We start from the raw sequence: 57,671 nt of genomic DNA, 5'->3' as shown, positions 1-57,671 counted from the left end.
TGGCCGTCCACAGCACGGCCTGCGATGTGGGGCTTCCCGGGTCGCCCGCTTCGTCCAGGACGTATACCTTGTCTTTGGGGAGATAGTAAGTGACCTTTCTCCAGGAGGGTTCTCCATCGCGGGACCAGATGAAAACCAGGGGGCGCGAGCTGGCGGCGCGGATCCGTGGGACATCTCTGGCGGTATCCGCCATTCTCTCGGAAGCCCATCGAATGCGGGCGTAGGAACTTTCGTAGCGTCCGCCCAGGAACGCATCCCGCAGCGAAGCTAGTCCGCGGAAACCGCCGGCGGCCGGTCCCGTGGGAAACGGAAATTCTCCAAAGAAGAGCAGCATGTTGCCGATCAGTGCGATGGTTAGCAGTGGCCACGCGCGGCCGAATGGCTTCAGTGGCGAGCAAACCAAAATGGCCAGGGCAACGGAAAACCAAATGGCCAATCCTGTCCTTGCATAAGTATCATCCGGGAAAGCAAAATACAGCCCGGCCAGAGAACCTGCGATGGCCACTGCTCCAACGGCTCGGGCGCGCGCCGTGCCCGTCCACCCCGTCGTCCACCAAGTACAATTCAGGCGACTCTCCGCGGCATCCAGGCAAAGGCCTCCGATGATGCAGATGACCGGAATCGAGGCCAGCAGATGGTCCGGATCGGCGCTATGCAGCACCATATTGAAGATGGCAGCGGGAACGAGCCATAGCCCGATGAGAACAAAACGGTCCACGCGATCCAGCAGTTGCGCGCGATCCTTCCAGCCATAGGGAATGGCCCAGAGCCAAGGCAGCGCTCCCAGGCTCAGCCAAATCACCACGCGTCCAACCATGCGTCGCCAGCCGGGCAACGGCGCGGCCTGGAGCACAGAGGTTTGGAAGGTCTGTGTGCTCAGATATTCCTGGAAGTAGGCCATCATATTGGCGAACCCGCCGGAGGCAGCCGCCAAGTTCGCCAGCCACAGCCAGGTGGTGATGCCGATAACGGCGAATCCGCGCAAGAGCAGCCGCAGATCAGCGCACCGCCATCCAGTCCAGAGCCAAAGCGGGAAAAGCACGAAAGAGAGTTCGGGACGAAATCCGCCCGCCAGCCCCAGTGTGAACGACGCCATCAGAAAATTCCAGCGCCGGTTCTCGATGGCTTGGAAACAGAAATAGGCAAACAAGATTGACAAGAACGCCAGATGGGGCCGTAGCGGGGATGTCAGGCCGGAGTACCAGAAAACCGGATTGAATAAAAACAACGCGCACGCAATGAAGGCGACGCGGGCGGAAAATAAAAGCGCCGTGAGTTTGTAAAGAAATCCCAGCGCCAATACGCTGATCAGTATCTGTATGGCAGCGAAAGTATTCTCCGGGGATCCCAATAATGGGTAGAGGGATCTGGCAACTAAAACGAAGACCGGATACCCCGGAGGCTGCGGTTGATTCAGTGTGGGATTAAATTCATTCAATGCCAATGCTAGATTGACCGAGTCAAAGGAGTATAATTGTGGACTGATTGCTGGCCAGCGAGTAAGCGCGACGACGAGAATGACAACGATCCAGAGATATGGGGAGCCCGCAGCATTCCAGCGCCCGGCAGCAAGGGGAACCGATTCCCAAGCAGCCTTGAGTTCCGCAGACCAAACCGGGTTGGTGATCGCACGATTTCGATCCATCATGGTTTTGCGCTCGACGTTGGTGTACGATGGGAAGCTGCAAAAGCAGCATTGTATGTCATCCGTCGGGAATGGGCTACTGCGCTCGCGAAATATGGGTCGGTAATAACGTATCCAACCAGGAACATCGCGTGCTACAAACAATGGTTCTCGCGGGTCAGAAAATTTGTTTTTTAAATATAGTTTTCATGAAAATTAAAAAACTCGCTTAAAACACAGCGATTGCGTTGTATACTGAACCGGATTTTTTATTCTTACAAGGAGGCCTATGGCAGCAGCAAGAATGACTCAAGCTCAATTGGTTCGGCACCTCGCCGAGCAGTGTGAAACCAATAACAAGGTGGCGCGCACATTCCTCGACGAGATTGCCAAGACGGCAATCGCCGAGACTAAGAAGAACGGTGTTTTTGTTCTTCCTGGCATCGGACGTTTGGTGAAGGCCGCCCGCAAGGCTCGCATGGGACGCAACCCGGCGACTGGCGAAGCAATTAAGATTGCCGCCAAGACCGTGGTCAAGTTCCGCGTGGCCAAAGCCGCAAAGGACGCGATTGCCCCCGTCGGCAAGAAGAAATAAACTTTCCGCCCGCCGGAAATTGAAGGCATCCTCCGAAGCAGTACAGCGCGCCGCGCTGCGCCTACGGCACATATAGTGCCTGTAGGCGCATTGGGAGGTGCGCTGTTCCTGCCGCAGCGAGCCATCTTAAGTCATGGGTTTTGGCCGTGGCCATAGGTGCTTGACAGTCTGCGTCGCAATGTGTAATTATTCACATGATTGTATAATTATACATTTGCTCCGTGGAGGTTGGGATGTCTTTAACGGGGATTCACAACCAGCAATCTGTGCCAATTTCTGCTTCCGATCTGGTCTTTGACGGCGATCTGACCATTGAGGACACTAAAACTGTCCTCGATTGCGCAGCTCGGATACGGAACAGCCCAGACGGCTACCGGCAGTCTCTCTCCGGCAGGGTTTTGATCCTGCTGTTTGAGAAGCCGAGCCTGCGTACTCGTGTGACCTTCGAGGTGGCTATGCAAAGCCTCGGAGGAACCTCGTTGTTCATGGACCTGCGCGGCGAACAGATCGGCCAGCGCGAGCCGATTGCCGATGTTGCGCGTAATCTTGATCGTTGGGTGCATGCTATCGCGGCGCGTGTGTTTCGGCACACGACCGTCGAACAGTTGGCTACCTGGGCACGGATTCCAGTCATCAATGCGTTATCGGATCGTGTGCATCCTTGCCAGGCTCTGGCGGATATGCTCACTGTCCAAGGTGTGTTTGGAAAGCTGGACCAGGTGCGCCTCGCCTACATTGGAGACGGGAACAATGTGGCTCATTCGCTCCTGATTACTGGGGCGAAGCTGGGCATGCACATCTCCGTGGCCACACCCGAAGGATATGAGCCGGATGCCGAAATCGTGCGCGTGGCTGCGTCGTTTGCTGCCCAGACCGGCGGCAGTGTAACCGTGTCTAACGATCCACGCGCGGCGGCCCAGGGCGCGCATGTCCTCTACACGGACGTGTGGACCAGCATGGGCGCCGAGCACGAAGCCGAGCAGCGCCGTCAGCTCTTTGCCCCCTATCAAGTTAACGAGGAGTTATTCTCGCTGGCTCGGCCCGACGCGGTTTTCCTGCACTGCCTCCCCGCGCATCGTGGTGAGGAAGTAACCGAAGCGGTGATCGAGTCGCCGCGCTCCGTCGTGTTTGATCAAGCAGAAAACCGGCTGCACGCACAGAAAGCCCTGCTGTGGCTGCTCCTAGCTCGCGAAGGCGGATCGGTCAAAAGCGAATGAAGAAATCACAGCCAACATCCGCCACTCAACCCTATCAGCTTTGGGGTGGCCGATTTGAGAAGGCCGCTAGTAAAGCGCTGGAGGCCTTTTCATTCTCCCTGCGCTTCGATTACCGGCTGGCCCACGCGGACGTGGTGGGCACGCTGGCGTATGCGCGTGCGCTGGAGCGTGCCGGCATTCTCTCGCGCACCGAGGCGCGCCGCGCGGCGAAAGCGCTCCAATCGCTGGCTACGGAATTGGCCACGGAAATGGGAAGCCAGGGCGCGGACTACTTCGCCGGGGCCGGCGAAGAAGATGTACACACGTTTATACTCGCGAAGCTGCGCGCGCAGATCGGCCCGCTGGCCGATAAGCTTCACACCGGACGCAGCCGCAATGAGCAAGTTGCGTTGGACTTCCGCATCTGGATCAAGCAAGCCATTCGCACCCAGCAGGCCGCTTTGCGCAGTATGCTCGACGCGCTGGCGGGCGCCGCGGCCGCGCACATCTCTGTAATTCTTCCTGGCTATACGCACCTGCGTCGGGCGCAGCCCGTACTGTTCTCGCACACTCTGCTGGCCTACTTTGAGATGTTCCGGCGCGACTATGAGCGGCTGGAAAACTGTTACGATGCAGCCGACGTGCTGCCGCTCGGCAGCGGCGCGCTGGCGGGCAGCGGCTTCGCCGTCAATCGTAAACAGCTCGCGCGTGAGTTGGGTTTCTCGCGCATTTCGCGCAACAGCATGGACGCCGTGTCGGACCGCGACTTCGCGCTCGAATTTCTTTTTACGGCGACTACTTGCTTCCTCCACCTGAGCCGTCTTTCGGAAGACTGGATTCTCTACTCCTCGGAGGAGTTCGGTTTTCTCGAAATGGCCGACGAGGTTTCCACCGGCAGCAGTCTGATGCCGCAGAAGAAGAACCCCGACTCGCTCGAGCTGATTCGCGGCAAGACGGGCCGCGTGCTGGGCAGCCTGGTCTCGCTGGCCACCACGGTGAAGGGTCTGCCGCTCACCTACAATCGAGATTTGCAGGAAGACAAAGAGCCGGTCTTCGACGCCGCCGAGCAACTGGAGATGGCCCTGGTGCTGGCCGCGCAAGTTGTCTCGCTGGTGAAGGTGAATCCCAAGCCCATGAAGCGCGCGGCGTCGGACGGCTGGCTGTGCGCCACCGACCTGGCCGAGTATCTGGCGCACAAGGGCGTCCCCTTCCATCAAGCGCATCAGATCATCGGCAAGCTGGTTCTCGAGAACACCAACAGCGGCACCCAGCCGAGCGAGTGCTCGCTCTCCGACTTGCAGCGCCACTCCGACCAGTTCGCCGAAGACGCGCTCGACCTGCTCACGCCGGAAGCGGGCGTCGCCCGCCGCGCCGTCGCCGGTGCCACCGCCCCCGCGCGTGTTGCGGAGGCGCTCAAGGAAGCCCGCCGCTGGCTGCGCGGAGTTGGGCGAGATTAGACCATGCATTTTTAGCGATGCCATGCCGTGACAGAGCCGCGACCGGAAGGGAGCGGTCCCAGGAAGTTCGCTATGGAATTTGACCACCGCTCCCTTCCGGTCGCGGCTCTGTCACGGCATCAATCAGTTCACGATGAGAGCCGGCAAGAATTGCCGCTGATTAGGTCACAGCCCATGAATCTCGCTGTCCTGATTCCCTGTTACAACGAAGAAGCCGCCATCGGCGCCGTGGTGCGTGATTTCCGCGCGGCGCTGCCCGAGGCGCGCATCTATGTCTACGACAATAACTCCACTGACCGCACCCGCGAGCGGGCCGCCCAGGCCGGAGCCACGGTGCGCGTCGAGGCGCGGCAGGGCAAGGGCCACGTGGTCTGTCGCATGTTCGCCGACGTGGACGCGGACGCGTATGTGCTGGTGGACGGAGACGATACGTATGATGCGGCCAGCGCGCCGGGCATGGTTGAAATGCTGCGCAGCCAGCAACTCGACTTGGTAACGGGCGTGCGCGTAACAGGGAGCCAGGGAGCCTATCGCCCTGGTCACGTGCTCGGCAACCGCTTGCTCACCGGGCTGGTGGGGAGCCTGTTCGAGAACCGCTTCTCCGATATGCTCTCCGGCTACCGCGTTTTCTCGCGGCGCTTCGTGAAGTCGTTCCCGGCGCTGGTCGCCGGCTTTGAGATCGAGACGGCCTTTACCATTCACGCGCTCGAGCTGCGCATGCCCTGCGCCGAGCTCGCCACGCCGTATAAGGACCGCCCTGCCGGCTCGGCCAGCAAGCTGCGCACTTATCACGACGGGTTCCGCATTCTGCTGACGATTCTGCGCCTGCTGCTGGAGGTCCGCCCGCTGGCGCTGCTCGGCAGTTGCGCGATATTTTCCGCCGCGACTTCGCTTGCGCTGGCCATCCCGTTGTTCATCACTTACGCGCAGACAGGTTTGGTCCCGCGCCAGCCCACGGCGGTACTGTCGGCCAGCCTGATGCTCCTCGCGTTCCTTTCGCTCGCCACCGGATTGATTCTGGATTCAGTAACGCTAGGCCGCCGCGAAGCCAAACGCTTGGCGTATCTGGACATCCCCGCTCCATAGGTGTGACAGAGCCGCGATGGAACATCGCGGCTCTGTTTTGATTGTGCGAGTGCCCTCAACCGTATCTATAAAAATGGGCTTAGATAACGCCAAGACCGATCCGTATGCCGGGAGGATGTGTTCCACCGGCCCGCTTGCTGACGCGCGCGGCACTGTTAGCTCAGCGGCACTCTCAACGCTTCTAACACAGCTTGCGCTAACTGCTTTCTAGCCTCCGCGGAATTCATGATCGTGTTTATCGCATAAGCATCGATCGAGGCCTGTGCAACCTCTTCTACTAGTGACTCATCCTGCTGGTCCAAAATGAAAATGTCGAGGAAGTCTGCGTAGAGTTTTGCGACTGAGGACGCAGAAGACCCATAGCCGAGCGAAGTGAGCATCTTGTCGGCGGGGCCTTTCAGCGCCTTGCCGCCGATGATGGGGCTGATGGCCGCGACCTTTGCCCGCGTGTTCACCAGCGCCTCGCGCACCTCCCGCACGGCGAGGATCGGGCCGATGCTGATCAGCGGATTGCTCGGCGCGATGATCACCGCGTCGGCGCGCGTGATGGCGGGAATCACACCTTTCGCGGGGCTGGCCTGCTGCGCGGCGGAGAGGTCCAGCGCATCAACTACGGGCCGCTGCCCCATTCCCACAAAATATTGCTGAAAGCCGAGCCGTCCTTCCGAGGTGTCGAGCACGGTGGGCGCGGGGTCGTCGGTCATGGGAAGAATCTTCAGCTTCAGGTTGCGCAGTTGCGTGAGCTCGCTGGTTACTTCGCTGAGCAGCGCGCCCTCGCGCAGCCGCCGCGCGCGATAGAGGTGCGTGGCGAAGTCGCGGTCGCCTAGGGTGAACCAGGTTTCTTCGCCCAGCGCGGTCAGCTCTTGCAGGCAACTGTATGTCTCGTCGAGCAGCCCCCAGCCGCGCTCGCGGTCGTTCAGTCCGGCCAGCGTGTAGATGATGGTGTCGATGTCGGGACTGACGTGGAGGCCGTGGAAAATCGCGTCGTCACCGGTATTAACGATGACGGTGATCTCCTCCTGCGGAACAATTGCCGCCAGACCTTCGAGAAACTTCGCGGCACCCACGCCGCCAGCAAGAACTGTGATCATATTGGTTTAGTTGTTCCACAGTGCCGCGCGCGTCACAGTGAATTCGTTAACGAAACAAATCTTTTTCGCGCGGGCGAACTATATCCGACCCTTTTCCTGCAGCGCCGCCCGGCGCTGCCTGCGTGGGGAAATTACGGATGACCACGGCGGGGCGGCGAGCCGTCTTGCCCATCAGCAACTCAGCGGCGGCGGCCAGTTCGTCCGCGGTGGCGATGACCGTCGCGGAAAGCGTGTGGCCCTGCTCGTCCTTCTGCCCTCGATAATCCTGTAGCGGCGCGAGCCCCGCGACGCCCAGCGCAACATTCGTCAGACCCTCACGCCACGGGCGCCCAAATGTATCCGAGATAATAACGGCCACGTCGCGTCCCGAATGCATGCGAATCTCTTCGCGCAGCCGCTTGGCCGAAGCGTCCGGATCAACAGGCAACAGCGAGAGAAATCCGGCGGGTACGTTTGAACTGTCCACGCCCGCGTTCGCGCAGACATAGCCTTGATGCGTTTCGGAGATGATCAGTCCGGCATCCATGCGCACGATGCGCCGGCTTTCGCGCAGCACCACTTCAATGGCGCGCGGGTCTTTCGCAGGAGTTGCGTCCAGCGATTCGCTCAGCGATACGGCGAACGGCGACGGGATAACCGACGCCAACTCCACCAACCGGCCTTCCGCTTTGGAGACGATCTTCTGCGCCACCACCAGCACGTCGCTGTTGCTGAAGCTGAGTCCCGCCTGCGCCATCGCCGCGCACACCATCGCGCCAAGCGCGTCGCCCGGCGCGATCTCGCCGAGTCCGGGCACGGCGAACAATTCGATCCTCTCGGGGATGGAGAAGCCTGAATTCATTTGATGTTGACGTTCCTCCAGAACCGGCTCGACAGAGTAGAATGGAAACTTCGCACGATTCGCGCCGCACTGTCAACGAGCAACCCGACGCGGGCAGTGTCCTATGTCTTTGTTGCCGTATACTCTGCGGACCTCTGTGTCCTCTGTGGTGAAGACTGTACTGCACCACCGAGGACACAAAGGTACGCAGATAGGTTTGCGGCCTGGCATTCTGTTCCCCGGAGATTCTCTGCTGTGATCGCGGTTCTTTTGCCCGTCAAACGATTTGCGGATTCCAAGCACCGCTTGGCCTCCTGGCTCACGCCCGAGGAGCGTGAGCTGCTGGCGCGCACCATGTTTGAAGATGTCTGGGATACGTTGCTGAGTTGGCAGGGCCGCGAGAAACTCATCGGCAAGCTGATCGTCATCACCGCCGAGCCTGTGGTGATCGCGCGCTGTCGTGAGGCGTCCGTAACGTGTCTGGAAGAAGCGGAGCAAGTCAGTCACACCGAGTCCACGCGCCAGGCCACGCGCTGGGCCGTGGAGCAGGGAGTGCAGACTCTTATCTCCGTGCCCATTGACACGCCCGCCGTATCGCCGGACGAGTTGACGCAACTCGTGGAGCTCTCGCGCCAATATGAAGTGATTGTTGTGCCCAGCGGTGATGGAACTGGAACGAATGCTCTGGTGCGCACGCCGCCCGACGCCATCACCGCGCACTTTGGGCCAGACAGTTGCCGCCGCCACCTGGAAGACACGCAGACGAATCACCAGAAGCTACGCCTCTACGCGCCGCCCGGCCTTACGGCGGACATCGACACGCGGGAAGATGCCATGCAGTTTCTAGATATCGCAAATAAATTGGAGCGCGAGGGCCGCACATCGAAATTGTTGCGCCGGTTGATCGAGACACGTTCCAGGGTGACGGCATGACGCTTGCCCCCGCCTCCACCGCCCTCTCCGCCAGTGAGTGGCGAACCCTCGCTTCGCGCATCCTCTCAGGCGATGCTCTCCATGCTTCCGAATATTTATTCCTGCTCACTTCCATCTCCGTCGGCTGGGAGAACCTTGCCAAGATCGCTCGTGAACTGCGGCAGCGCAGCACGGACAACGTAATCACCTACTCGCCGAAGGTGTTCCTGCCTCTGACCAATCTGTGCCGCGACCGCTGCGGCTATTGCACGTTTCGCCGTGATCCAGGCCAGCCGGGCGCGCATTGGATGGCGCCGGAAGAGGTTCTCGATGTCGCTCGCAAGGGAGAGAGGCTCGGTTGTCGCGAGGCGCTGCTCAGTCTGGGCGACCGCCCCGAGGCGGAGTTTCCCGAGGCGCGCGAGTGGCTTGCGGCACACGGCCACGCGCGCACGCTGGACTACGTCGCCGAGATCAGCGAGTTGCTGCTCGCCGAGACCACATTGCTGCCGCACTCGAATCCCGGATTGATGTCGCGGTCTGATCTGGAGCGTCTGCGCGAGTCCAACGCCAGCCTGGGCTTGATGCTGGAATCCACTTCACCCGCGCTATTTGCGCCCGGCGGCGCGCATGATGATGCCATCGACAAACGCCCCGAGCGACGTTTGCAAACCATCCGCCAGGCCGGCGAGTTAAAAATTCCGTTTACCACCGGGATACTCGTGGGCATCGGCGAGTCACCGGCGGACATCGTCGATTCACTCCTCACCCTCCGCGATATTCACGCGCAGTACGGGCACATTCAGGAAGTCATCATCCAGAATTTTGTGCCGAAGCGGGAGGTCCCCATGCGCGATGTTCCAACGCCCGCGCCGGAATATTTCGCGCGCATCGTGGCGCTGGCGCGCATCATCTTCAGCTCCGGGTTCGGCTCTGGGCTCAGCTCCGGGTTCGGCCCGAGGATGAACATCCAAGCGCCGCCGAACCTGAGTCCCGCGCATCTCGAAATGCTGCTCGACTCCGGCCTGAACGATTGGGGCGGCATCTCGCCGCTAACGGTGGACTTCATCAATCCCGAGAAACCCTGGCCGCAGGTGGAGAGCCTGCGCGCGTTGGCCGCCAGCAAGGGACTGGAGCTGCGCGAGCGGCTGCCGGTGTATCCTGAGTACGCAACGCGGCCTGAGTTTTTTTCGCCACGCGTGTGGCAGGCAATGCAGTCGCGGTAAGCGTAAGATCATGGGAATCGTTCGCCAGGAGGACTATATGTCACGCATCGCATTCTTCGCAGGCTTGTCAGCTATGGCGTTGGTAATCGTCATGCTGCAACCGCGCGGGCTGTCGCAAGCGCCGCCGTCCTCGCCGCCAACATCTCCAGCAGCGCGTCCGCCCGCCGAGCTGTTACGCTTATCGATCGCCGCCGAGGTGCCTGGTCTCGCCGATCCTTTCCTGGGCATCACCACCAATGGGAAGGTCGAGCAGGGCCTGTTCGCCATTCGTTCGACGGGCGTCTCCACCGGGCCGGTGCGCCTCGCCGCCGTGGCCTTCCTCGCCAGCCTCAGTGCTCAACAGCGCGACAAATCGAAGTTCGCCGTGGACGACGACGAGTGGCGCAAGTGGATGAATCAAAGTTTCTACGTTCGTCAGGGCGTAAATTTTATCGAGATGAATGAGCCGCAGCGCGCCGCGGCGTTCAATCTGCTGCGCGCCGGACTGAGCGCCAAGGGACTGAAGCAGACGCGCGACATCATGCGCCTCAATGAGACGCTGGCCGAAATGAACAACAACAACCACGCCGAGTTCGGCGAGTGGCAGTACCACATCACGGTGATGGGCGAGCCTTCAGCGAATGAACCCTGGGGCTGGCAGTTCGACGGCCACCACGCCGTCATCAACTATTTTGTGCTCGGCGATCAAGTGGTGATGACGCCGACGTTCGCCGGCTCCGAGCCGGTCATCGCTAAATCAGGCAAATACAAAGGCACGGCCGTCCTGCAGGAGGAGCAGCGCGCGGGCCTGGCCATGATTAACGGGTTGACCGCGGATCAGCGCAAGAAGGCGATCCTGAAAGTCTCGAAGACAGGAAATGAACTGCTCACCGAAGCGTGGAAAGACAACGTGGTCCTCGACTACGCCGGAGTCAGCGCCAAGGAGTTGTCCTCCGCGCAACGCCGGCAACTGCTCGATCTGGCGGCGCTCTACATCAACAACATGGACGACGGCCACGCTCGCGCGAAGATGGCCGAAGTGCGCGCGCAGCTTGACCGCACATGGTTCGCCTGGATCGGCGGCAGCGACGCGGGCAGCGTGTTTTACTATCGCATCCACAGCCCCGTGGTGCTGATCGAGTTCGACCATCAGCGCCCCGCCAGCCTGCGCTTCCTGGTCGCCGACCCCAACCAGCCGGGCACGGAGCACATCCACACCATGGTGCGCACGCCCAACGGCAACGACTACGGCAAGGACCTGCTACGCCAGCATTACCACGATCACCCGCACGCTCCCGCGCGGCAATAAATCTCCGTTTCGTCGTCATCCCGAGCGCAGCGAGGGACCTGCTTTTGATTTCTTTTGAGAGAGCAACAGCAGATACTTTGCTGCGCTCAGGATGACAGCGTTTGCAGTGTGTTAGTAAGCGCCGCCGGGAGTATCATAGTCAGTTCAACTTGATTCGAGTTTGCTTATGGCCATCAAGAGAAATGTCGCGCTGGCGTTGCGGCCGGGCGCGTACGGTGAGTTGGCGACAACATTGCCCGCGCCGTTGCGCGGTGCTCTCGAAGCCGCGCTGGAGGGCCGCGATCTGAACGAGACCGAGGGTCTGGCCGTCGCCGAGGCGCGCGGCGATGCGCTGTTGGCCGTGGCCGACGTGGCCGACCGCCTGCGCCGCCGCACGGTGGGCGACGAGGTCAGCTACGTCGTCAATCGCAATATCAACTTCACCAACATCTGTTTCGTGGGCTGCACGTTCTGCTGCTTTGGAAAAAGCCAGCGCGCGCCCGATGCCTATTGGCATTCGCTCGACACGGTGGCCGACCGCGCCGAGCAGGCTTGGAATCTCGGCGCGACGGAAGTGTGCGTGCAGGGCGGCCTGCCGCCGGAGATGGACGGAACTTATTACGCGCAGATTCTGCGCGCCATCAAAGCGCGTGTGCCGAAAATTCACATTCACGCCTTCTCGCCGATGGAAGTAGTTTACGGCGTCGAGCGCACCGGGATGCCGCTCCGCGATTATCTAATGATGCTGCGCGACGCGGGCCTGGGCAGCCTGCCGGGCACGGCGGCGGAAATTTTGGATGACCGCGTGCGCGGCGTCATCTCTCGCGCCAAGCTCACGCGCGCGCAGTGGATCGAAGTCATCTCGACGGCGCACGAACTGGGCATCCCTACCACTTCTACCATGATGTACGGCCACGTCGAGCAGCCTATCGACTGGGTGCGCCACCTGCTGCTGCTGCGCTCGATGCAGAAACAGAATGGCGGATTCACAGAGTTCGTCCCGCTCGGCTTCATCCATGAGAAGACCGCGCTTTACCGCACCGGCCTGGCCCGTCCCGGCGCCACGGTGGAAGAAGACATCGCGGTCCACGCACTGTCGCGCATCCTGCTGAATAACGCGATCCCCAATCTGCAAATCTCCTGGCCCAAGCTCGGCTGGCGGATTTCGCAGATGTGCCTCGACGCTGGCGCCAACGACTGCGGCGGGACGCTGATGGAAGAAAATATTTCCAGCGCGTCTGGTGAGATCGAGGCCAGCGCGGCCACTCCCGAGCAGTTGCAAAATTTCATTAGAGGCTGTGGGCAGTCATCGGGCCGCATTCCGGTGGAGCGCTCCACATCGTATCGCGTGTTGCGGCGCTTCGCCGCCGCTGCAATTCCACAACAAGCTGTAACCACACATCAGGCTGTATCTACACAACAGGCTTTAACCACACAACAAGAGGCACACGTATGAGCGCAGAGCGAGTAGCTATTATTGGCGGAACCGGTGATTTGGGATTGGGTCTGGCGATCCGCTGGGCTGTGGCGGGAGTGGAAACCGTCATCGGGTCGCGCGACTCCGCGCGCGCCCTGCAAGCCGCTGACGATGTCCGCCTCAAGGTGCGGGGGGCGGCGAAAGGCGTGGTAACCGTGAACGGAATGGCCAACCCGGAGGCCGCTGCGGGCGCGACGGTTGTGGTGATCGCCGTACCGTTTCCCGCGCAGGCTGCGACGCTGCGTGAAATCAAAGGATCTCTCAGCGCTGGAGCGTTCGTGGTGGACGCCACCGTGCCGCTCGCCGCCACCATCGGCGGCAAGCCCACACGTATGTTGGGAGTCTGGCAAGGTTCCGCCGCGGAGCAGGCCCGCGAAGTTATCCCAGCGACAACTCCCGTGCTGGCCGCATTCCACAACGTCTCGGCGGTAGCCCTGGCGGACCTGGCGCATCCGCTCGACTGCGACGTGCTGGTCTGCGGCGATGACGCGGCGGCGAAAGACCGCCTGTTCCCGCTCATCCGCCTGATCGCCGGCCTGCGCCCCATTGACGCCGGCGCGCTCGAGTCGGCTCGCATCGTCGAGAGCCTCACCGCGCTGCTCATCAGCATCAACCGCAGCTACAAAGTCCCCCACGCCGGCCTGCGCCTCACCGGCCTGCCGCCTGGTTAGCAATTTGGCTTAACATTTTTCAGGGCTGTCATCCTGGGCGTAGCGAAGGATATGCTTTCCGAGATGGTATAGAAAAACCAAAAGCAGGTTCTTCGCTGCGCTCAGAATGACAGCCCTGAGGAGTGTGAGCCTGAGGCGGGTGAGTAAGAGTAGGAGGAAATAGGATATGCAGGCCATTGTCGATCTGCGCAGTGACACGGTTACCAAGCCCACGCCGGAGATGCGCCGCGCCATGGCCGAGGCCGAGGTGGGCGACGATGTCTATAGCGAAGACCCCACGCTGAACCGGCTGGAGGCGCGCGCGGCGGAGATGTTCGGGCGCGAGGCGGGGATGTTCGTGCCCTCCGGGTCAATGGCCAATACGATTGCCGTGATGACGCTGGCGCGGCGCGGCAGCGAGGTGATCTGCGAGGAGCGCGCGCATATCTTCAGCTTTGAGATGGCCTCGATCTCGGCGGTGGCCGGATGCGCAGCGCGCGGCGTGAAGACCGACGACGGCCTCTTGAATTGGAAGCTGGTGAAGGAAGCGATTCGTCCCAAGGGACGCTACATGGCGCAGACCGGCATGGTGTCGATCGAGAATACTCACAACGTGGCTGGCGGCGTGGTCACGCCGACGAAGGATGTCGAGGAGATTTGCGACGGCGCGCACGAGGCTGGGTTAACCGTGCATCTGGACGGCGCGCGCATCTTCAACGCGGCGGTGGCGCTGGGCCGGCCGGTGGCGGAGATCACGCGCAAGTTTGACTCCGTAACGTTCTGCGTGTCGAAGGGACTGGGCGCGCCGGTGGGTTCGCTGCTGATGGGCACGGCGGAATACATCGCGCAGGCGCGCATCAACCGCAAGATTCTCGGCGGCGGGATGCGCCAGGCGGGCGTGCTGGCGGCGGCGGGGCTGATCGCGCTCGAGCAGTCGCCCAAGCGCCTGCAGGAAGATCACGAGAACGCCCGCGTGCTCGCCGAGGGGCTGGCCGCGATTCCCGGCATCGCGCTCGACCCGAAGAAAGTGCAGACCAACATTGTGGTGTTCGACGTCCGCGGCACCGGCCAGACCTCACAGCAGATTGCCGACCAACTCGCCGCGCACAACGTGAAGGTTCACGCCATGACGCCCACCACCATCCGCGCCGTAACCCACTGCGACGTAGACCGCGCCGGTTGCCTGCGCGCCGTCGCCGCCATGGAGCAGGTGTGCGCGAGCGTGCCGGTCGCGCGGTGAGTAGTGAGTGGTGAAGTGCCCAATCCGTAAGGGTATAACAGTTCCGCTCGCCGTTGTCGGAGCCCCGTAAGGGGCGAGGAGAACGTAGCCCGGGGCGTGAGCCCCGGGTAATGAATCACCACGTCAACCGAGCCCCGTTAGGGGCGATAGAAAACGATGCCGCACACGTACACGAGTCTGCTCACGCATATCATATTCAGCACGCGCGAACGCCTTCCGCTCATCCATCCCAACTGGCGCGGCGATCTGCACGCCTACCTTGGCGGAATTTGCCGTGAATTGGAATGCAAGGCGCGGGCGGTGAACGGCGCGGCGGACCATGTTCATCTGCTGGTTTCCCTGCATCCATCAAGATCAGTGGCGGAGTTGGTGCGCACTCTGAAGGCCAACTCCACGCGCTGGGTCGCCCGGCATCACGCACCGAGTAAATCATTCGCGTGGCAGACGGCCTATTCCGCATTCAGCGTGAGCCAATCGAATGCAACAGCGGTGATGAAGTACATCGCCGGGCAAGAAGAGCATCATCGCCGCATGACCTTTCAGGAGGAATATCTGCAATTCCTGAAGAAGCATCGCATCGATTACGACGAGCGATATATTTGGGGATAGATGGAGTTCTTTCGCCCCTTACGGGGCTCACGTGCTTATAGGGAACAGGAGACCCGGGGCTTACGCCCCGGGCTACGTTCTGGCCGCCCCTTGCGGGGCTCACCACGGATCTCGTGGCAGCTGGGCCGGGTTGAGCGGCGGCCCGGTGGTCAAGGAACTGGTTTGGGCCGGGATTAAGAGAAGTCCTAGTTGTGAGACCGTGGAAATTGCCTAAGACCCACACTCGCCTTCCACGTCCAGGACAGTTTTGGAAGAATCGCGCGCACGATAGACCGTAATTGTGCCCCTCATTAGCTGCCAAGTACATTCAGGGCAAGCCAATTTACCTTCCACCTCTACAGTTGCAGAATAACCGTCCCCCTCATACCGCATAACAGTTCGATGGTCGCGAACCTCATTGCCTTGATTCGGCAGCGACATATCAGCGTGGGCTAAGTTCATCCATGCCGGACCGCCATCAGATTGAAATATATGTTGGCGCACAGAATCGTCGGCCTTGTAAAAGAAGCAGCCGGCAGTCGAACCATCTAAGACGATCTTTTGATTTGCAAGGGGTGCTATAACTAGCGCTGGAGCAGCACATCCCAATAGCAGTAGAGGGATACTCAGAATTGAGCGCGAGCAGTTCAATGCCAGCCCCTCTGCTGATGCCCCAACGCTGGTCCATTAGTATCGCATTAGCAGCACAAACTACAACCCCTTGCTGTGTTAACCATTTCCTGACTCAATAGAGGAAGCATTTCTGCCAGTCGCACTGAAGCGATAAATCCTCAGAAAATCTCCGGGAAGGAGAAGGTCAGCACGGCGTTCAGGCGCATGTCGGCGATGATCATCTCTTTGTTCCTGGGATTGAGAACCACGCCGCGCGGTTTCTTCATGGTGGTCTTTGGGCCCACGCCGATGCGGTAGAGCGGCGGGACGTTGCCGTTGTCGTCGAGGCTCCACACGCCGACGAACGCCTCTTCCGGCTCCATCACGGTGATCTCGCCGGGCTGCGTGGCAATCATGAATTTGCGCGGCGAATAAACAGCCATCTGGGTGATGCGCACGATGCCGGACTTCGGCCCGCGCACCAGCGTACGCGGCGCCACGTTTCCTTTATCCAGGCGATTGAACACCATCAGCGCGCCGTCGGCGTCGGCGGATTGCGCGCTCATCGTGCCGTCGGCGTTCATGGTGATGGCTCGGCCGGCCTTGTTCAAGCCCACCGCGAGCAGGTTGTGGACGGGGTCCACGGAGAGCGTGGTCGCGCTGCGCAGCTGCGTGTTCGCGCCTTCGATGATGCGCAGCGGCGCAACGTCGCCGTTGGCCGCGCGCGGATAGACCAGGATGCGGTCGCCGTCGGGCACCAGAATTTCGTTGTTGACCACGTCCACGTCGAGCCGGTCCACGCCGCCAAGCTGAGTTTTCGGACCTTGAATGATGCGCAGGGGCGTAGCGTTGCCGTCGGCGTCGCCGCGGAAAGTGATGATGGCTTGCGCGAACGGATTGGTCACCAGAATTTCATCGTTTACCGAGTCGTAGCGGATGTCATGCATGGTGCGGCTGAGTTTGGTGGCCTGGCCGGCAAGGTTTCGCACTGGCTGGTCTCCACCCTTCGCCATCCTGGCGAAGATCGCAATCTGCGGATGCGCCACTCAGTTGGGCACCAGTATCTGCTGGCGTTTGGTGTCATAGCCGACGCCGCCGGGATTGCCGATCATGAGCCCTTTCTCATCGGCCGGCCCGCCGCGGATCATGCGCTTGGGCGCCACATCGCCGGTGGCGTTCAGCGGGAACACCAGCGCGCGATGGTTGCCCATGCTGGCCACCAGCAGCTCCTGATTCTTGGGGTCCAGCGTGATGCCCACCGGATTGCGCAGCCCGGTACGCGGCCCGCGAATGATGCGCCGCGGCGCGACGTCGCCCGTGTCATCCACGCCGAAGACCAGCACCGAGTGATCCATGTCATTGGCCACGAACAGTTCGCCGCGCTCCACATCGACGACGATCTGCATCGGCCAGTTCAGTTGCGTTTTCGCTCCTTCGATGATGCGCAGCGGCTTTACGTTGCCATCGCCGTCCAGATTGAAAATGGTGATCGACGGCTGCTCGAAGCGGCCTGATCCGACAATCTCGCGCGGCCGGCCGCCCATGCGCGCGGGCGGCTCGGTGGCGATGACGCTGCCGTGATTGCTCACGAACAGCAGGTTGCGCCTGGTGTCCGCCGCCACGCCGTGCGGATCCTCGAGACCCGTGTTGTTGCCGATGATCTCGCGCAGCGGCTTGTCCTCGCCCTTGGCGTACTTCGGGTAGACGATCACCGAGTTCGAGTGCTGCACGGTAAGGTACATCTCCTCGCGGCTCTCGTCGACGGAAATTCCAAATGTCCCGTGCGGCACGGCCAGCTCGCGGTCGGGCTTCACGTTGCCGCGCGCGTTCTTCGAGAACACCACCAGCCAGTCCTGCGTGTCGTTATTGATGATGTAGGTGTCGAGCGTCTTGGGGTCAATATAGACGCCGCACATCATCTCGGCCTTGGTGAGGTTGCCGCCGATGACGCGCTTGGGCTCGCTCAGCCGCGCCGTCGGCGGCGTGTTTTCGGTGCGGTTGTATTCCAGCACACGGAATAGGTTCTCGTCGGTAACCACCAGCATTCCGCTCTCCGGCTCGACGGCGATGGCGCTGAAGGCCGGGTTGGGATCCTTGATGGTGCGCGCCGGAGCGCGGTCAATGTCCTTGCTGACGCGGGCTGCGTCGGCTGTTGGTGCGCCCGCCTGCAGGGCCATCGCGGCAGCGAACGTACTCCTGGCGCTCACCGGCTCGAACTGGCACATCGCGCCATCTCCGGCGGCGGCCATCTCCGGCAGCGGCTCGATGGAAATGAGCCGTGGCTGGGCGCTGTTGCGCGCCTTTGCCGAAGCGGGCGAGGGCACGCGGGCGCTGGTGATGATGATTGCCGCCGCGATAGCCAGCGAGATCGCGACTGCGATCCACGACTGGTGGTGGGCGGGGGTGTGCTTGCCTGAAGTTTGCTGCATGGAACCTCCTATTAAGGGCGCGCAATGGATGCGAGTCTAGCACGAATTCCCGGCGGGCGTGAGGGTGCCGCGCGCATGAGCAATCGGGCCCCGCTCGAGGACGTCAATGCCAAGTTGATCCAGCGTGGCTGCTCCGTCGGCCCGCTTCCTGATGGCCGCGGCACTGGCACGCGTGCAATGTCGCTTGACTCAACGCCAATGGGTGTCTATACTCCGCCCATCCGATAATTCAGGAGATTTCTCCATGTCCACAGCCATCACCACCATCAGCGGTTCCATGATGATCTTATTTTTCGCGGGCGCGTTGTTCGCGCCGCCCGGGCAGGCCCAGGGATTTCCTGACGGCCCCGGCAAGCAGATTGTTCAGGAAGCCTGCTCGGTCTGCCATGACACAGAAGTGATCGCCACTATGCGGCGGACGAAGGCCGAGTGGACCGAGACGGTGCAGGATATGGTGAGCCGCGGCGCGCCGCTGTTGGAGGGCGAACGCGAGATGGTCATAGAGTATCTGTCGAAGTACTTTGGACCAGACAAGCCGCTGGACAAGGGCGCGCAAAATGAGGAGAAGGCGCCGAAATTGAACGCGGCAAACGTTTCAGCAACAATGCGCCGAAGTGCGGCGAAGTGAGAACAGTGATTTTTCACAGAACCCTATGGAACTGTCATTCTGAGCGGAGCGAAGAACCTGTTGTTCGGGATGGTCAGGAAAAGCGAAAAGCAGATCCTTCGCTGCGCTTAGGATGACAACATTTGGAATTGGTAGAAATGTAGGGAGGGGTAATCATGCGGGAACTCGTGCGTGACTTGATGAATGCGCAACTGACGCGGCGCGGCTTTGTTGGCGCGATGGTGTCGGCGGGATACACGGCGGCGGCGGCGCGCGCGGCGTTACAGTCCGTGGCACCGTTTACCCAGGGTGCGGCGGCAACCGCGGCATCGGCGTCGATGTCCCGCGTGATGGAAGGGACCTGCGGTGAAATTCTCACCGAGCAACTCATCGAGACCGGCACAAAATATTTCTTCGTCTCGAACGGTTCGGGGATCGGCCCGGTGTGCGATGCGCTGGTAACGCGTCCGCAGATTCAGCTCATACAGGCCACGCATGAAGGGCAGGTTGTCGCCATCGCCGACGGCTACGCCAAGGCCACGCGCAAGCCCGCCTTCGGCATGTTCAGCCGTGTGGGCATGATGAATGCGTCGTCGAACATGTACAACGCCATGAAGGACCGCACGCCCGTGGTCTTGTTCAGCGATCACGCCGATACGGGCAGCGAAGGCCGCGACGGCGGCGAGGACCTTGACGAGTGGATCGAGTCGGTGCGCCCCTATACCAAATGGCGCTGGGTGCTTCATGAAGCCGCGCGCATCGCCGAGATCGCGCGCAACGCCACCAAGATCGCCAGCGTGATGCCCTATGGCCCCGCCTATGTGCGCATCCCGCGCAATCTGTTTTATCGCGAGAAGCTGCGCGCCACCATTTTTACCGGCAAGGCCTTTGACATTCCCATGCAGCTTGCGGCGGGCGAGAAGGATGTCGAGGCGGCGGCCAAGCTGCTGCTCGATTCCACTTCGCCGCTGCTGGTAACCGGATTTGAAGTAACGCAGTGCGGTGCGCAAGGGTCGCTGGTAAAGCTCGCCGAAATGCTCGGCATGCCCGTGCTGCTGGGTCGCGGCTACGGCATGGATTTCCCCAGCGCGCATCCGCTGTGCATCGGTGAGCCGGACCGCCTGCGCTTCCCGAAGAAGGTGGATTGCGTCCTGAACATCGGCCTGCCGGCGTTTCCCGGTGGACTAGGCGGCGCGCGTGGAACCACCATGATCCATGCGACGACGGATCCGGAAGCGATCGGCCGCAACACGCCGCTCGATGCCGCGCTGCTCGGCAATCTCGACGTGATCGCCAAGCAGTTGATCGAAGCGGTGAAGAGTCTGGCCACGCCCGCGCAGATCGAAGCCAAGGCTGCGACGCGGCGCGCAGAGATCAGCAAGTTCACGGCGAGCACGCGCAAGGCGCGTCTGGACATGGCGCGCAAGGCGGAAGGCTCGCCGATACCGTGGTACCGGCTGATGGCTGAACTCGAACAGCTCGCCGAGCCGGACGCGGTGATCGTCCCCGAGCTGGGCGACGACGGGCGCTTCTCGAGCTTCTTCAACTTCGCTCCCGACGCGCGCTGGAAGATTGGCCGCACGCGTGGACAGGCTCTCGGCTGGGGCGTGGGCGCGGCGGCGGGCGTGAAGCTCGCGCTGCCGGATCGTCAGGTGATCTCCATCCAGGGCGACGGCGGGTTCCTCTTTGGCCAGACCGACGTGCTGTGGACGCTCTCGCGCTACTCGATTCCCCTGCTCGTGGTAATCCTCAACAACGGCAGCTACGAGGCCACGCGCTGGCGTATCATGGCGCGCGACACCGCGGCGGGCAAGGCCGGACGCGATTACATCTCCCACCTCGGCAACCCCGACGTGGACTTCAAGGGCCTCGCCGCCAGCTACAACGTCCCCAGCGAGACGGTGCGCAACACCACCGACCTGCGCCCCGCCATCCTGAAAGCCTTCAAGACCATGAAGGACGGCCGTCCCTATCTGCTCGATGTCCGCGTGAAGACCACCGGCACCGGCGCCGGCGCAAGCTGGTATCCGCAATATTCGCTAGCCGCACAGCGCACCAAGAACGTGTAGGTGAGGCTGTTGGGTTCAGCACGATAATGCTAGACCATTAAATAATATCAGTATATACTGAATATGAAATTCGATTGAGATTTGGAGAAGGCCGATAGTAGCGCCAAGAAGCACCGCATCACCTTCCTGGCGGCGATTTCGGTTTTCGACGACCCGTATGCGCTGATCGCGCCTGACTCGAAACATTCCGCGGAAGAGGAGCGCGAATGGATCATCGGTGAATCCGATGATGGTGTGCTAGTGGTTGTTTTTGTCCGCCGATTTGAGCGCCAAGTATATCGGATCATTAGTGCGCGGCGAGCCAACCGGCGCGAGAGGAAACTGTATGAAGAGTTCAAGAGATTTCCCATTTGAAAGGGCGCGCAGAATTTCCGCAGGAGAGGTCCGCGCGGCTCGCCGGGCCATCGAGAAGGAGACTGGCAAGAAGCGGGTTGTGCGAGGGCGTCCGGCGAAGCCAGATGAAGAGAAGTTCATTCCCACGTCCATCCGGCTGCACCCGGAAGTCCTGCAGTGGGCGAAACGCGAAGCGAAGAAGCAGGGCTGCGGGTATCAAACCTTGATTAACGAAGTCCTGCTGACGAAGGCGATATAAGGGATATTCCGCGGGCTGGAATATTTCTGTCTGAGGCTGCCAGCATGGTCGAGGAACAAGAAAAGAAACCAGAATTTGTCCGCAACGCCGAGGCGCGCCAGCACAACATTCTGTTTTCTGACATCTTGCGCAATGGACTTTCATTCAATTACTTTCTCTGGAAGGGTTCTCCAGACGTATCGCTCGCGCACAGGCTGGGCTTGATTTTCGTTAGCGGTATCCCGCTAACCTACGCCGCGGCCATTTACGACGCAGTTGGATGGGGCACAGAAGATCGTGGTGGGCCAGTGGGCCTGCTCGTCGCAACCTTCATTGCTTCGCCATTCTTCTACGTTACTGGCAAACTGCTGCGCAACGCCTTCCGCAGAAAGTGAACGCTTCCCGTGACGATGACCATCCTGCGAATGCTCGTCTGTATCTTGTTGTTTGGCGGCGCGGCGCCGTTGCTGGCGCAGAGCGTCCAGTATTCCGTCGTAGCGCGCGATCTGATTGAGACGCGGCTGAAGTTGCTCCCCCAGAAAAATGAAGACCGCGCTGCGACGATCCAGACGCTCTTCGAGCAGGAGCAGTGCGCTGGTCCGAGTCTCACGCTGCAGAAAATCAAGCGGTCGAAGATACCGAATGTTATCTGCGAGCTGCCCGGCGAAGACGGCAAGGTGATTGTCGTTGGAGCGCACTTTGACAAGGCCAAGGCGGGCGACGGGGCGGCGGACAACTGGAGCGGCGCTGCGCTACTCTCCAGCTTCTACAAGTCGTTGGCCGGGCAGAAACGCAGGCACACCTTCCGCTTCATTGGATTTTCCGAGGAAGAGGCCGGGCTGTACGGTTCCAAGGATTACGTGCGGCAGTTGAGTAAGCAGCAGCGGGCCGAGATTGTGGCCATGATCAACGTGGACTCCGTGGGACTGACGCCCAGCAAGGTGTGGGCCAGCCGCGCCGACAAGAATTTTCTGAACAGCCTGATCAGCATCGCGGAGTATCTGCAACTGCCGCTGCGAAGGATGGACGTCGAGGAGATCGGCGACTCGGACAGCCGCCCCTTCCTCGAGGCCAAAATCCCCGTGATCGACATTCATTCCATCACTTCCGAGACCTTGCCCATTCTGCACACCTCGAAAGACACGCTGGACAAGATAGAGATGGACAGCTACTACGACACCTACAAGTTGATTGCCGCCTATCTCGCGTATCTGGACGCCACCTGGCCTCCGACGGCTGACGCCGCCAAGTAAGCTGCCGGAGATTCTTTCGCCCCGAACGGGGCTCGCGTATTGTTGGTGTGACGAAAACTCCGGGGCTTGCGCCCGAGGCTACTTTCTCACCACCCCTTGCGGGGCTAATATTTCCGCCGCAGAATAACACGAACTGGTTGTCATTTTGCTCCGCAATTGCGGCGCGCGGCATTGAGCTGCTGCGCACCCGGTGATGCCGTCGGACTTCCTGCGCAACCAACTGGACGCACGCCTTCAACCTGCTGAAGAAGTAATTTCCAATCGAGTCCACGGGCGTATAATGGTCCGGCTGGACCTGCGGGATCGATTCCCATCCGGCCCGAACAGGAAAATTTAGATCGAGCGCGCGGCATCCGTAGATTTGGAGCGAATGCGGCGCGAAGCCATGAAGGAGAAATGATGAAACGATTTGGTTTGTTGAGCGTGGCGTTAAGCGTGACGGGGAGAGTGACGCAGAGCGCGGCGCTGGTGATGGTGATGAGCGCGGGATGGCTGACGATTAGGCTATCGGCGCAGACGCTGCCGACAGAAGTGTCCAAGCAGGGCTACGCGGATTCGATCTACGTGAACGGCAAGGTCATCAGCGTGGACGACGCCGGGTACAACCAGAACCCCGGCAGGATTTACGAAGCCATCGCGGTGAAGAACAACCGCCTGCAGGCGCTAGGCACCAGTGAGCGCATCCGCACCATGGCCAATGCCGAGACCAAGGTATTTGACCTGAAGGGTCAGACGGTGATTCCCGGCATCGTCGAGAGCCATGTACACATCTTCGGCGACGCGCGCATCGCGGCCGAGATGGGCATTCAGTCGCCGGGAATTTCCATCGGCGTCGAGGCGGGCAAGGACATGGAGTCCACGAGGCTGAAAGTCGAGAACGCCATCAAGGACGGCATCTCGAAATCCAAGCCCGGCGAGTGGGTGCGCGTCGGCATCCGCCCCAGCGAAGAGAACGGCATCGATGCCTCGCGGGTGTTCAGTTGGGTTACGCTCGGCGACTTCGAGCCGCGCGAGCGCCTGGACCGCATCGCGCCCAGCAATCCCGTGATCGTGCAGGTGGCCAGCCGCGCTACCATCAATTCGACGGCGTGGAAGCTGATGGAGACTTACTTCCCCGATCTGAACGACTACTACGAATCGACGCTGCCCGATGTGCCCAACGCCGGAACCAAGGGCGTGATTGGCGTCGAGGGGCAGGTCGCACTGCAATGGGAAATCTTCTGGGAGAAGACGCCCACCACGCTGATCGCCGACATGATGCGGCGCACGCTTGAGAAGGCCGCCGCGCATGGCCTGACCACGTTCAGCTCACGGCTCACGCATCCGCGACTGATGGACACTTACGCCATGCTCAATCGCGAGAACCGCATGCCTATTCGCTTCGCGCTGCTGATGGAAGGCCATCGCCGCCCGCGCGATCAGAAGACGGTGCGCCAGGCGTATCAGATGACCGGTAACCTGACCAACCTCGGCAATGATTATCTGTGGATCAACGGCGTGGCCAGCGAGCTGTGGGATTCGAGTTTCCCGCAAGGCTGCCTCGGTCCGGATATGCCCGCGCCCGCGGTGATCAAGCGGCGCGAGATGTGCCCCGCGCCGGGGATGCTCTACTACGACACGCTGAAGAACGCGCTCGACGCCGGATGGCGGCTCGCTGGAATTCACGGCGTGGCCAGCCACGGCGCGCGCATTTTCATCAACATGGTCGAGCAGTCCATGAAGGACACGGGCACGACAGTCGAAGAGATGCGCGCGCGACGGCTGACCATCGAGCACGCCGAGGCGCTGGGCAACAAGCCCGACGTCATCGCCGGATTGAAGCGGCTGGGCATCACCGTCAGCGTGCATCCGCCGCGCATGTGGCGCCGCGATGATTATGTTGCCGACTACGGCCCGGAGGTCGAGGCGTTCATCGAGCCAGTGAAGTCGTGGCTGGATCAAGGCGTGAAGGTTGTCGGACAGATGGAGCGCTACACCAACGTCGGCTACGTCTGGCAACTGCTGATGACGCGCGAAGTCAACGACGGCAAGAAAGTCCTGCCGAAGGAAGCGCTCGACCGCGTTGTGGTGCTGAAGATGTGGACCAACTGGGCCAGCGAGTACGTGATGAAGGAGAAAGACCTCGGCACGCTCGAAGTGGGCAAGCTCGCCGACTTCGTGGTGCTAGACAAGGACTATCTGACGATTCCCATCGCCGATATCCCGAAGATCAAACCGCAGATGACCGTGGTGGGCGGCAACATCGTGTTCCTCGACGCGCCCTACGCCAAGGCATTAAACATGGAGCCCGCCGGGTTCCGCTACGAGCCAGGCTACGAGCCCTGGGGCCCCTACAAACCCGAATGGTCCGGTGGCGGCGGCGACTAGGGCGCGCGTCGTGACAGAGCCGCGCGCGTGAGTGAGCGGACACGGTCGGCTGGGCAAGATGCCCGATTTGAAAAACCAGCGCCTGAATTCATGTCGTGTTGTGACGTTAAGCATGGTGCCCGCGCGGGCGTGTCCGCTTGCTGACGCGCGCGGCACTGTCACGCAACACCGTTTCGCGACGACCGGCAAAACCGGAAATTCCGCAATGTTGGTGAATTTGGCAAGGCGGCAGAACTGCGGGTTTGGGCGATCTGGATAGTTTGGAATAATTGGCGGCAGATTGGGGCCGAATTGGAATTAGGCAAGGGGTAAACAAGGGGCAGAAGTGTGATTTTTGGATTTGGTTTTCCCGAACCTCCAACCCCAATTCCCCAACCCCGGAATCTGGGCAGTGCGGCAATAACTGTGAAAGTGGATACTTTAGGCTGGCTGGAATGTTCCGATGATTTAGTGGGTGAAGAAAAAGCAGGAAACGAAAGGGACATTCTCGGGCGAAAGGACTTCAATCATGCCCGCGGTTACGGCGAGCGGCTGGACGGGTTTGGGCTCTGGATCGAGCGTGAGTGCCTGGACGTTTGAAAGAGTTAGCGGCATCTTGGTGTTCAGCGTGGCGGAGTCGTTGATCTTGAAGATGAGTGAGAGAGTGAGTCCCTTGCGTAATGGTTTGCGCGGCTCGCCCTCGGTGAATATCTCAACTTGTATCTCGGATTTCTCGCCACTCACTTTCGCGGTCGCCTTGAATTTACCACTTACTCCATCCAGTAAGAAGCCCTTCTCGGCGCGATCGAATGTAACTATAGTTGGGCTATAACCGACGGTGGCGGTGATACTACCGACGCGCACGTCTTCAGACTCCAGATCGAGCATCAGCGGGACAATGACATTGGACTTCACTCCGGCGGAAACGTTGCCGAGCGATACGCCGTTGCTCTGCGCCCGCGCCACGGGCGCTGCCAGCGCGAGCAGGAGCGCCATCGCGTAAAGTACTTTATCATTCACCCGCATCTCACATCCTCAATTCCGCCAAAGCAATTCTGCCGAGGCCTGGCACGAGGTACGGTTTTAGTTTACTACGAAGCGGTAGGCATCGGCGGGTATTCCGATGACTTACGGGAGCGCAAAGACGTAGATGGCGTTGTGGCCGCGCGGCGGCTTGATGTCAGGCGTCATGCCCAGCGGGCCGGAGGTGTGCGAGACGCCGTCGCCGGTAAGGATGGCCACGTATTGCTTGCCGTTCACAGCATAGGTGATGGTGCTGTTCTGCACGATGCCGCCGACGATGGACTCCCACAACACTTTGCCCGAGTCGGCGTCGAAGGCGCGCAGGCGGCGGTTGAGGTCGCCCGAGAACAGCAGGTTGCCCGCGGTGGCAAGCAGCGCGCCGTTGCTGCCGATGCGCGACTCATAGAAGCGCGTGATCTTCCCCGTCGACACATTCACTTTGGCGATGCCGAAAAACTTGTTGGGGTCCGCGCCGGGCCGGTGGCCGAGTTTCGAGAGCGCGCCGTTGAGGCTGCCCATGTTGCCGGTCTTCTCGGCGCAGTCATCGTGATAGGGAATGTAGAGTGACTGGTTGCCGGGATGGTATGACATAGGCCAGTAACCGCGCGTGTTGCTGTAACAAATGAGATGGACATCACCCTCGGCCTTAGTAACCTGATCCCAATTGATGTGAGTCTTTCCGGTCTCGACGTCAATGCGTGAGAGGATGAAGTTGGGCGTATCATAGGGGAAGGGCGTGGCCCACAGGAACTCACCGGTCGCGCGATCCAGCGCCCATAGCCCACCGGGTTCGCCGACCATCAGCGCGATGTCGCGTGTGGCGTCGCCCTGTGCCACTTGAGCCAAGTCGCGCCGCGCGCGTGGATTGATCCACTTGACCTCGGCCGGGCTGGGCGCGACGACAGTGCGCAGCAGCACGCGATCATGCGCGAAGTCCGAATCCCAGTCATCGCCGGGCAGATGCTGGTAATACCAAGTGAGTTTGCCCGTATCTACATCGAGCGCGATGGTTGAGTTACTGTATAACTCCGACGGTGACTCACGCGGGATAGCGTCCACGTTACCGTTGTGTCTCTTCATGCGTGTGTGTGGTCGCGGATTGGCGACGCCCCAGTAAGTCAAGTTACGAGTCACATCAAACGAACCGGGCAGGCCCCAGGGCGAGGCCATGCGCTGCTCGACGACGAGTCCGCCCCAGGTGTCGCCGCCGGGTTCGCCGGGCGCGGCTGTGGTGTAGAAGCGCCAGACTTCCTTCCCCGTGCGCGCATCATGCGCGACGATGAAGCAGCTGGAGCGCGTAGTGCGCGCGTCCGGACATGACCGGCCCGAGATGACTTTCGCGTTGCCTGACTTGCCTTGCGCGACCATCGGCCCGGTGGTGTGCTGCGCGCCGGTCTTGTAGTCGTGCGCGACAGTCTCCCAGCGCAGCGCCCCGCTACGCGCGTCGAGCGCGACTACGAATCCATCCGCAGCTGTCAGATAGATCATGTCTTCGTAGATGGCCAGAGTACGGGCGCGGCCCGCGTTGTTGACTGACTTACTCAAGTCATCGGGCAGCTTGCGGCGGTACTCCCAGAGTAAGTCGCCATTAGTGGCATCGAGCGCTTGAATCACATTCATGGGATTGGCCACGTACATCACGCCGCCATGGACGAGCGGAATATTCTCGTGAACCCCCGCGCCCATGCCGCGCGACCAGGCCATGCGCAGTGTTGCCACGTTCTGCCGGTTGATCTGGTCCAGCGGGCTGAAGCGCTGGCTGTCATAGGTGCGGCTGTACATCAGCCAGTCGGCCGGGTCTGGATTTAGCAGCATCTCGCCGCTGACGGGGACGAAGGTTCCGGGAGCTGCGGCGCGTTGCGCGACAGCTTGCCGGAGCGCCAGATGGGGAGGCAGTCCCGCGATAGCGCAACAAACTACAGCGGCAAGCAAGTGCTTTCTTAGCATGATGGCCCTCCACGTTGAATTCACGTTGGGAAATGCACGTCGGGGGTATTGTACACCAGCGCCTCTGTTTTTTTTCAGCGCGCCCACCGAGAAAAGCATCGCTGCCGCGTCCTGCTCGGCTGCCATGCTAATAGAGCATCCCGTACTTCGACTACTGCGCCGGTCAACAAGTCGAGTATCTGGCTGACCACCAGAGTTACCATGGAGATCGCGCTGTTGCTGGGCGCGATTCCAGGAGGTGAGAAGCATCCCCTCTGGTTCCCAGTTCCATGACGAAACTCTGACGAAACTCTAAGGATACCGTTGCTATTCCAGCGAGACTTTGTTGCAGGATGAGGGTTAGATGAAAGTATGACTCACTTGATGAACGTTCATGCCGTAACACGTCGAGGCTTTCTCGCCGCATCCCTGGGAGCCATGATCTCCGCCCGGCTGGCCCGCGCAGTTCAGGCCGCGCCGCCCCCCAACGTGCTCTTGATTCTTTCCGACGACCTCGGATGGAACGACATCGGCTATCGCAATGCGGAGGTGAAGACGCCTAATCTCGATGCCCTCGCCGCCAGCGGAGTGCGGCTGGAGCAATACCGCTCGATGTCGACGCGCAGTCCGACGCGTGCGGCGCTGCTGACGGGCCGCTCGGCGTTCCGTATCGGCGTGCCCGCGCCGATACCGATGAGCGAAGCGTTGCCGATCAAGGAACGGTTGCTACCGCAGATGTTGAGCGCAGCGGGCTATCAGACGGCTCTGATCGGCAAGTGGCATCTTGGTGCCATCGCGCCGGAGTACTTCCCGCACAAGCGCGGATTCGACACCCACTACGGCTACATGGGCGGAGAGACAGGCTACTTCACGCATCGCATCGGCAACCGGCTGGACTGGTATCTCAACGGGCAGTTGCTGGAGGAAGATGGTTACACCACCGACCTGCTGGCTGCGGCGGCGATTCGCTACATCCGCGGGCGCGATAGGGAGCGGCCTTTCTTTCTCGATCTCTCCGTCAACGCGCCGCACATTCCGCTGGAGGCGCAGGAAGAGTATCTGGCCCGCTACGCGCATATTGAGGATCCCGAACGGCGGACCATTCTGGCCATGATCGAGAGCATGGACGCCGGCATCGGGCGCGTCCTGGCCGCGCTCAAGGAAGAGGGCATCGCGGAAAACACGCTGATCATCTGGGCCAGCGACAATGGCGGGCAGCAGAGCGGCGGCGGCAGCAACACGCCGTTGCGCGGCCAGAAAGGCAGCGCGTTTGAAGGCGGCGTTCGCGTGCCCGCGATCGTCTCCTGGCCGGGCATTCTTCTCGCCGGCGCAGTGCATCAGGAATTCATCTCGCTGCTTGATTGGCTGCCGACGCTGGCCGAGGTGATCGGTTTCGATACCGGCGGAGTGGAGCTGGACGGCGTGAGCATGTGGCGCAATCTGCGCGAGGGTGCAACCGTCGAGCGCGGCCCGGTCATACTGGGCAGCGGAACCAACACGTGTGTATTTCGCGGGGACTTCAAGTTTGTGGAGCAAGTCATGGGCCGGAACACCAATCGCTTACTCTTCCGAATCATTGACGACCCCACGGAGCAGCGCGACCGCATCACCGAATATCCCAACGAGGCTGACGAATTGTTGCAGATTCTGCGCGCCCATCCCAGAGGCCAAGCCGACCGCATATGAAGAGACTACTGAGTTTCATCCTGATCACTGCCCATGCACTCGCACAGCTACCGCCACCTCCCGGCGCATCGGGCGATGGCATCTGGCAGCGCGAGGCCGTGTTCGGCGAAGCGCAGACGACCGACACCTGCAATGCGCACCAACCCGGCACTGGCATGTATCACAATCACGCCAGCCCGCAATGCCTGCGCCTACAGTTGAATGACAATATCGAGGCCGCGTACACCGCGCGTACCGGCACTATCTTTCGTGAAAAGTCCGCGCCATGGGTGCACTCGCCGATCCTCGGCTGGTCATTCGATGGCTATCCAATCTACGGACCGTACGGCTACTCCAACCCGCTGAATCCGGCAAGCGCTGTGCGCCGCATCCGCTCGGGTTTTCGTCTGCGCCAGATGACCGAGCGCACATTGCTTCCCACGTGGGCGCTGACGTTTCATCCCGGCGTACCGCAAAACCTCGCGCCGAATCAGTACGGCCCGCCGGTGAACGCGCAGTTTCCTTTGGGCCGTTACATTGAGGACTATGAACATGTTGAGGGCCAAGTTGACGGGCAGGGCGACCTGGATGTTTACAATGGGCGCTTCACCATCACGCCGGAATATCCCAACGGAACCTACGCCTATTTCGTAACCATCTCGGATACCGGCGGTCCCGCCTTCCCGAATATTTTGAACATGCAGTATTTCGGCGCGCTAACCGGCGGACAAGCGCGCACTCTGCCCGGCGGCCTGAGTGAGTTCCTCAACACCGAGCCGTCAACGATCCCGCAGTTGCGCTCCTGGGAGACGCAAAACGCAGGCCAGGACGCGCGCGTAATCAGCGGATTCAATCCCGCCGCGGGCCCGCAAAACACATGGCCGTTCGCGCCGGTGCCCGGCGCGCGCACCAGCGGCGGCGCCAGTTCGCCGGTAAAGGCCGACGTGCAGCGTATTCGCTACTCGGACTCCATGGTGTATATCAACGCGGAGGGGCTGGCGAGTCACCCGATGGGACCGTGGTTTGACGCCCTGCAGGGCGGCGGAAATTTCAGCAACTATCCCAGCGCGCAGGCCTATCAGTTTGCCATCCCACGCACTCCCGCCGAGGCGAGCGTGAAGTCCAGTAGTGGATTGGGCGCGCGCGGCGTATGGGTGAACGGCGTGGCCATCTTTAATCCCGCCGACGGTTCCAGCTACAGCAACGCGCGCGGAACAGACGTGGGCGGGGGATTGGTGAGCCCTACGTCGGTGCATGTCTCATCGGCCTCACAGGAGCGCGGACCGGTTGCGCCGGGGGCGCTCCTTACGGCCTACGCACTATTTGGCTCAACGCTGGCGACATCGACCGCGATCGCCCCCGCGGCGAACTGGCCCACCACTCTCGGCGGCACAACCCTCTCCATCACCGACGCTGCGGGGATCACGCTGCCCGCCGTGATCTCCTACGTCTCGCCCAGCCAGATCAACTACCGCCTGCCGCTTGGATTTTCGAGCGGTTACGCGACAGTCCGCCTCGTATCCGACGCCGGAGCGGTGAGCGGAAATCTGAATATCACCAGCGTCTATCCGAACCTGTTTCAAGTCGGGAGCGGCCTGGCGGCCGGCTACGTAAATCGCCTCAGCAATGGCCAGTCCAATGGCCAATCCAGCACCGAGCCAATCGTGCGCGCGGCGGGCGGTGAATACGAGTCCGTGGCAGTCAACCTGGGGCCACCCAGCGATGAAGTCTACCTAACGATCTTTGGCAGCGGCAGAGGGAATGGCAACAACGTGACTGCGACAATCGGAGGTGTGTCTGCCACCGTAGCCTTTGCGGGCGACCAAGGAACCTACTCCGGATTGGACCAGTTCAACCTGATCGTTCCGCGCTCGCTTGCTGGTCGGGGCAAAGTCAACCTGGTGGTGACCGTAGACGACCGTGCATCCAACCCCGTTACAATATCAATTCAGTGATCCGCTGGGGGTTGCCGGGTGATTCCAGGGAGCGATCCCACTCCGCGGTGCCTGGCGTGCTGGGCTGGCTCGGATCAAACCAGCCGGCAGAGCGTCTCCGTGGGATACGGCCCAAAATCCATTTTAGTTGACAGATTTTACGTTGACAGGTTGATTCGTGGTATAGTGATCGTGCGTTTGTTGCTCTTGCAGTACCGGGTTTTCCGGAGTCTGTTGGAAGCAAATGCTTTCGAAGGCTTCTGTAGTAGGACGTCAAGTTCGATGCAGTTGAAAGGCAATAAATAGCTTTAAGAGAAAGTATTGAGGAACATCTGTGAAAGAACAAGGCACCGTGAAGTGGTTTAACGCAAGCAAAGGTTATGGTTTCATCCAGCGCCAGTCCGGCGAAGACATCTTCGTGCATTTTTCGGCGATTCAGTCGGAAGGGTACAAGACGTTGAACGAAGGACAGGCCGTTGAATTTGAAGTAACCACCGGACCTAAGGGCCTCCAGGCCGCCAACGTTATCAGCCTCTAATTGATTTCGGGCGCGGGCCTCACGAATACTAGTCAGACCCGCGCCGAATCCCAACTCAATCTGCAATTTTTCAATCGATTCCTCATTTTGGAGTCCCCATGAACAAGTCTGCCGTCCAGGAGTTAAAACCCTGGGAACAGCCTATCTGGAAACCTGCCCGCGGGCAGGCGGGAGCGTTTTCGTTCCTGGTCATCATTCACTTGCTTGCGGTAGTGGGACTCATTTTGTTTCCGCTGCCCGGTTGGCACGTGGTGGCCGGAGCGGCCATGTTCGTGGCCCTCGGAGCGCTGGGCACCACCGTGTGTTACCACCGTTCGCTCTCGCACAAGACCGTCACACTGAACAAGTGGGTTGAGCAGATTCTAATTTTTCTGGCCATGTTCAATGGCTCCGGCGCGCCCGGAAGTTGGGTTGCCTATCATCGCCTGCATCACGCCAAGTCCGATACGGCGGAGGACATCTCCAGCCCCGAGCACGGCGGATTCTGGTGGGCGCACCTGCGCTGGCTCTACCAGCTTGAGCCGATGGATACGAAGAACTGGTGCGCGGAACTGGACCAGAAGAACCTCAACTTCTGGGCGCGCGTGCAGACGCCCATCGTCCTCATCTCCATTGTCTTCGGACTGGCCTTCGGCTGGGTCTGGTTCTTCTGGCTGGGCGCGATCCGGCTGACCTACTCGCTGCACATGCAGTGCTTCGTCAACAGCGTCATGCACCTCGGCGACTACGACTCCGGCGACAGCAGCAAGAACGTCTGGTGGCTCGGACCTCCCATGCTGGGCGGATGGGGCGAGAACTGGCATCGCAATCACCACTCCGCCGCCGGCTCGGCGCGCTTCGGCCAGCGCTGGTGGCAGGTGGACATGGGCTGGTACCTCATCCGCACACTGGAAACTTTGGGCCTGGCCAGCGGCGTAAAACGCCCCCGCGATATCTCATAGACCCCTTCCTGGAATTATATTTACTTCCCTGTAAAGTTTAGCGCCCAGCCTCCGATATGAGGATTATGGGGGTGTGTCCGGAATCTTGTTTCCCTCTCCACGAAAACCGCCTGACCGAATGCTGAGCCACGATGGTTTTGTGGGGGCGGTATTCAAATTGGCAACAGGGCCGATCAAATTATTGGCTCGGATGTCTTGCGGGAATACGATTTGAATTGCACAATCAGGGGCAGGGGTGCATGCGATGCGGCATTTGGCTGGCGAGTTGAGCGAGCTCAGAAGACGTCTGTTGGAGATGAGCGGGCTGGTGGAGTCCAGCGTGTATCACAGCGTTCAGGCGCTTGTGGCGCAGGATGCCGAGCAGGCCGCGCAGGTGCATAGCAATGAAATCCGCATCAATCGCATGGAGCTGGAGATCGACGAGATGGCCACGCGGCTGCTGGCGCTGGAAGCCCCCGTGGCGGCCGACCTGCGGCTGATCACGGCGGCGATGAAGATCAATACCGACCTCGAGCGCATGGGCGATCTGGCGGAGAATATTGCCAAGCGCGCACAGTCGCTGATGAAACAGAAGCTGGTGAAACCCGCCATCGACATCCCGCACATGGCCAGCCTCACCGAGAACATGGTGCGCACGGCGCTCGACGCGTTTGTGCGCGCCGACGTGGAGATGGCGCGCACCGTGCTCGCCTCCGACGATGCCGTGGACAAGGTCCGCAACGTGATCTACGACGAACTGATCGATTACATGCAGAGTGATCCGTCTGCGGTGCGCCAGTGCGTGGACATGATGTTCGTGGCGCGCGATCTGGAGCGCATCGCCGACCACGCCACCAACATCGCCGAAGATGTGGTGTTTGTGATTGAAGGCGTGGATGTTCGCCATCCCGCTGCCCGCGCCGCCAATTTTTAGCTCCGCTCGTCCCACCGTTGTGATGCAAGGCGCCGCAGTAGGCAATTCAGGGCCGGCCCAATCGTCTCGACCACGCTCCTTTTGAATATCTCCAGCCCCATCCAGTGCTCACCATTTTCACGGTTCGCCATCACCCGAACGCGATAGTGGTATCATTCGTTTCGGGAGAGGCCATGGGAAGACATTGATGCGACCGCTCATTTAGCAACATCGAATTCAGACTACTGTGCAAAGGCTCGCGCGGCAGATCGACCGTGCGTGCCGGAAGAATTCGGTGACCGAATTGATGGTTGTGTGCGTGATGGACGGAGCATTCATTTTTTCCGCCGATCTGGTGCGAGCCATGCGCACGCCCACGCGAATTGTCTTCCTGCAGGCGCGCTCCTACGTTGGCACCAAGAAAGGCGCGACGGCCACGGCGGCACTGCCCTCTTCGTTGCGCGGGTCTTTGGGAGGGTCTTTTGGAGGAAGTCCCGTGTTGGTGGCGGACACTATTTACGATACGGGGCGGACCATTGCGAAGATCGTCCGCGAAGTTCGTGGCCATGTCCGGGGCCACGTCCGGGAGAAGACGAACCAGGTGTGGCTGGCGGTGCTGATCGAGAAGAGTGGCAAAGCCGCCGTCGCAGCGAACGATCAAGCCCAGAAAGTTTTCACGGGAATTCAACTCTCTGGCGATCCATTCTTGATTGGTTACGGCCTGGATGTGGATGGCGCGTTCCGGGATCTGCCGGATATTACCGAATATCACCGAATATCAGAAGATAGGAACCTGGGCCGGAGAGGCCAGAGGGGAATATGAAGCAACGTGCCAACTAATACCCGTCGGCCACGACCTTCTTCGCAGGACGTTGGCGTGCTCTATGAAGACGATGCCGTGGTCGCTCTCGATAAACCGGCGGGATTGCTTGCGGTGCCCGCCGCCGTGCCGGGACCCAAGAAGATTTCGGCTTGGTCTCTGCTAACCACGCAGCTGGGGCGGAAAAAACAGCGCGCCTACACCGTACATCGCATTGATCGGTTCACGTCGGGGGTACTGCTGTTTGCTAAGACGGAGCGTGATCGCGATGGGCTGGTGAGGCAGTTTCTGGAGCATACGCCGGTGCGGGTATATCTGGGCGTTATTCGTGGGCATCTGGAAGATAAGTCTGGCACTCTGGTGCATTACTTCCGTCGCCAGGGAATGCACCAGGAACTGTGCAATGAGAATGACCCTGGAGCAGCGCGGGCTGAACTGAACTATTCCGTGGAGAAGGTCTTGCGCGGAGCAACGCTGGTGCGTGTATCGCTGGTTACCGGTTTGCAGAATCAGATACGCGCGCAATTTGCAGCGACCGGCCACCCGGTGATTGGCGACCGGAAGTATCGCGCCGAAGAATCCGCAGAACGGCGTATTGAACGCGTCGCGCTGCACGCCGCGCACCTTGAGTTCACGCATCCGCGCTCCGGCCGGCAAATCTCCATCGACTGCCCCCCGCCAGCTGACTTGAAAAGTCTCATCCAAGGATTGTCCTATCCTGCTCCCACTCCACGCGCGGGGAAAACACCCCGTCCGGATGGAATCGCTGAAAGGACTGTCGTTGACCGAGCCTGGAATTCTAATGCCAAACGAAGCGAGTGAGTGGCGGTGACTTATGGCGAAGGCCTGCATTAAACCTATTGTGTCATGGGCATTTGTTGCGGCGATGCTAGTCGTTGTTAGTGGCAATCAGTCACTTGCGCAGGCTCCGGACCAAATATTTTATAACGGCAAAGTAGTTACTGTCGGTGCCGGCTTCAGCATTCAGCAGGCGTTCGCGGTGCGGGATGGACGGTTCCTTGCGGTCGGCGACAACGCGGCGATGCGGGCACTGGCCCAGGCTGGGACACTGCAGACAGACCTGAAAGGCCATACAGTCATTCCCGGCTTGATGGACAATCACAACCACCAGTATCACGCCGGGCTAGTCATGCAGCGGGGCATCTCGCTGGCGGGTGTGCGGTCGATTGCCGAGATGCAGAGCCGCATCGCGGAGGCCGCTAAATCAGTGCCCGCAGGCAGCGTAATCTATGGCCAGGTGGGTTGGACTCCGAATGAGTTGGCGGAGAAAAGGCCTCCGACGCGAGTGGAACTGGATCAGTCCGCGCCCAACAATCCAGTCGTGGTTTACCAGGCTCGCGGGCTGGCCTACCTGAATACCGCCGCCTTCAGCAAGCTGGGAGTGACTCGCAATACGCAGACGCTGGGCCGCGCTGCGATCCCCAGGGATGCTACGGGCGAGCCTTTGGGAACGCTGCAAGGCTCACCGTACTCAGTGATTGGTCCGACATCTGCGGTTAGCACACTCACTATGGATGAAAAGAAGTCACTAATCTCCGCCATACAGCGGAAGCAAATTGCCTTGGGACTCACTAGTGTTCGTGACTTACAACTCACTCCCGATGCCATGCGGGCCTACTATGAGTTATGGCGCGAAGGCAAACTGATTCAGCGAGTGAGTATGGGTTTGGAAGTGAATCCCGACGATGCCCCAGATGTGGAGAAAATGCTGGCGCCCTGGGGCGTGGGCACGGGGTTCGGCGACCACTGGCTGCGCCTGGATGGCATCGCCGAATTCAATCCCGGCACGATGCTGCGTGAGCCACTGGCGAACCAGCCAGGGAACGTCGGCGCTCCCAACGTGGACATGGGCAAATACGGCGAGGCGATTTTGATCGCCAATCGCCACGGCTGGCGCCCTTCCCCGCACGTCGATGGAGACAAGGCGCTGGACCTGGTGCTGGACTTCTACGAGGCCGCGGACCGGGAAGCTCCGATCCGGGACAAGCGCTGGATCGTGGAGCACGCCCTGCTGTCGCACCCCGATCAGATGGAGCGCATGAAAAAACTGGGCGTACTCATCTCGGCGCAGATCCAGCCGAACGAAGGCGCCGCGGGAATGGTGGAGCGCTGGGGAAAGGCTCGCGCCGAGCGCGCCGTCCCGGTCCGCGAATGGCTGGATCATGGATTGATCGTCTCCAGCGGCAGCGACTGGCCGGGTCCTGACAACAATCCATTTCAGACAATGTACTTCTACGTCTCGCGGCACGCCCATGGCTATGGGCCCATGGGCATTAATCAGAAGGTAACCAGGGAGGAAGCCTTGCGGATGGCTACCATCAACAACGCTTACATGACCTTCGAGGAAACGATCAAGGGATCGATCGAAGCCGGCAAGCTGGCCGATTTCTTGATACTTTCCGCCGACCTGCTGACCGTCCCGGAAGACGTAATCCCCGCGATCCGCCCGCTGGCAACTTATGTGGATGGCAAAAGGAGGTACGGGACCGCTGGAACAAACTTCTAGGTAGTTTCGCGGGTGAACACCGGGCCGTTAACAATAGCTGTTTTTGGCCATTTTAATCCGCTTGACATCTACCCCACGCCGGGGTATAACTCAATCACGAATAAGGGATTGAGTCCGCTTCCAGTGGTCGGAGTGAAGCGGTGCGAGGGATGGTCAGAACCTTTATGATGTTGGCGCTACGCATCCTCGTAGTATTCCTCTCGTTGGTGGTGTCTCCCCTCGACACATTGGCCCAGGGCACCGAGCCCCCTACCGCGAATATTTCTCCAGATATTCACAGGGTGTTTGTTAGCCGCTACTGCGTAACCTGCCACAACGAAAAATTGAAGACAGCGCAATTGATGTTGGACCAGGCGGACTTGGGAATGCCGGGCGCGGACCCGGCAATTTGGGAAAAAGTAATCAGAAAGTTGCGAGCGGGGCAGATGCCGCCGCAGGGCGTTCCGCAGCCCGCTCCCGCTGACCGGGATGAACTGGCGCGCTACTTGGAGACTGCTTTGGATCAGAGCGCAGCCGCAGCGCCCAACCCTGGACGCCGCTCGGCGGCTCATCGGCTGAACCGCGCCGAGTACATCAACACCATCCGTGACCTGCTGGCGCTGGAGATTCTGGATGACTCCCTGCTGCCTGCGGATGACGCCGGAGGCAGCTTCGACAATATCGCCGATGTGCTCACCGTCTCGCCGCTGTTGATGGAGAAATATCTTTCCGCGGCGCGCCGTATCAGCCGTCTAGCCGTGGGCAATCCCGGCATCAACTCCGAAGTGGGCGCCTACAAGGTCTCTGAATATTACAAGCAAGATGATCGCGTCAGCGAAGACCTGCCATTCGGCTCGCGTGGCGGGATGGCCGTCCGGCACTACTTTCCGCTCGATGGCGACTACCTCATCAAAATCAGGCTGCAGCGCACCGAGACGCTTCAGGTGCGCGGCATCGCCGAGCCGCATCCACTGGATGTGCGCCTGGACGGCGCGCGGCTGAAGCTGTTTACGGTTGGTGGTGAGCATAAAGGTCTGGCCGACGGCATTGGCGCACAGGATACGATTTCTCCCGACGCCATTCAATCCGAGTATGAGCGAAACGCGGACACGCCGCTCGAATTCCGGGTTCCGGTAAAAGCGGGAATGCATGCCCTGGGCGTTACTTTCCCCTACGAATTCGCAGCGCGGGAAAACATTCGCGATGAACCAACCATGGCGGTCGCCAATGTGACCATTACAGGGCCGGTGGAAGCGAAGGGTCCGGGGGATACGCCGAGCCGCGCAAAAATATTTTCATGCAGATCGGGGCAGGAAGTACCGGGGCAGGAAGTAGAAGAGGAGGTTTGTGCGCAGCAGATATTAACCAAGCTGGGCCGGCTTGCCTTCCGCAGACCGCTGACGACCGTTGACACGGACGAGCTGATGGGCTTGTACCGCCAGGCCAGCAAGCCGTCCAGCCAGAAGGACTCCGCCGCAAACAGTCGCGACCGGTTTGAGGCGGGAATCGAGCTGGGCGTCCGCCGTCTGCTCATCTCTCCGGAATTTCTGTTTCGCATCGAGCGCGACCCGTTCGACGCTAAGCCCGGCAAGCCGTACAACATCACCGATCTCGAACTGGCTTCGCGATTATCATTCTTCCTGTGGTCCAGCATCCCCGACGAGGAACTTCTTTCCATCGCTGAGACCGGCAAGCTGCGCGAGCCGCAGGCGCTGGATCAACAGATTCGGCGCATGTTGGCGGACAGTCGCTCCAACTCACTGGTACAGAATTTCGGTGGCCAGTGGCTTTACCTGCGCAACCTGAAGACGGTGGATCCATCGAAGGACGTCTACCCCGATTTTGACGAGAATCTGCGCGAGGCGTTTCGCGTGGAGACCGAGATGTTCTTCGCCAGCTTGTTGCGCGAGGACCGCTCGCTGCTGGACCTGCTGCGCGCCGACTACACCTTTGTCAATCAGCGGCTCGCCGAGCATTACGGCATTCCCGGCGTGGTGGGTAGCCGGTTCCGCCGCATATCACTTGCCTTCCCGGGGGCCAACGACGACCGCCGCGGCTTGCTGGGGCAGGGCAGCTTCCTCACTGTTACATCCATCTCGAATCGTACTTCGCCCGTGGTGCGCGGCAAATGGGTATTGGAAAATTTGATCGGCACACCGCCGCCGGAGCCGCCTGCCGCCGTGCCCGGATTGAAAGAGAAGAACGAGTCCGGGAAATTGATGAGCATGCGGCAGCAGATGGAGCAGCATCGCGCCAATCCAGCCTGCGCGGGTTGCCACAAGCTGATGGACCCGATTGGGTTCGCGCTGGAAAAATTCAATGGCATCGGCGGCTCAAGAACCACCGATGCGGGCATGCCGATTGATACTGTGGGAGTCATGCCGGACGGCTATAAAATCGCGGGCTTGGCCGACCTGCGCAAGGTGTTGCTGGATCGTCCCGATCAACTGGCTACCACCGCCACGGAGAAGATGCTGACCTACGCGCTGGGCCGGGGTCTTGAGTCCTATGACTTCTCCGTTGTGCGCCAGATCGTGCGCGATGCGGCGGCCAACGACTACCGCTGGTCGCGGATCATTTTGGGAATTGTGAAGAGTGCGCCGTTTCAAATGAGGAGGGCACGAGAGTCATGATGATTTTCAAGAAAGCCATTCCGAGGAGAACATTCCTGCGCGGGCTGGGCGCCACATTGGCGCTGCCGGTGATGGACGCGATGGTGCCTGCCTTTGCCGGGACGCTGGACACGGCGGGCAAACCGGTAACGCGGCTGGCCTACGTTTATGTCCCGAACGGGATCATGATGGACCAGTGGACGCCGTCCAAAGTCGGGGCCATTACCGAGATGCCGTCAGTCCTCAAGAAGCTCGCAGCCTTCAAGGACCAGTTCACGGTGGTCAGCGGCCTCGATGGTGGCCCCATCATTGAAGGCATGGGCGGCGGACATCCGCGAGCCACGGCCATGTGGCTGACCGGCGTCGATCCCAAGAAGTCCGACCATGACGTGCAGACCGGCATCTCCGTGGATCAGGTGGCGGCGCGCGAGTTCGGCAAGCAGACGCAACTGGCTTCGCTCGAGCTGGGGATTGAGAACGCCGCCGAGCTGGTGGGCGCGATCTCCGGCTATGCCGCCGCGTATGTCAACACTATTGCCTGGAAAACTCCCACCACGCCCCTGCCGGTGGAGCATCAGCCGCGCGCGGTCTTCGAGCGGCTATTCGGCGACGGCGACACCACGGACCCGGCCAGCGCACTGGCGCGCATTCAGGAGAATCGCAGCCTGCTCGATTCCGTTTCACGCGATGTGAACCGTTTGCTGGGCGATCTTGGCCCCAACGATCAGTTGAAGCTCACGCAGTATCTCGATGCCATCCGCGACATCGAGCGCCGCATTCAGATGGCGGAGCAATCGACCGTGAAGGAGATGCCGCGCATGGATCGCCCCGTCGGCATTCCGGCCTACGATGATCACGCAAAGCTAATGTTCGATCTATGGGCGCTGGCCTGGCAGACCGACTTGACGCGCGTCGTAACCTTCATGCTGGCGCGTGAGAAGAGCGACCTGACCTATCCGCAGATTGGCATCAATGAGTCGCACCACTCGCTTTCCCACAACCGGGGCTTGCAGGAGCGCATGGAGCTGACTGCCCAGATCAACGCGCACCAGGCGGGCCTGTTTGCCTATGGGCTGGAGCGGCTGCGCTCGACGCCGGATGGCGATGGCTCCCTGCTCGATCATTCCGTGATTGTCTACGGCAGCGGCATGGGCGATGGCGATCTGCATACGCAGCAGGCCTTGCCCACGCTGGTGGTGGGCGGCGGATCCGGCAAGCTGAAGAATCACGGCAGACACATCTCGGTTGCCAAGAATACTCCGTTTGCCAATCTGCATCGCACCTTGCTCAATGTGGTGGGCACGCCCATTGACACGCTGGGCGATAGCAAAGGCACGGTGGATTTGTCCTAACCTGCAATTTCGATAGGGATCAGAGGGAATGACGATGAAAGAAAAGTTATCGGTCGCGGCGGGGCTGGCTGCTTTGACGGTTTTGCTTTCGATATCCGCGAGGGCGGCTTCCTCCGTTGATTTGGGGCTCCTGGAATCCGCGCGCACAGGAACGCGCGAACAGGTGCGCGCCGCGCTGGCAGCGGGAGCCAGCCCGAATGAACGTCAGCCGGATGGCGCCACGGCACTGGCGTGGGCCGTGCATCGCGATGATCTGGAGATGGTGGAGGTGCTGATCGGCGCGGGCGCGGATTTGAATGCAGCCAATGATTACGGGATCGCGCCGCTGTACATCGCCTGCATGAATCAAAACGCGGGCATGGTCCTCAAGCTGGCCGGTGCCGGCGCCGACGCCAATCAGGCGACGTGGACCGGCGAGACTCCGCTGATGACCTGCGCGCGCATCGGGCTGATCGACGGAGTAGCCGCGCTGCTAAATGGTAACGCGGACGTGAATGCCAAAGACACGCGCCGGGGGCAGACGGCTTTAATGTGGGCCATCGCCGAAGGCCACCCCACTGTCGCCCGTCTGCTCATGGGAAAAGGCGCGGACGTCAATGCTCAGTCGAAGATGCTCGATGGCTTCACACCCAAGATTTACAAGACCTATTACGGAACGCTCGAAATCAGCTCGCGCGGAGGATTCACGCCGCTGATGTTCGCGGCATCGGTGGGCGATCTGGAGAGCGCGAAATTGCTAGTCGCGCGCGGTGCGGACGTCAATCACTCGACCATGGAGGACGGCAATACCATGCTGCTGGCCACCGCCAACGGACACGAGGACGTGGCGCTGTTTCTGCTCGAAAGCGGCGCCGACCCCAACTCGAAAGCCGGCGACGGCAGCGACATCACGGCGCTTCACTATGCGTTGCGCGACGGCATCAAGTCGCTGATGGAGAGCAAGGGCGCGGGATTTTTCTCGCAGCTCGTGCAGCAGGAGCAGCAGTCCACCACCAAGAAAGAGGAAGCCGGCCCGCTCGATGGCGCCAACATGCCGCGACTGGTAAAGGCCCTGCTGGCCAGGGGAGCGGACGCCAATGCCCGCATGGGATTGCCTCCGGCGCGTCTGCGCAAAGGCGGTCGCGCCTACGTGAGCGTGGAAGGCGCAACCCCATTTCTGCTGGCGGCGGCCTCCGGCGATGTTCCCTCCATGCGCCTGCTGGCGGAGTCAAAGGCGGATACCCGGCTCGGGACCAAAGTGAACGAGGGTGAAAGCCCGGTGGGCAAGAACTCCGATGATGCTCAATTTGAGGGCAGCGCCACGGCGCTGCTGGCCGCCGCGGGACTGGGTCGCAGCCGCGACCGCCGCGGGCCGGAAGCGCAACGCGCTTTCGAGGCGGTGAAGACTTTGCTCGAGATGGGCGCGGACGTGAATCAGGTAAACGAGACCGGCTGGACCGCGCTGCACGCCGCCACCTATATCGGCGCTGACAACATTGTCCAGTACCTGATTGAAAAAGGCGCGCGGCTGGATGTCCAGAATGGCTGTGGACAGACGCCTCTGACGCTGGCCAACGGAACCAATTCGCGCGGGTTGATCCAGATTCCCCGCGAACGCAAGAGCACCACGGATTTGCTGAAGAAGTTCGGGGCGAGTGAAACTTTGTCTGGCGGGCCAGTCGGCCGATGTGTGGAAGGCCGCTACGGTATCGAGTATTTCACCGAGCGGGACAGCAAGAAGAGTCAGTAATGGGACGTGTTTTTCCCCGGAGAACAGCAGGTCCTTCGCTGCGCTCAGGATGACAGCGCCGGGCGGGATGACAGCGCTTTGAAGAGTTTGCACAGACGGTCAAATCGGGTGGAGGAAGAATGCTTGCACTATCCAGAGGTTTCCGGCTGGTGATATTGATCTTGCTGGCCAGCGGAAGTCTGCGCGCGCAGATCTCCGATGCCCGTCTGGAAGGCACGGTACGGGATGAGACGCAGGCGGTGCTTCCCGGCGCGACGGTGACCGCTAAAAATTCCGAGACTGGACAGACGCGCACGGCCACCACGGATTCGCGCGGCCGCTACCTATTCGCTAACCTGCCGCCCGCCCCGCATGATCTGGAAGTTTCGCTGACAGGATTCAAGACCACGATTCGCCATGGAATCGTGCTGACGGTGGGCGCGCAACTCGCCCTCGACCTTACCATGACGGTGGGAAGCGTAACTGAACAGGTTACGGTAACCAGCGAAGCTCCGCTGGTGGAGACGCAATCGGGAACCGTGGCCGGCGTGGTGGAAGAGCGCGTCATCCGCGAGTTGCCTCTGAATGGTCGCAGCTTCGCCGATCTGGTTCAACTCGAACCGGGCGTGGTGCGCACGCGCGCGGGCAACAAGGCCACCCTCTCCGGCACGGGCGAGAAGATGTCGCTGGGCGGCGCGCGGCCGCATCAGATGAGTTTCCTGCTGGATGGCGCCGACATGATGTCGCGCAACAATACCAACCCGGCCGGCGCTTCCGGCTTCATGCTGGGCGTCGATTCCATTCAGGAGTTCCGCGTCTCCACCAGCGGCTTCAGCGCCGAGTTTGGCCGCAACTCCGGCGGCGTGGTCAGCGCGGTTACCAAGTCCGGCACCAACAATCTGCATGGCACGGTCTACGGCTTTTTGCGCAATGACAATCTGGACGCGCGCGATTTCTTCGACCGCAAAACCGCTTCCAATCCCAAGGGCGAGCCGGAGTTCAAGCGCTCGCAGTTCGGCTCGGCGGTAGGCGGTCCGATGATTCACAACAAGACTTTCTTCTTCGCCAATTACGAAGGAGTACGGGCTCGCCGCGGAACCACCACGGTGGATAATGTCCCAACCGCTGCGGCGCGTCTGGGAAATCTTGGCACACGCACCGTAACCGTCGCCGAGTCCATCAAGCCTTACCTGGCGCTCTATCCGCTTCCCAATGGAGATGATTTGGGTGGCGGCATCGGAAGATACTTCTGGGCCGGCTCGCAGAACACCGACCAGGATGATGTCGTGGCGCGCATCGACCATCAGCTTACTGACAATCAGACGCTCATGTTCCGCATGTTTTACGACAACGCCAGCGTGATCGCGCCCTCCAGCCTGGGCTTGATTCAGATGTTCAACAAGTCGCGCATTCAGAATTATGTGCTGAACCACAAGCAGATCGTCTCATCCACACTGGTCAACGATTTCCGCATCACCTTTCTGCGCGACGCCTCCGAGGCCACCGACTCGACCGCCGAGGGGATGGAGCGGCTGGAGTTTGTGCCCGGCCGCGGCTTTGGCCACTTTACTCCCGGGGTCATCGCTTCCATCTCGACCAATAGTTCCGGCCCGCAGTATTGGCGCCAGAATCTGTTCGAGGTCATCAATGACGTGGCCATGGCCAAAGGCGCGCACGCCATCAAGTTCGGCGGCATCGCCAAGCGGCTGCGCTACAACAGCATCAACGTCGGCCGTCTGCGCGGCGAATATATCTTCAATTCGCTCGAAGAGGTGCTCACCGCCAACGCTGCGCGATTCGAAGCAGGCCACGTTACCGAGGGCACGCGCGGAATGCGCCAGTCGTTGTTCGGGTTTTACTTTCAGGACGACTACCGCCCCACGCCGCGGCTGTCGCTGAATCTTGGCGTGCGCTATGAATTTGTTACCGGCGTGAGCGAAGCCAACGGGCGCGTATCGCAACTGCGCAACCAGCTCGATCCGACGGTTACGGTCGGCGATCCCTGGTTCCTGAATCCGTCGAAGAAGAATATCGTACCGCGCCTCGGCTTTGCCTACGACTTGACCGGCGACGGGAAGACCTCAGTGCGCGGCGGCTTCGGCGTCTATCCCGACCAGTTGCTGGCGCTCTACTGGCGCGACTCCAGCCAGCGCATGTTGCCCTACACGCAGCGTTTCTTCGTGCAGCGTCCGGCCAACGGGACGATTCGCTTCCCTGACGCGATTGTGCAGTTCCCGCTCACTGATTCCCCGATGTTCGATCCCAATCAGTCCATGGAAATGATGAATTACCGTCCGCATCAGCCCTACACTATGCAATACAACCTCACCATGCAGCGGCAGTTGAGCTCGAGTTCGTCCTTCATGATTGGTTATCTCGGTTCGCAGAGCCGCAACAACTCGCGCAACGTGCAGTGGAACACGGCAAACCCCACGCAGTTTATCAATGGACAAAAGTGCTACTCCGTGGCGGGGAGCACGGTGGCGGGCGTCGCCGTGCCGGCGTCGGACTGCTTCAATGGCGTTGCCGCACCGCGCCGCAATCCAAACTTCTCGAGCATCCTGCAACGCGAGTTCGACACCAACGCCAACTACAATTCGCTGCAGTTCTCCATGCAGCAGCGTATGCGCGGCGGACTGAGCATCGAGGGCACCTACCAGCTTTCCCGCACCATGGATGAGATCTCCGGCATCGCCGGCAGCTCGGACTTCCAGAACGTCACCAGCTTCTCGATGGACCCGGATGATCGTGGCCGCGATTACAGCCGGGCCGCCTTCGACATTCGCCACTACATGGTGGTCAACGGGACATACAACCTTCCCAACTTCGGCCTGAACGGCATTGCCGGTCAGGTGCTCGGCGGATGGAGCCTGAGTTCACTATTCAATTATTCAGGCGGTGAACCTTTCTCGGTGGTCAACCGTTTTGACCGCGCCGGCAACAGCACCATCATCTTCGGCAATCAGGAGCGGCCCAACGTCGCGTCCGGCGCGTCGAACAATCCCATTCTGGAAAATCCCACGGCGGATCAATGGTTCGACTTGAAAGCATTTGAACTGCAGAAGCCAGGCACCCTCGGCAACCTGGGCCGCAACACGCTGCAAGGGCCTGGCGTGGTAACGGTGGACTTGGCCGTGCGCAAGGGCTTCCAGGTGCGTGAAGGACAGAAGCTGGAGTTCCGCTGGGAGATGTTCAATATGTTCAACCACGCCAACTTCTCGCAACCCGAATTCCGCATCTTCTCGAATGCGGCGGCGGCTATTGCGCCCGGCTCAGGTTCCATCACCAACACACGGACTTCGTCGCGGCAGATGCAGTTGGGTTTGAAGTACATTTTTTAGCGAGGCACTGGTAGCCAGGTGAGCGTTTTTCTCGCCGTGGGCTTGTGGTTTCAATGGGGATTCCCACGGCCAGAAAAACACTGACCGTGGCTACCCAAGCGCACGTGCTTTACGGCAATTCTAAAAATTGGTTAGAGGAACCATGCCGAAGTTATTGACAAAAGTGGGAACCGCCATTTGCTTTGCGGTCGCATTGAGCGCCGCTGCGCAGACTGCTTCCACAACGGCTAAAGAGTCGCCCGCCGCCTCGTCGGCTAATCAAACGCTGCTTGGCAGGTATTGCGTCACCTGCCACAACGAGCGGCTGCGCACCGCGGACCTGTCGCTGGAGCAGCTTGATCTCGATCAGGTGAGCCATGATGCACCGGTCTGGGAGAAGGTAATACGAAAGCTGCGCTCCGGCGCGATGCCGCCCGCTGGCGCGCCGCGTCCGGATGCTGCTGCATCCTCAGCGCTCGCCGGTTATCTTGAAACGGAGCTGGATCGTGCATCCGCCGCGCAGCCGAACCCGGGGCGCAAGGCCATCCATCGGCTCAACCGCGCGGAGTATTCGAACGCGGTGCGGGACATTCTGGCGGTGGATATCGATTCCTCGGAACTGTTACCCGCCGACGATGTCAGCTATGGTTTTGACAACATCGCAGAAGTGCTTTCCATCTCACCTTTGCTGACGGAGAAGTACATTGCCGCGGCGGAGAAGATCAGCCGCGCTGCCGTGGGCGACCATGATGTGAGACCGGTGACGGCGGAATATTCCATCCCTGAGGAGGTCATGCAGGACGGCCGCATGAGCGAAGACCTGCCTTTCGGCTCGCGCGGCGGTATGGCCATTCGCCACAACTTCCCCGCCGATGGCGAGTACAGCGTGCATGTGCGCCTGCACCGCAATTCGGACAACTATATTCGTGGGATTACGGAGCCGCATCAACTGGACGTCCGCCTCGACGGTCGGCGCATCAAGCTGCTGACCATCGGTGGCGAGAATCACGGTCTCTCAGGGCCGCTCTATTCCTTTGTCAACAAGGATTACAAAGGCGACGAGGCGCAGGAGAAGTACGAGTTTGACGCGGACCTGAAGCTGGAAGCCGCAATGCACGCGACGGCTGGCCCGCATCTGCTGCAAGTCGCGTTTCTGGATGAGACCGTCGAGCCGGAAACCGTACTCATGCCCGAGCGCCAGTTGTTCGTGGACAAAGGCGACTATAAGGGCGGGTTACCCATGGTAGCCGCTGTGGGCATCCACGGCCCGATGCAGGCCAAGGGTCTGGGAGAAACTCCGAGCCGCGCCCGCATCTTTTCTTGCCGGCCCGCCGCATCGGCATCGCCCACGGATGAGCAGGCGTGCGCCAGAATAATCATTTCCAAACTGGCGAGGCTGGCGTTCCGGCGACCCGTGGCAGCGGCGGATATTGATCCGCTGACCGAATTGTTTGCCTCCGCGCGCCAGCAGGGCGATTTTGAATCTGCGGTGGAGATGGCTCTGCGCGGGATTCTGGTGAGCACGGAGTTTCTGTTCCGCATGGAGCGCGATGCGCAGGGCGCAGCGGCTGGAAGCTCGTCCCGGATCAGCGATCTGGAGCTGGCCTCGCGCTTGTCTTTTTTCCTGTGGTCCAGCGTTCCGGATGAGCAGTTGCTGGAGGCTGCGGAGCGCGGGCAACTGCACACTCCCGCGGAACTGGAAAAGCAGGTACGGCGGATGCTGGCTGACACCCGCGCGCAATCGCTGGCGGATAACTTCACGAGCCAGTGGCTTTTTCTGCGCAATATCCTGCACGTGAAGCCCGATGAGCGCCAGTTCCCTGATTTCGATGATGGGTTGCGCCAGGCGTTTCTGGAGGAGACCACGCAGTTTATCTCCAGCATCGCGCGCGAGGACCGCAGCGTGCTCGACCTGCTCAACGCCGATTACACGTATCTCAATGAGCGGCTCGCGGAGTTCTACGAAATACCGAACGTCTACGGAAACCATTTCCGGCGCGTACAGTTGGCCGATGAAAACCGCCGAGGGTTACTGGGACAGGCCAGCATCCTGACCGTTACTTCGTATGCGAATCGAACTTCGCCGACGCTGCGCGGCAAGTGGGTTCTCGAGAATATCCTGGGCACGCCGCCACCCCCGCCACCGCCTGATGTCCCGTCGCTGAAGGAAGAAACTGGACGTGGGGGTCGCGTGCTGACGATGCGACAGCGGATGGAGCAGCATCGCACCAATCCCGTCTGCGCCAGTTGCCATGCGCGCATGGACCCCATTGGACTGGCGCTCGACAACTTTGACGGCATTGGCACATGGCGCACCAAGGAAGGCGGCGACGCGGGCACGCCGATTGATCCGGCGGGCGTACTGCCTGATGGAACCAAGTTTGCCGGTCCGGCTGATCTGCGCCGCATCCTGGGCGCGCGCCGTGAGCAGGTGGCGCAAACTATTGTTGAAAAATTGATGATCTATGGTCTGGGCCGCGGCGTTGAGTATTATGACGGCCCGGCCATCCGCAGGATTTTGCGCGACGCCGCAGCGCAGGACTACCGCTGGTCGTCGCTGATTTTAGGCATTGTGAATAGCACGCCGTTTCAGATGAGGAGGACACGAGAATTATGATGATCTTCAAAAAAGCGATCGCACGCCGGACGTTTCTGCGCGGGGCCGGAGCCACACTGGCTCTGCCGCTGCTGGACAGCATGTCGCCGGCTATGGCTGCCGAGCGTGACGGCACGGTGGTGAAGAGTCCCGTGCGCCTGAACATGATTTACGTGCCCAATGGACGCATCATGAATCAATGGACGCCGAAGGCCGCGGGCACCGCATTTGAGCTGCCGCCGACGCTGGCTCCGCTGGCTCCCTTTCGCGATCGATTGACGGTGGTGAGCCACCTCTCGAACATGGCGGCGGTGGTGCGCCCCGGCGAGCCGATGGGCAATCACGGCGCGGCCAGCGCCGCGTATCTCACCGGCCTGCGCGGGAGCAATGGGCAGTTGGGAGTCTCCGCCGACCAAGTGGCCGCGAAGGATTTGGGGCAACAGACACAGTTGGCCTCGCTTGAATTGACCCTCGACACCGTGGGCCTGCTTGGTGGCGGCGACACGCCGGTGAATGACGCTTACTCGAACACCATTTCCTGGCGCAGCGCCACGCAGCCGTTGCCAATGGAGAGCAATCCCCGCGCCGTCTTTGAGCGGATGTTCGGCGAAGGCGATTCGACCGATCCCGCCGAGCGGCTGGCCCGCATTCGCCAGAATCGCAGCCTGCTCGATTATGTTGCGGGCGACATCTCGCGCATGATGAACCGCGTTCCGCAGTCCGATCGCGTCAAACTCTCCGAGTATCTGGACGGCATCCGCGATGTCGAGCGCCGTATTCAGCGCGCCGAGGAGCAGGCTTCGACGAAGCAGCTTCCCGTAGTGGCCCGTCCCACGGGAATACCCGGAACCTATGACGATCATGCGCGGCTGATGTTCGATCTTCAGGTACTCGCTTTCCAGACGGACATGACACGCGTCATTAGCCTCATCATGGCGCACGAAAAGAGCGAGCGCGCCTATCGCGAGATTGGCATCGCCGAAGGGCATCATGCTTTGTCGCATCATCAGGGTGACCCGAATTTGATTGGAAAAGTCGCGCAGATTGACCTGTTCCAGTCTCAACTATTGGCCTACTACCTCGAAAAACTCCGCGCGACCCCAGATGGCGATGGCTCTCTGCTCGATCACTCGGCGATTCTGTATGGCAGCGGCTTGAGCGATGGGAATCTGCACAAGGCGACGGACCTGCCGTTGCTGGTCGCGGGCGGAGGCGGAAAGAAAATGGGCGGTCGCCATCTGGAATTCACGCCCAACACGCCAATGACTAATCTGCACGTCACATTGCTCGATATCGCTGGCGTCCGCGTAGATAAGCTGGGCGATTCCACCGGCCAGGTCGATGGGCTCAGTTTGGCTTAAGGAATCCATTGAGAAGGTTACGATTATGAATCAGCGAACTCCCATACTCCTCACGCCGATTGGCGCCGCTGCGTTTGCACTCTGCCTGATGGGAAGCCGGTCGCTTGTCGCCGCCGATGAACACCTGGAATTGATCAAAGCGGTGAAGAGCCGAAACATCGCGCAAGTACAGAGCGCACTCAGCCAACCGATTGATGTGAATCAGCCGGAGCCGGACGGCGGCACGGCGCTCGCATGGGCCGCTCATCTGAATCTCGATGCGGCGGTCGCCTTGCTGCTCAAGGCAAACGCTGCGGTGGACGCCGCGAATGAATATGGCGTGACGCCGCTGTCGCTGGCTTGCACCAACTCCAATGCGGCGATTGCGGGTGCGCTGCTCCGAGCTGGCGCCAATCCGAACGCGTCGCAGTGGACGGATGAAACTCCGCTGATGACTTGCGCGCGTACCGGAGTGACCTTGGCTGTGAAGCAGATGTTGGAAATTGGCGCGACGGTCAACGCCGCCACGCGGCGCGGGCAGACGGCGCTCATGTGGGCGGCCTCTCAACAGCATACGGAAATCGTAGCGATGCTCATTCAAGCAGGCGCCAACGTGAATGCGGTAACGAAAGTGCCTGACGCCTTCACGCCACTTTCATTTCTCGATTATGGTTTGCGGGATCACGTTACTGGAAAGCCCGATACCCACGACCGCAGCCGCACTCATCACGATCCGGCCAGTTCGCGCGGCGGATATACGGCGCTGCTGTTCGCGGCGCGTTCGGGCGACCTGGACTCGGCAAGGCGGCTGCTGCAAGCGGGCGCGAATGTTAATTACGCTGGCCCAGATGGCCCCGCGCTGCTGGTGGCGGCGGCCAGCGGGCATGAGGAGTTAGCCATCCTGTTCGTTGAGAACGGGGCCGACGTCAAGGCACCGGACGGCAATGGCATCACCGCGCTGCATTGGGCGGTGCAGGAAGGGTTGGCTGGAATTACCGCCGCAAAGATTCAGGCGCCCACGGATCGCATGTGGTTTCATCCGAACATGCCGGGACTGGCGAAGGTTTTGATCTCCAAAGGCGCGGATATAAATGCCCGCATCGCGCGTGGAACTTCTCCTTGGGATTTCCCCCCCTTCGCGCATGGCGGCGGCATCGCCCTGCCGCAGATTCGTCAGGTGGGCGCCACTCCATTTTTCCTTGCCGCTGCCGCGGGCGATGTGGGCATGATGCGCTTACTGCTTACCGCGGGAGCCAATCCCCGGCTGGGCACGGAAGAAGGAACATCTCCGCTGATGGCCGCAGCGGGAGTCGGTCAATTGCGTGATCGTCCGTTGAACAAGCAACCGGGAGCGAAGGAAGCAGTGCTGCTGGCCATTGAGCTGGGCAATGATGTGAAGGCGACGGCGGCCGGGAATCGCACGGCGTTGCACGGCGCGGCGCATGTGGGTGCAAACGACATCATCGAGTTGCTCTTGAAGCATGGGGCCGACATCAACGCCAAGGACAAATATGGGCAGACGCCGCTGAGCATCGCGTTGGGCGATCCGGCGCGCCTGGTCGATCCCTTTGATAAGCGCTTTCGCCAGCAGCCCATCCCGCATAAGTCGGCGGCGGAGCTGCTGTTAAGCTTGGGCGCGGCTCCCCTGGCCGGCGAAGCGGACAAGGTGGGCGCGACCAAAGTCTCCGCGCCAAGCCGCTACCCGACTGGTAGTCAGTAAGCCTGGCTGGTAGTTAGTAAGGATGATCCGCCGCGGTGGCGAGCGGGTGATGTCATCGGGCACGTTGGTGGACAAGTCAGTCATCTAAACTGGGTCGAAGAATATTTGTAAGTAGGTCGGGGTAGGCTCCCTGCGTATCCGGCATTTGCGGGTATCCATTTTGCCTGCGGGTGTACAGTTCTGTATATCCATCATTGGAAGGAAGGGTGAGTAATGAAAAAAAACCTTATGAGCGGACTACTGTTGATCATTACGCTTCTTGCTGGAACGGTACACGGTTGGACGCAATCCACCACGGGGACCATCTCCGGAACTGTCAGCGATGAGAGCGGCGCGGTATTGCCCGGGGCACAGGTGGCCGCATCCAACACGGCGACAGGCGCGCACCGCACCGTCAGTACTGACGCCGTCGGTCGCTACGTCATTACCCAGCTTCCTCCCGGCAGTTATGATATCTCCAGTTCCATGACTGGTTTTGGAACGCTGGTGCGGCAGGGAGTTACTCTGGCCCTGAGCCAGCAGGTCACGCTCCACCTCGCCATGCGGGTGGGCGCGGTGAGCGAGCAAGTGACAGTCACAGGCGAAGCGCCGCTGGTGAACACCTCTTCCGGAACGGTATCCGGCGTGGTGGATGAGACGCGCATCCAACAGCTTCCTCTCAACGGACGCGACTTCAGCCAGCTACCGCTGGTCCAGACGGGCGTTACCGACGTGCTGACGGGCGACAACGCGATGTCCAAGGGTACCGGCGCGCGCATCTCCATGGGCGGCTCCCGTGTCGATCAGACCGCATGGTTGCTAGACGGAACCAATATTCATAGCCCGTCGTTCTTCGGCACGCCCGGCGGCGCTGCTGGCGTGATGCTGGGGGTGGATGCGGTGCGCGAATTTCAGGTGCTCACCAGCAACTATTCGGCGGAGGTGGGCGGCTCGAGCGGCGGCGTGATCAACATGGTCACCAAATCCGGCACCAACACGATTCACGGCACGCTGTTCCACAGCATCCGCAACAGCGCGGTGAATGCCCGCGCGATGAATGACATTCCTGATAAGGCCGCTCTCAAATGGAACCAGTATGGCGGTGCCATTGGCGGCCCGATACGCCAGGACCGCACTTTTTTCTTCGCCAACTATGAAAGCATCATCCGGCGCTCCGGCGCCACGCAATCGCCGCTGGTGCCGGATGATGCCTTACGCCTGGGGCTGGTCCCGGACACCAATGCGCCCGGCGGACGGCGGCAGGTGAACGTGGCCGCCTCCGTGCGTCCCTACCTGGACATCTGGCCGCGAGCGAATAGCGGAGCCGGTGTGCATTTCTTTTCCTCGCCCAACCCGATCAATGAGCACTATGTAGTCGGGCGGCTGGATCATGCGTTCAATGATAAGCAGTCGCTTTTCTTGCGGTTCACGCTGGATAACGGAGACATTACGAGTCCGGACCCGCTCCCCATTACCAATACGGAAACGGAGATGAACACACGCTATGCGACGTTGGGGCATGACTACATCATTTCGCCGACGTTCCTGCTCTCCACGCGACTGGCGGCCAACCGCACCCTGCTCGGCTCCGATGAGATTGCGCTGGTGGATTACCCTGTGAGCCTGAACAAGCTGCTGCCCGGATATCTTTTCAGCGTGGGCTACACCGGTGTAACTTCCATCGGCATCAACACACAGAACGTAATCCGGCACGCGCAGACGCTGTTCACCCTCGATGAGCGCGCCCAGTATATTCGCGGGGCGCACGCGATGAAATTTGGCGTGCAGATTGATCGCGTTGAATCGTCGCGCCGCGGCGGGTCGGCCGGCTTGAATGGATCGATGGGTTGGTCCAGCGCCGAGCTATTCCTGACCGATGCGCGCCCGCTGACCTTTTCAGCGGCGGCGCCGGGGCTCGACAATGCGCGCACCTATCTCCAGTATCTTTACGGTGTGTTCCTCCAGGATGACTGGAAGATTCGTCCCCATTTCACGCTGAATCTGGGTGTGCGTTACGATCCTTCGACCGGCCCGGATGAACGCCACGGCCGTGAGTCCACAGTGAATGATTGGACGACGGCTACCGCATTCCAAACCGATATCGGCTTATTCAACAACCCATCGAAACGCAATATCTCCCCGCGCGTGGGATTTGCCTGGGACCCCAAGGGCGATGGCATGACCGCTGTGCGCGGCGGATTCGGCCTCTTCTTTATGCAGTTGTTGAGCGCGCACTATGTGGTCCAGGGCGCGAAGAATCAGCCGTACTTCGCCACCACCAGCGCGATCCTCGGGAATCTTGCTTCGGTGGAGGCGGACTTGGCCGCCAATCGCGCCGCGCTGCTCAGTCCCAATTTCGGCGGCGAGATCACCTTCCTGGAAATCACGCAGTGGGACTTGAATCCGTCCTACGAGATGAAGTTCAATCTCTCCGTGGAACGGCAATTCTCCAATTCACTTTCCGTTACACTTGGCTACTTGGGCGGCAGAGGCATTCATCTGTGGCGCAACACGGATGTCAACAATTCCCCTTATGTGCTGGACGCTTCCGGGCGCCCGTTGGTGGTGGCGGGAACGCCACGAGTGAATCCGAGGGCTGGCGTGGGCCAGACGCGCTACTCGGACGCGCAGTCGTTCTACAACGGACTACAGGTAGAAGTGAAAAAGCGCATGAGCAGCGGCTTCCAGTTGCAAACTTCCTACACCTGGTCGAAGTCCGTTGATGACTCGACGACGGGAGTGGCCAATACCGACTACAACGAGGGGTCGGCGTCGCAGGCATATCTCACCAAGGCGGATCGCGGCTTGTCCGCGTTGCATGTGGGACAAAATATTGCGGTCAATGGCATTTGGGCTATTCCTTCGTCAGCCGATTCCGGGCTTGTTTCACACATATTGGGTGGATGGCAACTTTCAGGAATCTTCCGTGCCAAGAGCGGCACGCCCTTCTCCGTAAAAGTTACTTCGCGCAACGCGCCCGATCAGTCGCGCGGAGCCAATCTGCAAAGGCCCGAGCTGGCTCCTGGGCGCAATCAGGAGAACATCACCGCGGGCACCACCGCGGGTTGCGGCACAGGGGCTGGAGCCATCGCGGCTGGCCAAGCACTGGGCACCCCAACGCGTTACTACGATCCTTGCGCCTTTGTCCGCCCACCGGTTCCGGTTGGATTCGCAGTCGGCAGCGGATATTTTGGCAACTTGGGCCGCAACACTCTCACCGGGCCGGGCTTGGTGAATTTTGATTTCAGCCTGAGCAAGTCGGTTCCGCTCGGTTTGTCGGAGGGCAGTGAAATCAAATTACAGGCCGATGCCTTCAATATCTTCAATCGCAACAATCTCGGGCTGCCCGCCACCGGCGCGCTGAACCCGTTGACGGGCGCATACATCGCCGAGGCCGGTCGCATCAACACGCAGGTGACGCGTCCACGGCAAATGCAGTTTGGGCTCAAACTGATTTTCTGATTCGCTCGGTGCCGCCGTAATTCAGTACGGCTTGGAACGATCATTGAAATTGAATGCAAGATTATGGGAAGCGTTTCGGACGATCATCCGAACTGGCCGGGCAACGCTTTCCATGCGCGATGATCGTTTGCAAAGGCATCACCACTCCGCCAATAAAATGGATGATGTTAAGGTTCGTCTATTGGTAAATATTGGGACGAAGCACTTCCCAAAAGGAGAATGATGCGCGTAAGGAAGAGCATAAGTGGGATGGTGATCTTTGCGGGGCTGCTAGCCGTCGCCACAGGCATCCTCTACTTGTCCAGCGTGAAGCGACATACGGGATCACCCCAATTGGTGTCGGACCGGCAGCTTTCCAATTACGGGGGAATTTGCCAATGGCCTGAGGCCACTTATCGTCCCGTCTCTGCAGCGCCGGACGAGAGTCTGTTTTCCTCGATCTACGACAGTACGGTTTATGCCGCAGCAGAAGAGGGCGGCGAGACACGCGAGATCACTCGCCCCCCAACTCGTCAGATTCGGGACCTCGACCCCATCTATAGCGGAATTGCTGTAAACACTCAGTTCAACGAAATCGTGCTGATGGACCAGAACACGTGGAGCATCCGTGTATTTAGCAGGACGGACAATACCCCGTCCGGCGCTCGACTCACGGAACCGAAACGTGTGATTCAGGGACCGGAGACCGAAATCCAGTTCAACAATGGCATTTATGTCGATCCCCTAAATGGGGAAATCTATTCAGTGGAGACCGACACCGGAGACAAGTTCGTGGTGTTCCCTCGGGATGCCAAGGGAGACGTCAAGCCCGCCCGCAGCCTTACGACTCCTCATCGCGGTTTTGCCTTGGCAGTGGATGAAGAAAAGCAAGAGCTTTTCGTGGGAGTTCAGTATCCACCTGAAGTGGCGGTGTATCGCAAAGGCGCCTCGAACGAGGCAAAACCGCTGCGCAGTCTTCAGGGACAAAGCACTCGGTTATCGGACATCCATGGCATTGCGCTGGATGTGAAGAACAGTTTGATGTTCGTCATCAACTGGGGACATGTCAGCGACTATAAGACCGCTGGCACCGGCAAATTTGAAGACCCTTCGATCTCCGTTTACCCGATCAACACAGACGGTGACACCGCGCCGCTGCGTGTCATCCAAGGGCCCAGGACACAGTTAAACTGGCCCGCGCAGATGGCGATTGATCCAGATTCTGGAAATCTTTACATCGCCAATGATATGGGCCAGTCCGTAGTGGTATTCGATTCCAAGTCGCAGGGGGACGTGGCGCCCATCCGAGTCATCTAGGGCAACAAGACTCGTCTGGCGAATCCTTCGGGCGTCGCGGTCGATACCAGGAATAAGGAACTCTGGGTCTCCAGCTTCGGCAACTCCTCGGCTTCCGCATTCCCGCTGACGGCAAACGGAAACGTGGCGCCGATCCGCACCATTCGCAGCGCGCCTGCGAACAAAGTATCGCTGAAGTTCGGCAAGGTGGAGGCGCTGGCGTACGATGCGGCGCGAGATCAGATCTGGGTGCCGAATTGAGTTACCCACCCGCAGATTGCGGTCTTCGCCAGGATGGCGAAGGAGAATGAGCCTCCCGTTAGAACGCTCGAAGGTCATAAGACGCTGCTCAGCCGGACCATGCATGGGTTTTCCTATGATCCCATTCACGATGAAATTGTTGTGAACAGCCCTCTGGTGCAGACCATCCTGACATTTAAGGGAAGCTCCAACGGAGAAGAACCACCCATTCGCATCATTCAAGGTCCGAAGACAAGAATCCTGGGAATGGGCTACACCGCTCTCAGTACAGTGACTGCGGACCCTGCCAATAACGAGATATTCCTTCCCGTCGGATCAGGCGGAAATCGCGGAGGCGAAGGAACAGGCGGCCCCAATGGAGTTTTAGTATTTGACCGGATGGCAAACGGAGACGTGGCGCCGAAACGTTCTCTAACCGGACCGGATACGCAAATCCGATCGGCGACTCCCCACGTTGCGATTGACCCGATTCATAATCTCCTGATCGTAAAAAGTAACGGTCTGTTGATCTTTGATCGCAACGCCGACGGCAACACCAAACCATTGCGCGTCATCCGTGGTCCGAAGACCGGCGGATTTGGAGGCGGCCAGATTGCGGTCTACGCCGAGAAGGGTTTCATTTTGACTAACTCAGCTGACAATTGGGCTGTCTGGAGCATCCACGATGAAGGAGACGTTGCTCCCCGCT

Annotated in this window: 43 protein-coding genes (1 of these 43 running past the window's edge); 36 read left to right on the top strand and 7 right to left on the bottom strand. The window is 60.4% G+C overall.

Annotated elements, in window-relative coordinates:
• On the bottom strand, nt 1–1,648 hold the 5' portion of the coding sequence (locus EXQ56_06350) for a hypothetical protein (GenBank protein ID MSO20076.1). Its footprint begins 209 nt before the window's first position; 1,648 of the gene's 1,857 nt are visible here — the first part of the coding sequence; its start codon is at nt 1,646–1,648; the stop codon falls past the left edge of the window.
• A gap of 265 nt (nt 1,649–1,913) precedes the next feature.
• On the opposite strand from EXQ56_06350, the gene EXQ56_06345 reads away from it, so the two are divergent.
• The 4 genes from EXQ56_06345 to EXQ56_06330 all read left to right on the top strand — a co-directional run bounded on the left by EXQ56_06345 (nt 1,914) and on the right by EXQ56_06330 (nt 5,958).
• Nucleotides 1,914–2,219: an HU family DNA-binding protein gene (locus EXQ56_06345; GenBank protein ID MSO20075.1), complete on the top strand. Its 306-nt coding sequence runs from the start codon at nt 1,914–1,916 to the stop codon at nt 2,217–2,219.
• 233 nt (nt 2,220–2,452) lie between these two features.
• Nucleotides 2,453–3,436 carry an ornithine carbamoyltransferase gene (argF, locus tag EXQ56_06340; GenBank protein MSO20074.1) on the top strand — a complete coding sequence of 328 codons (984 nt, stop codon included), beginning with the start codon at nt 2,453–2,455 and terminating at the stop codon, nt 3,434–3,436.
• A complete protein-coding gene (argH, locus tag EXQ56_06335) occupies nt 3,433–4,872 on the top strand; it encodes an argininosuccinate lyase (protein MSO20073.1) in 1,440 nt (479 codons plus the stop codon). The genes argF and argH overlap by 4 nt, the downstream gene beginning before the upstream one ends.
• A 174-nt stretch (nt 4,873–5,046) precedes the next feature.
• Complete coding sequence (locus EXQ56_06330; GenBank protein MSO20072.1) at nt 5,047–5,958, top strand: glycosyltransferase; 912 nt, start codon at nt 5,047–5,049, stop codon at nt 5,956–5,958.
• 155 nt (nt 5,959–6,113) lie between these two features.
• On the opposite strand, the gene EXQ56_06325 is transcribed toward EXQ56_06330, so the two are convergent.
• Together EXQ56_06325 and cofE are read right to left on the bottom strand one after the other, a co-directional pair.
• A complete protein-coding gene (locus EXQ56_06325; GenBank protein ID MSO20071.1) occupies nt 6,114–7,049 on the bottom strand; it encodes a 2-phospho-L-lactate transferase in 936 nt (311 codons plus the stop codon).
• Between the two features lie 46 nt (nt 7,050–7,095).
• Nucleotides 7,096–7,890 carry a coenzyme F420-0:L-glutamate ligase gene (gene cofE, locus EXQ56_06320; protein MSO20070.1) on the bottom strand — a complete coding sequence of 265 codons (795 nt, stop codon included), beginning with the start codon at nt 7,888–7,890 and terminating at the stop codon, nt 7,096–7,098.
• On the opposite strand from cofE, the gene cofC reads away from it, so the two are divergent.
• The 7 genes from cofC (at nt 7,891) to tnpA (ending at nt 15,247) form a co-directional block, all read left to right on the top strand.
• Nucleotides 7,891–8,802 (top strand): 2-phospho-L-lactate guanylyltransferase, encoded by a 912-nt coding sequence (gene cofC, locus EXQ56_06315; protein ID MSO20069.1) that lies wholly within the window; start codon nt 7,891–7,893, stop codon nt 8,800–8,802.
• Entirely contained in the window at nt 8,799–10,004 is a 1,206-nt protein-coding gene (gene cofG / locus EXQ56_06310) for a 7,8-didemethyl-8-hydroxy-5-deazariboflavin synthase subunit CofG (GenBank protein MSO20068.1), read from the top strand. Before cofC ends, cofG begins: the two co-directional genes overlap by 4 nt.
• A gap of 37 nt (nt 10,005–10,041) precedes the next feature.
• Nucleotides 10,042–11,292: a DUF3500 domain-containing protein gene (locus EXQ56_06305; protein MSO20067.1), complete on the top strand. Its 1,251-nt coding sequence runs from the start codon at nt 10,042–10,044 to the stop codon at nt 11,290–11,292.
• A gap of 166 nt (nt 11,293–11,458) precedes the next feature.
• Nucleotides 11,459–12,727, top strand: a complete 1,269-nt coding sequence (cofH, locus tag EXQ56_06300) for a 7,8-didemethyl-8-hydroxy-5-deazariboflavin synthase subunit CofH (GenBank protein MSO20066.1) — start codon at nt 11,459–11,461, stop codon at nt 12,725–12,727.
• Entirely contained in the window at nt 12,724–13,419 is a 696-nt protein-coding gene (gene npdG, locus EXQ56_06295; protein ID MSO20065.1) for an NADPH-dependent F420 reductase, read from the top strand. The genes cofH and npdG overlap by 4 nt, the downstream gene beginning before the upstream one ends.
• A 166-nt stretch (nt 13,420–13,585) precedes the next feature.
• Nucleotides 13,586–14,638 carry a low specificity L-threonine aldolase gene (locus EXQ56_06290; GenBank protein ID MSO20064.1) on the top strand — a complete coding sequence of 351 codons (1,053 nt, stop codon included), beginning with the start codon at nt 13,586–13,588 and terminating at the stop codon, nt 14,636–14,638.
• 156 nt (nt 14,639–14,794) lie between these two features.
• A complete protein-coding gene (gene tnpA, locus EXQ56_06285) occupies nt 14,795–15,247 on the top strand; it encodes an IS200/IS605 family transposase (GenBank protein ID MSO20063.1) in 453 nt (150 codons plus the stop codon).
• A 770-nt stretch (nt 15,248–16,017) separates the two neighbouring features.
• Here tnpA and EXQ56_06280 read toward each other — a convergent pair.
• Together EXQ56_06280 and EXQ56_06275 are read right to left on the bottom strand one after the other, a co-directional pair.
• The gene (locus EXQ56_06280) at nt 16,018–16,827 is read right to left on the bottom strand and encodes a hypothetical protein (protein ID MSO20062.1); all 810 of its coding nucleotides are present in this window, start codon (nt 16,825–16,827) and stop codon (nt 16,018–16,020) included.
• 57 nt (nt 16,828–16,884) lie between these two features.
• Nucleotides 16,885–18,267 carry a hypothetical protein gene (locus EXQ56_06275; GenBank protein MSO20061.1) on the bottom strand — a complete coding sequence of 461 codons (1,383 nt, stop codon included), beginning with the start codon at nt 18,265–18,267 and terminating at the stop codon, nt 16,885–16,887.
• 244 nt (nt 18,268–18,511) lie between these two features.
• On the opposite strand from EXQ56_06275, the gene EXQ56_06270 reads away from it, so the two are divergent.
• The 7 genes from EXQ56_06270 to EXQ56_06240 all read left to right on the top strand — a co-directional run bounded on the left by EXQ56_06270 (nt 18,512) and on the right by EXQ56_06240 (nt 25,134).
• Complete coding sequence (locus tag EXQ56_06270; protein MSO20060.1) at nt 18,512–18,895, top strand: hypothetical protein; 384 nt, start codon at nt 18,512–18,514, stop codon at nt 18,893–18,895.
• Between the two features lie 155 nt (nt 18,896–19,050).
• Nucleotides 19,051–20,943, top strand: a complete 1,893-nt coding sequence (locus tag EXQ56_06265; protein MSO20059.1) for a thiamine pyrophosphate-binding protein — start codon at nt 19,051–19,053, stop codon at nt 20,941–20,943.
• 81 nt (nt 20,944–21,024) lie between these two features.
• Nucleotides 21,025–21,297, top strand: a complete 273-nt coding sequence (locus EXQ56_06260) for a hypothetical protein (protein MSO20058.1) — start codon at nt 21,025–21,027, stop codon at nt 21,295–21,297.
• A complete protein-coding gene (locus tag EXQ56_06255; protein ID MSO20057.1) occupies nt 21,269–21,535 on the top strand; it encodes an AT hook motif protein in 267 nt (88 codons plus the stop codon). Before EXQ56_06260 ends, EXQ56_06255 begins: the two co-directional genes overlap by 29 nt.
• A 44-nt stretch (nt 21,536–21,579) precedes the next feature.
• Nucleotides 21,580–21,909, top strand: coding sequence for a hypothetical protein (locus EXQ56_06250; GenBank protein MSO20056.1), 330 nt, complete (start codon nt 21,580–21,582; stop codon nt 21,907–21,909).
• 9 nt (nt 21,910–21,918) lie between these two features.
• Nucleotides 21,919–22,767, top strand: a complete 849-nt coding sequence (locus tag EXQ56_06245) for a Zn-dependent exopeptidase M28 (GenBank protein ID MSO20055.1) — start codon at nt 21,919–21,921, stop codon at nt 22,765–22,767.
• Between the two features lie 396 nt (nt 22,768–23,163).
• Nucleotides 23,164–25,134, top strand: coding sequence for a hypothetical protein (locus tag EXQ56_06240; GenBank protein MSO20054.1), 1,971 nt, complete (start codon nt 23,164–23,166; stop codon nt 25,132–25,134).
• Between the two features lie 447 nt (nt 25,135–25,581).
• Here the strand turns inward: EXQ56_06240 and EXQ56_06235 are convergent, their stop codons facing one another.
• Both EXQ56_06235 and EXQ56_06230 read right to left on the bottom strand, forming a co-directional pair.
• Complete coding sequence (locus EXQ56_06235; protein MSO20053.1) at nt 25,582–26,133, bottom strand: hypothetical protein; 552 nt, start codon at nt 26,131–26,133, stop codon at nt 25,582–25,584.
• Between the two features lie 108 nt (nt 26,134–26,241).
• Nucleotides 26,242–28,332: a hypothetical protein gene (locus EXQ56_06230; protein ID MSO20052.1), complete on the bottom strand. Its 2,091-nt coding sequence runs from the start codon at nt 28,330–28,332 to the stop codon at nt 26,242–26,244.
• A 102-nt stretch (nt 28,333–28,434) separates the two neighbouring features.
• Here EXQ56_06230 and EXQ56_06225 point away from each other — a divergent pair, with 102 nt between their 5' ends.
• The 18 genes from EXQ56_06225 to EXQ56_06140 all read left to right on the top strand — a co-directional run.
• On the top strand, nt 28,435–29,748 hold the full coding sequence (locus tag EXQ56_06225; GenBank protein ID MSO20051.1) for an arylsulfatase: 1,314 nt from the start codon (nt 28,435–28,437) through the stop codon (nt 29,746–29,748).
• Entirely contained in the window at nt 29,745–31,682 is a 1,938-nt protein-coding gene (locus EXQ56_06220) for a YHYH protein (protein MSO20050.1), read from the top strand. The genes EXQ56_06225 and EXQ56_06220 overlap by 4 nt, the downstream gene beginning before the upstream one ends.
• Before the next feature lie 313 nt (nt 31,683–31,995).
• On the top strand, nt 31,996–32,199 hold the full coding sequence (locus tag EXQ56_06215; GenBank protein ID MSO20049.1) for a cold-shock protein: 204 nt from the start codon (nt 31,996–31,998) through the stop codon (nt 32,197–32,199).
• A gap of 98 nt (nt 32,200–32,297) precedes the next feature.
• Nucleotides 32,298–33,140 carry a hypothetical protein gene (locus tag EXQ56_06210; GenBank protein MSO20048.1) on the top strand — a complete coding sequence of 281 codons (843 nt, stop codon included), beginning with the start codon at nt 32,298–32,300 and terminating at the stop codon, nt 33,138–33,140.
• Between the two features lie 244 nt (nt 33,141–33,384).
• Complete coding sequence (gene phoU, locus EXQ56_06205) at nt 33,385–34,053, top strand: phosphate signaling complex protein PhoU (GenBank protein MSO20047.1); 669 nt, start codon at nt 33,385–33,387, stop codon at nt 34,051–34,053.
• 214 nt (nt 34,054–34,267) lie between these two features.
• On the top strand, nt 34,268–34,855 hold the full coding sequence (locus tag EXQ56_06200) for a hypothetical protein (protein ID MSO20046.1): 588 nt from the start codon (nt 34,268–34,270) through the stop codon (nt 34,853–34,855).
• Between the two features lie 6 nt (nt 34,856–34,861).
• On the top strand, nt 34,862–35,674 hold the full coding sequence (locus tag EXQ56_06195; protein ID MSO20045.1) for an RluA family pseudouridine synthase: 813 nt from the start codon (nt 34,862–34,864) through the stop codon (nt 35,672–35,674).
• Nucleotides 35,675–35,687: 13 nt separating this feature from the next.
• Nucleotides 35,688–37,379, top strand: a complete 1,692-nt coding sequence (locus tag EXQ56_06190; GenBank protein ID MSO20044.1) for an amidohydrolase — start codon at nt 35,688–35,690, stop codon at nt 37,377–37,379.
• Between the two features lie 140 nt (nt 37,380–37,519).
• Nucleotides 37,520–39,991 carry a DUF1592 domain-containing protein gene (locus EXQ56_06185; GenBank protein ID MSO20043.1) on the top strand — a complete coding sequence of 824 codons (2,472 nt, stop codon included), beginning with the start codon at nt 37,520–37,522 and terminating at the stop codon, nt 39,989–39,991.
• Complete coding sequence (locus EXQ56_06180) at nt 39,988–41,322, top strand: DUF1552 domain-containing protein (GenBank protein MSO20042.1); 1,335 nt, start codon at nt 39,988–39,990, stop codon at nt 41,320–41,322. Before EXQ56_06185 ends, EXQ56_06180 begins: the two co-directional genes overlap by 4 nt.
• A 28-nt stretch (nt 41,323–41,350) precedes the next feature.
• A complete protein-coding gene (locus EXQ56_06175; GenBank protein ID MSO20041.1) occupies nt 41,351–43,051 on the top strand; it encodes an ankyrin repeat domain-containing protein in 1,701 nt (566 codons plus the stop codon).
• A 119-nt stretch (nt 43,052–43,170) separates the two neighbouring features.
• Nucleotides 43,171–46,371: a TonB-dependent receptor gene (locus tag EXQ56_06170; GenBank protein ID MSO20040.1), complete on the top strand. Its 3,201-nt coding sequence runs from the start codon at nt 43,171–43,173 to the stop codon at nt 46,369–46,371.
• A gap of 142 nt (nt 46,372–46,513) precedes the next feature.
• Nucleotides 46,514–48,967 carry a DUF1592 domain-containing protein gene (locus EXQ56_06165; GenBank protein MSO20039.1) on the top strand — a complete coding sequence of 818 codons (2,454 nt, stop codon included), beginning with the start codon at nt 46,514–46,516 and terminating at the stop codon, nt 48,965–48,967.
• Entirely contained in the window at nt 48,964–50,307 is a 1,344-nt protein-coding gene (locus EXQ56_06160) for a DUF1552 domain-containing protein (GenBank protein MSO20038.1), read from the top strand. The genes EXQ56_06165 and EXQ56_06160 overlap by 4 nt, the downstream gene beginning before the upstream one ends.
• Complete coding sequence (locus EXQ56_06155) at nt 50,288–52,006, top strand: ankyrin repeat domain-containing protein (GenBank protein ID MSO20037.1); 1,719 nt, start codon at nt 50,288–50,290, stop codon at nt 52,004–52,006. The genes EXQ56_06160 and EXQ56_06155 overlap by 20 nt, the downstream gene beginning before the upstream one ends.
• 213 nt (nt 52,007–52,219) lie before the next feature.
• A complete protein-coding gene (locus EXQ56_06150) occupies nt 52,220–55,447 on the top strand; it encodes a TonB-dependent receptor (GenBank protein MSO20036.1) in 3,228 nt (1,075 codons plus the stop codon).
• A gap of 219 nt (nt 55,448–55,666) precedes the next feature.
• Complete coding sequence (locus EXQ56_06145; protein MSO20035.1) at nt 55,667–56,743, top strand: hypothetical protein; 1,077 nt, start codon at nt 55,667–55,669, stop codon at nt 56,741–56,743.
• Nucleotides 56,744–57,016: 273 nt separating this feature from the next.
• A partial coding sequence (locus tag EXQ56_06140; GenBank protein ID MSO20034.1) for a hypothetical protein occupies nt 57,017–57,671 on the top strand: 655 nt, incomplete at its 3' end.

The organism is Acidobacteriota bacterium (assembly GCA_009691245.1).
In the GTDB taxonomy this organism is placed as follows: Bacteria; Acidobacteriota; Terriglobia; order 2-12-FULL-54-10; family 2-12-FULL-54-10; genus SHUM01.
This window is presented reverse-complemented; position numbering and strand designations above follow the sequence as displayed.

Excerpts from the sequence above, each read along its gene's own strand:
- EXQ56_06275 (MSO20061.1), bottom strand. The coding sequence starts at position 18,267 with ATGCAGCAAACTTCAGGCAAGCACACCCCCGCCCACCACCAGTCGTGG.
- tnpA (MSO20063.1), top strand. The coding sequence starts at position 14,795 with ATGCCGCACACGTACACGAGTCTGCTCACGCATATCATATTCAGCACG.
- cofG (MSO20068.1), top strand. The coding sequence starts at position 8,799 with ATGACGCTTGCCCCCGCCTCCACCGCCCTCTCCGCCAGTGAGTGGCGA.
- EXQ56_06190 (MSO20044.1), top strand. The coding sequence starts at position 35,688 with ATGGCGAAGGCCTGCATTAAACCTATTGTGTCATGGGCATTTGTTGCG.
- npdG (MSO20065.1), top strand. The coding sequence starts at position 12,724 with ATGAGCGCAGAGCGAGTAGCTATTATTGGCGGAACCGGTGATTTGGGA.
- argF (MSO20074.1), top strand. The coding sequence starts at position 2,453 with ATGTCTTTAACGGGGATTCACAACCAGCAATCTGTGCCAATTTCTGCT.
- EXQ56_06330 (MSO20072.1), top strand. The coding sequence starts at position 5,047 with ATGAATCTCGCTGTCCTGATTCCCTGTTACAACGAAGAAGCCGCCATC.
- EXQ56_06265 (MSO20059.1), top strand. The coding sequence starts at position 19,051 with ATGCGGGAACTCGTGCGTGACTTGATGAATGCGCAACTGACGCGGCGC.
- EXQ56_06290 (MSO20064.1), top strand. The coding sequence starts at position 13,586 with ATGCAGGCCATTGTCGATCTGCGCAGTGACACGGTTACCAAGCCCACG.
- EXQ56_06145 (MSO20035.1), top strand. The coding sequence starts at position 55,667 with ATGATGCGCGTAAGGAAGAGCATAAGTGGGATGGTGATCTTTGCGGGG.
- EXQ56_06180 (MSO20042.1), top strand. The coding sequence starts at position 39,988 with ATGATGATTTTCAAGAAAGCCATTCCGAGGAGAACATTCCTGCGCGGG.
- argH (MSO20073.1), top strand. The coding sequence starts at position 3,433 with ATGAAGAAATCACAGCCAACATCCGCCACTCAACCCTATCAGCTTTGG.
- EXQ56_06325 (MSO20071.1), bottom strand. The coding sequence starts at position 7,049 with ATGATCACAGTTCTTGCTGGCGGCGTGGGTGCCGCGAAGTTTCTCGAA.
- EXQ56_06160 (MSO20038.1), top strand. The coding sequence starts at position 48,964 with ATGATGATCTTCAAAAAAGCGATCGCACGCCGGACGTTTCTGCGCGGG.
- EXQ56_06250 (MSO20056.1), top strand. The coding sequence starts at position 21,580 with ATGGTCGAGGAACAAGAAAAGAAACCAGAATTTGTCCGCAACGCCGAG.
- EXQ56_06305 (MSO20067.1), top strand. The coding sequence starts at position 10,042 with ATGTCACGCATCGCATTCTTCGCAGGCTTGTCAGCTATGGCGTTGGTA.
- EXQ56_06345 (MSO20075.1), top strand. The coding sequence starts at position 1,914 with ATGGCAGCAGCAAGAATGACTCAAGCTCAATTGGTTCGGCACCTCGCC.
- EXQ56_06155 (MSO20037.1), top strand. The coding sequence starts at position 50,288 with ATGGGCTCAGTTTGGCTTAAGGAATCCATTGAGAAGGTTACGATTATG.
- EXQ56_06270 (MSO20060.1), top strand. The coding sequence starts at position 18,512 with ATGTCCACAGCCATCACCACCATCAGCGGTTCCATGATGATCTTATTT.
- EXQ56_06225 (MSO20051.1), top strand. The coding sequence starts at position 28,435 with ATGACTCACTTGATGAACGTTCATGCCGTAACACGTCGAGGCTTTCTC.
- phoU (MSO20047.1), top strand. The coding sequence starts at position 33,385 with ATGCGGCATTTGGCTGGCGAGTTGAGCGAGCTCAGAAGACGTCTGTTG.
- EXQ56_06165 (MSO20039.1), top strand. The coding sequence starts at position 46,514 with ATGCCGAAGTTATTGACAAAAGTGGGAACCGCCATTTGCTTTGCGGTC.
- EXQ56_06220 (MSO20050.1), top strand. The coding sequence starts at position 29,745 with ATGAAGAGACTACTGAGTTTCATCCTGATCACTGCCCATGCACTCGCA.
- EXQ56_06170 (MSO20040.1), top strand. The coding sequence starts at position 43,171 with ATGCTTGCACTATCCAGAGGTTTCCGGCTGGTGATATTGATCTTGCTG.
- EXQ56_06175 (MSO20041.1), top strand. The coding sequence starts at position 41,351 with ATGACGATGAAAGAAAAGTTATCGGTCGCGGCGGGGCTGGCTGCTTTG.
- cofE (MSO20070.1), bottom strand. The coding sequence starts at position 7,890 with ATGAATTCAGGCTTCTCCATCCCCGAGAGGATCGAATTGTTCGCCGTG.
- EXQ56_06240 (MSO20054.1), top strand. The coding sequence starts at position 23,164 with ATGATGAAACGATTTGGTTTGTTGAGCGTGGCGTTAAGCGTGACGGGG.
- cofH (MSO20066.1), top strand. The coding sequence starts at position 11,459 with ATGGCCATCAAGAGAAATGTCGCGCTGGCGTTGCGGCCGGGCGCGTAC.
- EXQ56_06255 (MSO20057.1), top strand. The coding sequence starts at position 21,269 with ATGAAGAGTTCAAGAGATTTCCCATTTGAAAGGGCGCGCAGAATTTCC.
- EXQ56_06230 (MSO20052.1), bottom strand. The coding sequence starts at position 28,332 with ATGCTTCTCACCTCCTGGAATCGCGCCCAGCAACAGCGCGATCTCCAT.
- EXQ56_06210 (MSO20048.1), top strand. The coding sequence starts at position 32,298 with ATGAACAAGTCTGCCGTCCAGGAGTTAAAACCCTGGGAACAGCCTATC.
- EXQ56_06150 (MSO20036.1), top strand. The coding sequence starts at position 52,220 with ATGAAAAAAAACCTTATGAGCGGACTACTGTTGATCATTACGCTTCTT.